This is a genomic window from Halomonas sp. Mc5H-6 (assembly GCF_024124705.1).
Classification (GTDB): Bacteria; Pseudomonadota; Gammaproteobacteria; order Pseudomonadales; family Halomonadaceae; genus Vreelandella; species Vreelandella subterranea.
Map to the genome: position 1 here is coordinate 1 of NZ_JAMXSI010000016.1, position 57,671 is coordinate 57,671.

Genomic DNA, 57,671 nt, shown 5'->3' on the forward strand with positions numbered 1-57,671 from the left:
CGAGGCGGCGTAACATGACACAGTAACCACGCTCGCTTGCCTAACCTGCTGACAAACCTGAGGTTTTACACCTCATCCACCGCTGGCAACGCTGGGCGTCCCCGGCAGCGGATGCGTACTTTACGGTGTTGCTGGCGGGGACGCAAGGGGCGTGCGAAAAAAATTAGCGCAGTGTCACACGGGCGTAACGTTTCTTGCCTGCCTGGATAACGTAAGCCTTGCCGGTTGTCAGCATGGTGTCTTGCGCCACAGCCTCGCCATCCACTTTGACACTGCCATTTTTGAGCATGTCTTTCGCCTGGGCGCTGTTCTTGGTCAACCCCGAACGGTTGAGAACCGCAGCGATCGGCGCTTCACTCCCCCCTTCAAAGTCGACTTCCACTTCGGGAAGGTCTTCTGGCAGCTCGCCGTCAGCCAACTGATTACCCGCTGATCGATGGGCGTTGGCGGCAGCTTCGTCGCCGTGGTAGCGCGCTATCAGCTCACGCGCCAGCTCCATCTTGACATCGCGCGGGTTTGCGCCCTGCTCAACGCTCTGCTTGAGCGCTTCGATTTCTTCGTTCGACTTCAGCGACAGTAAATCAAAATAGCGCCAGATCAGGGTATCCGGCATGGAAACCAGCTTGTTGAACATGGAACCGGGCGTTTCATCGACACCCACATAGTTACCCAGCGACTTGGACATCTTCTGCACGCCGTCCAAACCCTCAAGCAGCGGCATGGTGATGACCACCTGCGGTTGCTGACCGAAATGCTTTTGAATCTCCCGGCCCATCAGCAGGTTGAACTTCTGATCGGTACCGCCTAATTCGACATCCGCGTCTAACGCGACCGAGTCGTAGCCCTGTACCAGCGGGTAGAGAAATTCGTGGATGGCGATCGACTGATTGGCCTTGTAGCGTTTTTCAAAGTCATCGCGCTCGAGCATACGCGCAACGGTACTCTGCGCTGCCAGCTCGATCATCTTGGCGGCGGTCAGGTCGCTAAACCATTCAGCGTTAAAGCGCACCTCGGTTTTATCGGGATCAAGGATTTTAAATACTTGTTCCCTGTAGGTATCGGCATTGGCCTTAACGTCGGCTTCGGTCAGCGGTTTGCGGGTCACGCTTTTACCGGTGGGGTCACCAATACGGCCGGTGAAATCGCCGATGAGGAAGATAACGGTGTGGCCCAGGTCCTGGAACTGGCGCATCTTGGTCAGCAGGACACTGTGCCCTAAATGTAGATCGGGGGCCGTGGGATCGAAACCTGCCTTGATACGCAGCGTACGGCCAGAGGCCAGCTTTTCGCGCAGTTCATCCTCCACCAGGATTTCATAGGTCCCCCGCGACAGCAACGCTAGCGCCTGATCCACCTCACTCATTGCTTTTCTCCACGTAAGCATCGCCTTATTGGCGTTCGGATAATAAATTGTGGGCGATGTTACCATGCTCACGGGTATTGGTTGAGCCTTAACGCGCTTCGTATGGGTCGTCTTATGAAATCTGCACCACATTATTATATTGGCCTGATGTCAGGCACCAGCCTTGACGGCATTGACGCCGCCCTGGTGGCGATTGGCCGCGATACGCCGCCAGAACTGCTGGGGGCGACTGCCGTCGCGATGCCAGACGCACTGCATAAGCAGCTGCTGCATCTTTGCCATGCACAAGAAGTGAGCTTTGCCGAATTGGCCGCCGCCGAAGACGCCTTTTGCCGACTGCAAGCCAAGGCAGTGAACGCCCTGCTAACCGCACAGCAACTTTCGCCTGAACAGATCCAGGCGGTAGGCAGCCACGGGCAGACCATTGAGCACGCCCCAGGCGGCCATACTGGCGGCCCGGCCTACACACACCAGTTGGATAATCCCAGCCTGCTGGCGGAGTTGACCGGCTGCACCGTTGTGGCTGATTTTCGCCGCCGTGACCTGGCAGCAGGCGGGCAGGCGGCGCCGCTGGCACCCGCCTTTCATCAGGCGCTGTTTGGACGCCAGGAAGGCGAACAGCTCATCTTGAACCTGGGCGGTTTTGCCAACCTGACGTGGCTGCCCAGCAACGCGGAAACGCCCGTGACGGGCTTCGATACGGGGCCTGCAAATGTGTTGCTGGATGCCTGGTTCTCAAAGCACAAGGGCGGCCGTTTCGATCAGAACGGGGCATGGGCAGCCAGCGGAAGGGTGGAGCCAGGTTTGCTGGAACGTCTGCTGGAAGCTCCTTTCTTTCAACAGGCACCCCCACGTAGTACGGGGCGTGAGCTATTTCATCTGCCATGGCTGGAGCATCACCTGGCCGGTAACGAAGCACCTTGTGACGTTCAGGCAACGCTTGCCGAGCTCACGGCGATCAGCGTTGCACAAGGCATCCAGCAGCTACCTCTCATTCACCAAGGCATCACGGTAATCACCTGCGGGGGTGGCGCGCATAACGCTGACCTGATGGCAAGACTGGCCGCTCACCTACCCCTTGCCGACTTTGCGTCACCGTCGGCCTACGGCTGGCCGGAAGACTGGATCGAGGCAGGTGCCTTTGCCTGGCTGGCCCACCAGCGCCTGCACCAGCTTCCCGGCAATGTCCCTACGGTGACCGGCGCCAGAGGGCCACGCGTCCTTGGCGGCATTTACGCACCCTAGCATCATCGTCACCAGGCATCATCGCGATCGCGCAGGGCCCACTGTTCCGGAACACGCTCGTCCAATGAACGCGGGGCCGCCTGCCCACCCTCAAGCTTCAGCATGAGGCGCAAGTCATTGGCGGAGTCCGCGTGGGCAAGCGCCACCTCCTGGCTGATCTGCGAGGCCTGGCAAAGATCGAAGAGCGCTTGGTCGAAGGTCTGCATGCCGTCATCCCGGGACGCCGCCATGGCTGCTTTAATCTCGTCGACCCTGCCTTTACGAATCAGATCGGCAAGCCGTGACGACTGCAGCATGACCTCAACCGCCGCACAACGCCCACCGTTAAGGCTGGGCAACAGCTGTTGAGCCACCACCGCACGGAGATTAAGGGAAAGATCCATCCATATCTGCTCATGGCGTTCATGCGGGAAGAAGTGAATGATTCGCTCCAACGCCTGATTGGCATTGTTGGCGTGCAAGGTGGCCAGACAGAGATGGCCTGTCTCAGCGAACGTCAACGCGTGTTCCATGGTTTCACGGCTGCGTATCTCACCGATCAGGATCACATCAGGGGCTTGGCGCAGGGTGTTCTGGAGCGCTACTTCGAACGACTCGGTATCAATGCCCACTTCACGCTGGTTAACGATGGCGCGCTTGTGCGGGTGCAGGTACTCGATCGGATCTTCAATACTGATGATGTGCCCACCGACCGTTTCATTACGCTCCTGCACCATCGCCGCCAGAGTGGTGGATTTTCCGGTCCCCGTGCCCCCCACCACCAATACCAGCCCCCGTTTGGCATTGGCGAGCGAGGCAAGCGCCGTGGGCACCCCCAGGGTTTCCAGGGTGGGAATGTGCTGCTCGATACGGCGTATCACCATGGCAGGCTGGTTTCGCTGCTGGAAGGCACTAACGCGAAAGCGCCCCTTATCTGCAAATCCCAGCGCAAAGTTCGCCTCGCGCTGTTGCCTGAAACGCTCGCGCAACCCGTCGGGCACGGTGTGAGTTACCAGCTCGCTTACCTGATGTTCACTCAACGGCTTTTGGCCCAGGGGAACCAGCCCGTTGGGCATCTTGAGGCTGGGCGGCGCACCCGTTGAAATGAGCAGGTCTGAGGCTTGCTGCGTCACCATGATGTCCAGCAACTGGTGTAGCCACTGGCCAGGCGTCAGCGTTGAGGCGTCGTTATTCGCCATCGGTTACGTCTCCCGGGAAGCCAGGGTGCCCTTGGCCAGTGCCTGGGCGTCTTCCATGCCGACATGGCCATCGTTGACCAGTTGCGACAGGGCAGCGTCCAGCGTTTGCATACCCAGGTTGCCGCCGGTTTGAATCGCCGAGAAGATCTGCGCCACCTTGTCTTCACGAATCAGATTGCGCACCGCTGAGGTCGCGATCAGAATTTCATGGGCCGCCACGCGGCCGCCTCCCTGGCGCTTCAATAGTACCTGAGCGACTACCGCCTGCAGCGACTCAGACAGCATCGAACGCACCATGGCCTTCTCTTCGCCGGGGAAGACATCAATAATCCGGTCAATGGTCTTGGCCGCTGACGTGGTATGCAGCGTCCCGAGCACCAGGTGACCGGTCTCTGCCGCCGTTAATGCCAGGCGGATGGTTTCCTGGTCGCGCAGCTCTCCCACCAGGATCACATCCGGGTCTTCGCGCAGCGCACTGCGCAACGCCTCCGCAAAGCCGTGTGTGTCACGATGGACTTCCCGCTGATTAATCAGGCAGCGCTTGCTGGCATGCACGAACTCAACCGGGTCTTCGATGGTGAGAATGTGCTCATAGCGATGATCGTTGATGTAATCGATCATCGCCGCAAGGGTGGTACTTTTCCCCGAACCGGTTGGCCCGGTCACCAACACCAGACCGCGCGGCAGCATGGAAAGGCGCTCGAACACTTCGCCCAACCCCAGGGCCTGCATCGATAGCACCTGATTGGGAATGGTGCGGAATACCGCGCCGGCCCCGCGAGCCTGATTAAAGGCGTTGACTCGAAAACGCGCCACGCCCGGCACTTCGAAAGAGAAGTCGACTTCGAGATGTTCTTCGTAGTCGCGGCGCTGACGATCGTTCATGATGTCGTGAATCAACTGGCGCACGGCACTGTTATCCATGGCAGGTACATTCAGCCGACGGATATCGCCATCAACCCGTATCATGGGTGGCAAGCCAGCGGATAAGTGCAGGTCGGATGCATTCTGCTTTGCCGAGAATGCCAGCAGTTCGGTAATATCCATCTTTCTTCCCCAGCTGCGGTAAGGTGCCTGAGTATGACAGATAACGCGCTTCCAGCGTCACTAGCCAGCGCGCGTCAGCGCCTAGAGCGCGCCCTCATTGACGCTGGCCGCCCGGTTAATGATGCCTCGCTGCTGGCCGTAAGCAAAACCAAGCCGGCCTCGATGATTCGCCAGGCAAGCGCGCTTGGTCAGCGTGAGTTTGGTGAAAACTATCTGCAGGAAGCGTTGGACAAGCAGGCAGAGCTGGCCGACCTGGACGATCTTGTGTGGCATTTCATTGGCCCTCTTCAATCGAATAAAACGCGCGCCGTTGCCGAAAATTTCGCCTGGCTGCACACCATTGACCGCCTGAAAATTGCCAAGCGGCTTAGCGAACAGCGCCCTCCCCATTTGGCCCCACTCAACGTTTGCTTACAGGTCAATATCAGCCGCGAGCCCTCAAAATCAGGCGTCATGCCAGAAGACGTGGAAGCCCTTGCCCAGGAGGTCGCCGCGCTACCCGGCCTCAAGCTGCGGGGCCTGATGGCGATCCCGGCCCCGGCAGAAAGCCTGGCGGCCCAGCGTCAGCCTCTGGCCGAGATGCACAAGCTTTTGTCAGCGTTACAGAAGGCACTGCCCGATACGCCGCTTGATACGCTTTCCATGGGCATGAGCGACGACCTGGAAGCGGCTGTGCTGGAAGGTGCCACACTGGTACGTTTAGGGACGGCGATTTTTGGTGCGCGGAATACCACCTGAACGAACCATCGAGCCAACCGGGAACGCATTTACCCAGGCGAATGAAATCACGCGGCTCAACGCCGCCTTTTTCAACAGAGGATACCCCCATGACGAACAAGATCACCTTCATTGGCGCAGGCAATATGGCAAGCGCCATCATTGGCGGCCTGATCGACAGCGGTGTCACGCCTGACGACATCACGGCCACTGCGCCTCAGGAAAGCGAACTCGAGGCGCTACGTACACGCCTGAACATCCAGACGCAAACCGATAACAACGCCGCCGCGAGCCAGACCGACGTCCTGGTGCTGGCTGTTAAGCCACAGATCATGCGCGACGTATGCGAAGCGCTCAGCGACACCGTTCAACAGCGCAGCCCTCTGATCATTTCCATCGCTGCTGGCCTGGACGCAGCCACCATTGACCAATGGCTGGGCGGGGGTAACGCTGTGGTTCGCTGCATGCCAAATACACCGTCTCTGGTAGGCCGCGGTGCCAGTGGCCTGTATGCTAATGCGCGGGTCAGCGATGCCCAACGCGATATAGCGACTCAGCTCATGGAAGCGGTGGGCATCGTCGAATGGGTCGCGGAAGAAGCCTTGCTGGACGCGGTGACAGCGGTCTCAGGCAGCGCACCGGCGTATTTCTTCCTGATGCTGGAAGCCATGGAAGACGCCGCCGTCGAGCTCGGCCTTCCCGCCGATACGGCGCGCCGCCTGGCGATTCAAACCGCCTTGGGTGCCGCCACCATGGCACAACAAAGCGATAAAGACCCGGCAACACTCAAACAGAATGTCATGTCGCCCGGCGGCACCACCGAGCAGGCGATTCAGCACATGGAAGATGCAAAGCTCAGGACGACAATCGCTGATGCGATGCAGGCCTGCGCCAAGCGTGCCCAAGCCATGTCCAAGGAACTGAGCGGCCACTAAACAACGCGGATTTTATAGGAGAAATAGCCATGGGCAACGAATTGGGCAGCGCCGGGTTAATGCTGGTTAACTCGCTGATCAATATTTATCTGTTTTTACTCATGCTGCGATTTTTATTGCAGGCATCAAGGGCCGACTATTACAACCCCATGAGCCAGACGGTCGTCAAGATTACCCAGCCAGCCGTGGGGCTTTTCCAGGGTTTCTTGGGGCCGGTCGCCGGTCGCTTCGATCTTGCCACCCTGGCGGCCGGGTTTGTCCTCAAGGTCATCAGCATTATTGCGATTTTCATGGTGATTGGCGTGGGCATGCCCCCTGTAACAGGGCTACTGATCGCCGGTATCGCCGCCCTGGCCAACGCCATCCTGAAGATTTACTTCTTCGCCTTGATCGTGATGATCATTCTGAGCTGGGTCGCCCCCAACGCCAGTCATCCAGGCGCGCTGTTAATCATGCAGTTGGTCGAGCCCATCATGGCCCCGGTACGCAAGGTCATCCCGCCGCTGGGCATGATTGACCTATCCCCCATTGTGGTATTTATCGCCATTAACCTGGTGGACGGGCTACTGGTGGGCTCACTGATTCGCGCGGCCGGCATTTCCGGCGCCCTGGTCGGCCTGTAATCACTGGCACTGGCTTATTTACGACGACTGACTCAGCAGGACTAACGCTTTCGATGCCCGATTCAGACACGCTTGCTTTTGAGGACCGGCCGACGAATTCCGTCGGGCTGGTCACTCCGAATGTCGCCAAATTCGACACGCCCCTTTCGCTCGCCTGCGGCAAGGTATTGCCCGAGTACGAGTTGATTTACGAGACCTACGGCACTCTTAACGCCGAGCGTAGCAACGCGGTACTGATCTGCCATGCGCTCTCAGGCCACCACCACGCGGCCGGCTATCACAGTCAGGAAGACCGCAAGCCCGGCTGGTGGGACGCCCATATCGGCCCCGGCAAAGCTATCGACACCAACCGCTTTTTCGTCGTGTCCCTGAACAACCTGGGCGGCTGCCACGGCAGCACCGGCCCGGTGAGCCACAACCCTGACACCGGGCGCCAGTGGGGCCCCGACTTCCCCATGGTCACGGTGAGTGACTGGGTGGCCAGCCAGGCTCGCCTGGCCGACCAGCTGGGGATCGAGCGCTGGGCAGCAGCGGTGGGTGGCAGCCTTGGGGGCATGCAGGTGCTGGAGTGGACAATGACCTACCCTGACCGGGTGGCCAATGCAGTGGTCATCGCCGCGACGCCACGCCTGTCGGCGCAGAACATTGCCTTCAATGAAGTCGCGCGTCAGGCGATCCGCTCCGACCCGGATTTTTTTGACGGCTGGTACGCCGAGCATAATACCGTGCCCAAGCGTGGGCTGAAGCTGGCCCGTATGGTGGGCCATATCACCTACCTTTCCGAAGACGCCATGGGCAGCAAGTTCGGCCGTGACCTGCGCAGCAACGACCTGAACTTCGGCTTCGGGGTCGAATTCCAGGTGGAATCCTACCTGCGCTATCAGGGTGATACGTTTTCCACCGCCTTTGACGCCAACACCTACCTGCTGATGACCAAGGCGCTGGATTACTTCGACCCGGCGTCCACCCAGGGCGGGGATCTCGCCAACGCCCTCGCCCCGGCACAGTGCCCGTTCCTGATCGTCAGCTTCACCACCGACTGGCGCTTTCCGCCGCCACGCTCTCGGGAGTTGGTCGACGCCCTCACGCGTGCGGGCAAACCGGTGAGCTACGCCAATATCGACTCGCCCCATGGCCACGACGCGTTCTTGTTACCCGAGCCCCGCTACGAAGCGGTATTCGGTGCTTTCATGAATCGCGCGGCCCGCGAGCTTAACCTCGCTCATCCTGATGCAGAGGAGACACCATGATGCGCGCTGATCTGGAACTGATCTACGACTGGGTCCCCGAGGGCGCGCACGTGCTGGACCTGGCCTGCGGTGATGGTGTACTGCTCGAAGCGCTGGCCCAGCACAAAGGCGTGACCGGTTACGGCCTTGAAATCGATCACGACGGCATTACCGGCTGCGTGGCCCGCGGCGTCAATGTCATCGAGCATAACCTTGACGATGGCCTGGGCAGCTTCTGCGACAACAGCTACGATCAGGTGATCATGACCCAGGCCCTGCAGGCCCTGCGTCGCCCCGATAAAATGCTCGATGAAATGCTGCGCGTTGCCGAAGAGGGCATCATCACGTTTCCCAACTTTGCCTACTGGCGTCACCGTATTCACCTGGGCCTGCGCGGCTACATGCCGGTTTCCAAGTCGCTGCCCCACGCCTGGTACGACACTCCCAACATTCATCTCTCCACCTTCAACGACTTTGAGCACCTGTGCCGTGAAAAAGGCATGGTGATTGTGGATCGCGCCGTGGGCGTGGGTGACCACCGCGGGCACTGGACGTCTAGGCTATGGCCCAACCTGTTCGGTGAAATCGCCATTTTCCGCGTACGTCGCCGCTGAGGGCAACGGCCAGCGTATCGGCAAGGCCCGCGTCAGGCGCACTGACGCGGGCTTGGCGGCCGCCAACTGCACGTCTATCCCGTATGCCAACACCTCGACGCCTGCGCTGGCCGCTTCCGCCATTGCAGCCGCGTAAGCCGGGTCGATATGCGCGGCAGGGGCCACATCGCCAATGCCCTCATGAGCCACGCAAAACAGCAGCACCGCCCGCTCACCCTGCTCGGCTAACGCCTGCAGCGAGCGCAGATGCTTGGCGCCGCGCACGCTGACCGAATCGGGAAAGTAACCGTGGCCGTCGGTTTCTTTTAGCGTCACCTGCTTCACTTCGATGTAGACGGCGCCACGGTCAGGGTCGTCCAGGCGAAAATCCAACCGCGCGTCGGCCACTTTCACCTCGCGCCTGAGCGTTGGATACCCCGCCAGCGGCGTGATATCACCGGCCTCGATGGCCGCCTCCACAATGCGATTGGCGCGCCCGGTATGCACCGAGGCCAGCGCCGCCGTGCCATCCGGCTGCGGCAACTCGATCCATTCCCAGGTCCAGGCCAGCTTGCGTTTCGGATTATCGCTTGGCGACAGCCATACCCGGCAGCCAGGCACATTGACCGCCTTCATCGAGCCGGTATTGGGGCAGTGAGCGACGACGTCCCGGCCGTCGTCCAGGCGCACATCGGCCAGAAAGCGCTTGTAGCGGCGCAGCAAGGTACCCGGCACCAAGCCCTGGTAGGTAAGGCTCATAGACGGCTCACAAAGCGGGTAATGCGCACCACGGCGTCTTCCAGCCGCTCGACGTCGTTGGTGAAGGCAATACGCACATGATGCTCGCCGCCCTGTACGGCAAAATCGATGCCGGGGGTGATCGCCACGTTCTCCTCACGCAGCAGCCGTTCGCAAAAATCCTGGCTGTCACGACTATAGCGGGAAATGTCCAGCCACAGATAAAACGCCCCCTGGGGCGGCAGATCCGGCGCCAGCCCTAACTGCGCCAAGCCCTCAAGCAATACCTGACGACGCTGCTTGAGCGTCGCCCGCTGAGTCTCGAGAATGTCGCGACACTCGGGGGTAAAGGCGGCCAATGCAGCGTGCTGGGAAGGCGTTGGGGCGGCAAGAAACACGTTCTGGGCAAGCCTGGTGAGCGGCTCGATCGCACGCTCAGGGGCCACCAGCCAGCCCAGGCGCCAGCCTGTCATGCCGAAGTATTTGGAAAAGCTGTTGACCACAAAGGCGTCGTCAGACAGCGACGTTGCTGAAAGAGGCGCGTCGTCGTAATTCAGCCCCTGATAGATCTCATCCACCAGCACCTCGCCGCCGCGTTCGGCCACCGCCTTGAACACCGCTTTCAACGCATCGACACTCAACGTATGGCCGGTCGGGTTGGAAGGCGATGCCAGCATCGCCAGCCGCGTATGGGGTTGCCAGTACCGCTCGACCAGCGCAGCGTCCAATTGCCAGCCGCTGTCACGACCGACCGGGATAGCATCGACGTCGGCACCGGCCAGGGCCATGAAATGGCGATTACACGGGTAGTTGGGATCGGCCATCATGACCCGATCGCCCGTCTCGACCAGTAGCTGGCTGGCCAGCAACAGCGCCCCCGAAGCGCCGGGTGTGACCAGAATCCGCGCGGGGTCTACCGAGGCATTGAAGTGCTCCGCGTAGTGACCGGCAATCGCCTCGCGCAATGCGGGCAGGCCAGCGGCAGGCGTGTAGCGGGTTTTGCCTGTCGCCAATGCTTGCTGACCCGCGGCCACCACTGGCGCGGGGGTCGCGAAATCCGGTTCCCCGACTTCGAGGTGAATCACATCATGGCCCGCTGCCTCACGCGCCTGAGCCATTTCCAGTAGATGCATCACACGAAAAGGTGCGACATGATTCACCCGTGAATTCCAGGCCATAACGGCTCCTTACCTAGCGGTAGTAAAAACATGAGCTTGGTCGCACTGGAGGCAAGTTCATGATAGAAAGCATTCTATTATGCTTGCAACACAGCAAATTTTCAGCTAAACAAGCATCCCTTTGGCGTGAGATCGTGACACACGCTCATGGTCGATCAGTAGTCACATACGTAGGGGGCACTCCCATGCCAGTAGCGGAAAAAAAACCGGAAGCGTCCAAGCCCTTCACACCGTATGAGCCGGCAACGGGTGAAGAATATATGAATGACCAACAGCTGGCGCACTTCCGCCAGCTGCTGTTGGATTGGAAACAGGACCTCATGGAAGAGGTGGACCGTACCGTACGCCACCTGCAGGAAGATGCTAACAACTACGCCGATCCGGCCGATCGGGCGACCCAGGAAGAAGGTTTCAGCCTTGAGCTGCGCACCCGGGACCGCGAGCGTAAGCTGCTCAAGAAAATTAACGAAACCATCGAGAAGATCGACGAAGACGATTACGGCTTCTGCGAAGCCTGCGGGGTCGAGATTGGTATTCGCCGCCTTGAAGCGCGCCCGACCGCCACGCTATGCGTCGACTGCAAGACCCTGGCCGAGCTCAAGGAGAAGCAACTCGGCGGCTAAGCCAGGAAGAATCGACCTGTATGCTATTGTGGAATGCGGGCACCCTGTGGTGCCCGTTTTGGTTTCTGGAAGGCTTCGATGACGCAACCAACTCGCTATCGTGGGCGGTTCGCCCCCACGCCGTCAGGGCCTCTGCATTTTGGCTCGCTGGTGGCAGCCCTGGGCAGTTACTTGGACGCCCGCGCGGCGGGCGGCGATTGGCTGGTACGCATTGAAGATATCGACCCGCCACGCTGCCCGTCAGGCACCGACAGCATCATTTTGCGCCAGTTGGAAGCGTTTGGCCTTCACTGGGACGAGGCCGTTCGCTGGCAGCATGACCGCCACGCTGCCTATCAGCAGGCGCTCGATACCCTCGCCGACCAGGGGCTGGCCTACCCTTGCAGCTGTTCGCGCAAACAGTGGCAGGCATATCCGGTCTATCCTGGCTGGTGTCGCACGGGGCTAAGTGATCCCGCCCAGCCGGTCGCCTGGCGGCTGCGCAGCGACCTAGGGAAGCGCCCGGTGCAATGGCACGACCGCCTGTTTGGCTGGCAGCAGTTCGACCCTGAAACACTGGGGGACGTCGTCCTCAAACGCAAAGATGCTCTCTGGGCATATCAACTGGCGGTGGTTGTCGACGACGCCGAGCAGGGCATAACGGACGTTGTCAGAGGCTTTGACCTGCTCGACAACACGCCCTGGCAGCGCCAGCTGCAAGTGGCACTGGCAGTTCCCGAGCCCCGTTACCTGCATTTACCCTTGGTGGTGACATCCCAGGGCCAAAAGCTTTCCAAGCAGAACCTTGCACCGGCGCTGGCCGAGGCGCCGAGCGCCATACGCCACCAGCTGTTTCGGGCGCTGCAGGCGCTTGACCAGGCGCCGCCCGATGACCTTGCCCAAGCGCCGGTGACCACTCAGTTAGACTGGGGGGTGACACATTGGTCGGTCGAGCGACTGTCACCGTCAGCGCAGCGCGAATTGCCACAGGAGCCCTGACATGTACGTTTACCGCATCATGCTGTTTCTGGTCTTCGGCGGCTACCTGCTCTCCCCCCTGCTGATGGATGGCTGGAGCGACCCGAGCGTGGCCTGGTATCGGCCCTTTGTCATCTGGGGCGGGCTGATTGCCCTGACACTGTGGCTTGAACAGAAGAGGAAACTGGATGAGCGTTGAGGTCCTTGGCGCGCTGCTTCTCGGCCTGGGCTATCTTGCCCTTCTGCTGGGCTGCGCCCTGGCGGTGGAAAGGGGCTGGATACCGCTGCGCATCAGCCGTCATCCTGCCGTCTACACCCTGGCTTTGGGCGTTTATGCCAGCGCCTGGGCGATTTATGGCAGCGTCGAATTGGCGGCTAATGTTGGCTTTGGCTATCTCGCCTACTACCTGGGGGCCGCCGGTGCCTTTCTGCTTGCCCCGGTGCTGCTGGTCCCCATTCAACGAATCACCCGTACCTATCAACTCGCCTCACTGGCGGATCTGTTCGCCTTTCGTTTTCGCTCCCGCTGGGCGGGCACTCTGGTAACCCTGGTCAGCCTGCTCGCGGTGTTGCCATTGCTGGGCATTCAGGTCAAAACCATGAGCGAGGCCGTCAATCTTTTCACCCAGAGCCAGGCTGGGCCTGTCATGGCGCTTACATTTTGCGCGGCCATCGCCGCCTTGGCGGTGATGCTCGGGGCGCGACACAGTCATGTGCATAGCCGTCACAACAGCTTGTTGAGCACCATGGCGATCGAATCGGTCGTCAAACTGCTGGCCATGCTGGGGCTGGGTGCCGTGGCATTGTGGTTTGTGTTCAGTGGCCCTGGCGACCTGCAGGCATGGCTCGAAGGCCCCGGCTACCTTGCCCAGGCGCGCACCGCCCGTTTTGATCCCGCCCAATGGCGCACCCTGCTGCTATTGTTTTTTGCCGCCGCCTTCATGATGCCGCATTTGTTTCATATCACCTTTGCGGAAAGCCTGTCGCCGCAGACGCTGCTGCAGGCAAGCTGGACCTTGCCGCTATTTTTACTGCTGATGGCCTTACCCGTCCCGCTTATCTGGTGGGCTGCGCAGTCGGTCAACGAGACGCTCCCCTTCACCGCCTACGCCGCCTATGCATTGAGCGAGCACTGGTGGGTCGGGGCGCTGGCGTTTATCGGCGGCCTGGCGGCCGCCAGCGGCACCATGATGCTAATCGCACTGGCGCTCTCGGGGATGGTACTCAACCACATCGTGTTGGTGGCCAGGCCCCCCGAAGCGCGTAGCGACCTCTACGGCTGGCTGCTATGGCTGCGCCGTGGGCTGGTGATCGGGGTTATTTTAAGCGGCTGGCTGTTTTATCAGTGGGTTGGCCGTCATCACCCGCTGACCAGCCTGGGGCTCGCCGCCTTCATCGGCATGGCCCAGTGTTTGCCAGGCATGCTGGCGCTGCTCTATTGGCCGGGTGCCAACCGCAAGGGCATGGTGGCTGGCCTGATCGGGGGCGTTGGCGTCTGGCTCTGGGGGCTATGGCTGCCCCTTGTGGCGGGCTATACCCCGCCTACACTGCCATTGACACCGCTGACACCCACGGATGCGCCCATCTGGTATAGCGTCACCTTGCTGTCTCAATCGCTCAACATCCTGCTGCTGATCGTCGTGTCGCTGTTCACCCGCACCTCGGAAGGTGAAAAATCGGCGGCCGAGGCCTGCTCGGTGGATGCGGTCATTCGCTCGAAACGCCTGCCGCTGGAAGCCGCTACGGCGAGTGACTTCTCTACCCACCTGGCCCAGGCACTGGGCGATGAAGCGGCTCACCGTGAAGTCGACCGTGCGCTCAAGGCACTCAACCTGACTCATCAGGAGCGCCGCCCCTACGCACTGCGCCGCCTGCGTGACCGTATCCAGGCAAACCTTTCCGGCTTGATGGGCCCTTCAGTGGCGCGGGATATCGTCGACCGTTACCTGCCCTACCGCCACGACGATGCGCCGATTACCGATGACATCCATTTCGTGGAAAGCCGCCTGGAAGCCTATCGCTCGCGGCTCACGGGGCTTGCCAGGGAGCTCGATGGGCTGCGCCGCCACCATCGCCAAACGCTGGCTTACCTGCCCGTCGGGCTTTGCGTCCTCGGCGACGACGAAGAGCTGGTGATGTGGAATCAGGCGCTTTCGCAGCTTTCCGGCATCAGTGGGGAAAGCGTGATCGGCTCGCGCCGGGACAGCCTGCCTGCCCCCTGGCCATGGCTGCTGGGTAGCGTACTCAACGAAGGGCCGTCACCGCTGTACAAACAGGCTGTAAGGCTCCACGACAAAGACTACTTCCTGACGCTGCACAAGGCCGACCTGAGCGGCAACGACAGTCGCGGTGGCAGCGTCATTCTGGTAGAAGACCACACCGAGATGAAGTGGCTGGAGGACGAGCTGGTTCACGCCGCTCGCCTCGCTTCCATCGGCCAACTGGCGGCGGGCGTGGCCCATGAAATAGGCAATCCGATTACCGGCATCTCGTCGCTGGCGCAAAACCTGCGTTATGACACCCAGGATCCCGCCTTGCTGGAAACCGCCGATCATATTCAACAGTTGACCGAGCGGGTCACCAAGATCGTCAATTCGCTGGTCGGTTTTGCCCATGCCGGGCGCGATTCGCCCGGGCTGCCTCGCTCGCCCGTCGTGCTAAGAACGATCACCGACGATGCCTTGCACTTGATCCACCTGGCCCGCTCGGGCGAGGATGTCATCTTTACCAATGAGTGTACGGACGCGTTGGTGGTGCAAGGGGACGCCCAGCGCCTGACCCAGGTGATGGTAAATCTACTGGGCAACGCGCGGGATGCCTGCAGCCCAGAGGGCAGCGTGCACATCACGGCAGGCAAGCAGGCTGATCAGGCATGGTGGTGTGTGACCGACGACGGTCAGGGTATTGACCCCAAGGTACGTGACCACCTGTTTGAGCCCTTCACCACCACCAAAGCAGCCGGGGAAGGCACTGGGCTCGGGTTATCACTGGCCTACCAGATTATCAATGAGCATCACGGCAGAATTGAGGTGGCATCGCCACCGCCCGGAACATCTCGCGGTACGGCCATAACCCTGTGGCTACCGCTTTTCCAACAGGATGATCAGCTGCCCCATGTCTAGGATTCTGATTGTTGAAGATGAAGCCATTATTCGCAGTGCACTCAGACGTCTGCTCGAGCGCCACGACTATGAGGTCAGCGAAGCGGGCAGTGCCGAAGAGGCCGAAACACTCGATCTGGCCGACTTTGATCTGATTATCAGCGACCTGCGCCTGCCCGGCGAGCCGGGAACCCACCTGATCCAGGCCGCCGCGCCAGCGCCGGTTCTGATCATGACCAGCTATGCCAGCATGCGCTCGGCGGTCGACTCCCTCAAACAGGGCGCGGTGGACTACGTTGCCAAACCGTTTGACCACGCAGAGCTCCTGGAAACCGTTGCGCGGATTCTTCACCAGCAGTCGATGCAGCACAGCCCGCCGCCCGACATCACCGATGACGGGGGCGGCCGACAAACCATGATCGGCAACTGCGTGGCCATGCAGCAGGTCTACACCCGCATTCGCAAAACCGCGCCCGCCGATGTCACGGTGCTCATCCTTGGGGAGTCCGGCACCGGCAAGGAACTCGTCGCCCGCGCCCTGCATCAACAAAGCAAACGGGCCAAGGCCCCGCTGATATGCGTCAACTGCGCGGCCATCCCGGAAACACTGATCGAGTCAGAGCTGTTTGGCCATGAAAAAGGCGCCTTCACCGGCGCCAGCGCCGCGCGTACCGGGCTGGTCGAAGCCGCCGATGGCGGCACGCTATTTCTGGACGAAATTGGCGAGCTCCCCCTCGACGCTCAAGCACGGCTGCTGCGCGTGCTCCAGGAAGGCGAAATTCGCAAAATCGGCTCGGTGGAAACCCGCCATGTGGATGTCCGCCTGATCGCCGCGACCCACCGCGATCTGCGCGCGCTCTCCAAGAGCGGCGAATTTCGCCTGGATCTGTACTACCGGCTGAATGTCATGCAGATCGAGCTGCCGCCGTTGCGTGAGCGCGAAGACGACGTGCTGGAAATCGCCGACATCCTGCTCGACAAGGCCTGCAAGCGACACGATCGCCAAGGGCTGCGCCTATCCCGGGCGGCACGCCATGAGCTGCGTGACTATCCCTGGCCCGGCAACGTGCGTGAGCTGGAAAATGCCCTGGAACGCGGCGTCATTCTGGCCGAAGGCCATTTGATCCACCCCGACGACCTGGGGCTTGCCCCCGTTTCCCATCGCCCGACACCAGCGGCCAGCCCCCCTCCTTCAGCCGCCAGCGCCGACACGCTTCAACCCGGCACCGAAGACGATGACCTGTCATTGGAAGACTATTTCCAACACTTTGTACTTGAGCACCAGGACCAGATGAGTGAGACCGAGCTGGCACAGAAGCTGGGGATCAGCCGCAAAAACCTATGGGAGCGGCGCCAGCGGCTGGGCATACCGCGCAAGAAGACGGCACGCCGCCCTAGCTGAACAGCGCCATCGCACCTACAACTAACGTCTAATACACTGATTTATCAAAGAAATATCCACGAAATTCGTTACCCGCATACTGTTACCTTCCCACACGAAAGACGGCTCAAAGCGGGTAACACTTCATTCTCACAACCCTTTCCTGGCATAGCAGAAAAACACAACTACCTGAATTCCATGCGTTATCTTGCGAGTGGCACGTCGAGTGCAATATATCTGGGTAAGAAAAACAAACTGGGCAACGCGGTAAGTCGTCAACAAAAACAACATGACACCGCCCAGACCTGAGCCACAACAAGAACAACAGGGCCAGGCAGAGATAACGGTACTAACAACAACAACAGGCTTGTATCTCGTTACTTGCTTGCGCTAAGAAAAATAAGCGCTACATACAACAATAAAACTCGGCAAGTGCCCAAAAATGGACGCGACGTACGCCGGAAAGACTGCGCCCCAACAAGAACAACAGCAGTCAGTGTGTACACCCCGGATCCAATAACAAATCGCCGGAGGATGAAAGATTCGCGGTTGGATTATTGTTTTGAATACGAGGCGGTCGGAATCCACGTGATTGCCACGCCTACCGACTGCGGTGCGTATTCAGGGCGATGTGCCATCATGAAGAAAAACAGCAGCAACGGACGCTGATTGTCGCTTTTACAGGGGAGGCCTTATTGGCCTCCCCTTTCTGCGTTTAGCGGCCTTGCTCATGCCACAACCCTGCCAACGCTTTGCAAGCCTCCAGCGGTCGGCTACACTCAGCGACTCGTCGCTTACATTAGGGCCATTTTTTCGATATCCTGCGAGTCGATTCCGCCGCATGCTTAAAGGATTTACCCGTTTACTACACAGTCCGGGAGAGCAATTGAAATCTCTGCTCGAACCCCAACAGGGCGCATCAGGCGCGCTCAGCCCCCGCATCATACCTCGCTCCGAGCATCCCGTTTCTCGTCAGCAGATCAGCGATGCTGCCTTGAAGGTGCTTTATCGCCTGAATGGCGCCGGGTTTGACGCCTATCTGGTAGGCGGCTGCATTCGCGACGCCCTGCTTGGCAAAATGCCCAAGGATTTTGACGTTGCGACCAACGCAACCCCCGAGCAGGTGCGCGATCTTTTCCGCAATTCGCGCCTGATCGGGCGCCGTTTCCGTATTGTGCATGTGCGCTTTGGCCGTGAAGTCATCGAGGTCACGACCTTCCGCGGCAAGCCCCAGGACGAACACGGCGATCACATTGCTCAACAGTCGGATGACGGCCTTTTGCTGCGCGACAACGTATGGGGCAATATCGAAGAGGATGCTCTGCGGCGCGACTTCACGGTGAATGCGCTGTACTACAACATCGCCGATTTCACTATCCATGACTTTGCCAACGGGGCGCAGGATATCGAGGCGCGGACGCTGCGCTTGATTGGCGACCCCGCCACCCGCTACCGCGAGGACCCTGTTCGCATGCTGCGGGCAGTGCGGTTTGCCGCCAAGCTGGACTTCACGATTGACGCCGACACTGAAGCGCCCATGTACGACCTTGCGCCGCTGCTGTTGAGTATCCCCCCGGCGAGGCTTTTCGATGAAGTACTCAAGCTGTTCATGTCGGGTCATGGCCTGGTGACCTTCAGGATGCTAAGCCATTACGGACTGTTTGGCATGTTGTTCCCCGAAGCTGAAGAGGCCATGGCGGATGCGGCATGGGCGGAAGATTTGATTGAAAAGGCGCTTGCCAACACCGACAAGCGTATCGCCGAAGACCGCCCCGTCACCCCTGCGTTCTTGCTGGCGGCGTTCTTGTGGCCCCCGGTTGCCCACCGCCAGGCAGCGCTTGAAAGCGAGGGCATGCCGTCCATTCCCGCGCTACAAGCGGCCGCTCAGCAGGTAGTGACTCGACAGCTTCAGCATGTATCCATCCCCAAACGCTTTGGCATGCCGATGCGCGACATTTGGGAGCTTCAGGGGCGTTTACCCCTGCGCCGCGGCAAAAAGGCGTTCCAGACCCGCGAACACCCGCGCTTCCGGGCCGCTTATGACCTGCTGCTGCTGCGCGAACAGTCAGGAGAAATCCCGGGCGGGCTGGGTGAATGGTGGAACGCCTTCCAGACAGGTGATGAACACGATCAACGCCGCCTGCTGCAAAAGGTGGGCGGCGACCCTGCAGGCCAGGGCGACCGCCGCCGTAAACGGCGCCGCAAACCGCGCAAGAGCGAAGGTTAACCTCGCACATGTCGCTTGCCTATATCGGCCTGGGGAGCAACCTGGACAACCCCATGGCCCAGGTACGTCAGGCGCTTGACGAGCTTGCCCGTCTACCGCTGAGCGACGTGGTCGGTGCCTCTTCACTGTATGCCACCCCGCCGTTGGGGCCCCAGGATCAGCCCGATTTTATCAATGCGGTTGCCGCGCTTGAAACGCGACTCTCGCCTCTTGCGCTGCTCGACCAACTGCAGGCGCTGGAACAGCGACATCGCCGACAAAGGCAACGCCGGTGGGGGCCACGGACACTCGACTTGGACCTGCTACTTTACGGCCAGGAAACGATCCGATTGCCCCGCCTTCGGGTTCCTCATTTGCATATGCACACACGCGCCTTTGTCCTTGTCCCCTTGTACGAGCTGGCCCCGGACTTAAGCCTCCACCATCGCCCACTGGGTGACTGGCGGGCCGAACTCGATAGCGCGCCGATACGTCGGCTAACGGATACCGATGTTACTCCGACGGCTACCATCTGACACACATCTCGACACCAAGCCTGCATTCAGGTAACAATTACCGGTTACGCCACTCAGCGCCCGCCACAAGGCGGCGTTAACACTGGCCGCACGCCGATGCCGCGTCGGCCTCACGTAGAACATGAGAGCACGCCATGAAAACCGTCACCCTGAGCACGCTACAGGCGCACAAGCGCGCTGGCGAAACGTTCAGTTGCCTGACCGCCTATGATGCTTCCTTTGCCCACGCCGCCAGCCACGCAGGGATCGATGTGTTGCTGGTGGGCGACTCGCTGGGCATGGTCCTGCAGGGCCACAGCAGCACCCTGCCGGTGACCATTGACGACATCTGTTACCACACCCGCTGCACGGCCCGTGGCAAAGGCCATAGCCTGCTGATGGTCGACCTGCCCTTCATGAGCAATGCCTCCACCGAACGCATGCTGGATGACGCCGCCGCTCTCATGCGCGCCGGTGCCGAGCTCGTCAAGGTCGAAGGCGAAGCCTGGATGGCCGACGGCATCCGCGAGATGACCCGTCGTGGCGTCCCTGTCTGCGCACACCTAGGGCTGACCCCGCAGACGGTCTATCAACTTGGCGGCTATAAGGTACAAGGCCGAGAGGCCGCCCAGGCAGAACAGATCATTAACGATGCCAAAACCCTCGTTGCGGCGGGCGCATCGGTCATCTTACTGGAGTGCGTGCCCGCGAGCCTGGGCAAGGCGGTCACGGAAGCACTGGAAGTGCCGGTGATCGGTATCGGCGCGGGTCCGGATACCGACGGCCAGATCCTGGTGATGCACGATGCTCTCGGGGTGACCCACGGTCGTACGCCGCGCTTTGTGAAAAACTTCATGGCTGACGCCGACAGCATTCAGTCTGCGTTTCAGCACTATCACGAGGCGGTCAAAACCCGGACCTTCCCCGCGCCGGAACACTGCTTTTAAACGATGTTCCCATGTGAACGTATTAGCGCAATGCCCGTGAACGACGACAAGACTGCTATGCATACTTTGCGAGACATCTCCGAGCTACGCCATACGCTGCGCGAGCACCGATTACGCGGCCATCGGATTGCCCTGGTACCCACTATGGGCAACCTTCACGCCGGGCACCTTGCGCTGGTTGCCCGCGCCCGGCAGAGCGCAGACGTGGTCGTCGCCAGCCTGTTCGTCAATCCCATGCAATTTGGCCCCGGCGAAGACCTGGACGCCTATCCTCGTACCTTCGAGGCGGACCAGACACAGCTAACCGAAGCAGGCTGCGATATCCTGTTCAGCCCGACCGTCAGCGCGCTGTACCCTAATGGTTTAGACGCCCAGACCCTGGTGCACGTGCCCGAGATGGGGGAAGGCCTGTGTGGCGGCTCCCGGCCTGGGCACTTTGACGGCGTTTCCACCGTGGTCAGCATGCTGTTTAATCTGGTGCAGCCCGACGTGGCCTTTTTTGGCCAAAAGGACTACCAGCAGCTTGCGGTGATTCGCAAGATGGTCAGCGACCTGCACCTGCCCATCGAGATTATCGGCGTCCCCATTGTGCGCGCCGAGGATGGCCTTGCGCTGTCTTCACGTAACGGCTATTTGAGCCAGCAGGAACGAGCAGTGGCCCCTGCGCTCTACCAAACCCTGTGCAGCTTGCGCGATGCATTAGAGCATGGCGAATCCATCGAACAGGTACTACACCGAGGCCACACGGCCCTGTATGATGCGGGCTTTACGCCGGACTACCTGGAGCTGCGTGACACCATGCTCGGCCCAGTGACCCCCTCGACGCGCCACGCCGTTCTGCTAGCCGCCGCCCATCTCGGCCCTGCCCGGCTTATCGACAACCTCAGCGTGCAGCTACCGGCTGCGACGCATGCTAGCCACCAACGCTAGCGTTGCTATCTAGGAGTTTCCATGCACACGATTATGCTCAAAGCCAAGTTGCATATGGCCCGCGTGACCCACGCAGTACTCAACTACGAAGGCTCCTGCGCCATCGACGGCGACCTGCTGGACATGGCCGGCATCCGCGAGAACGAACAGATCCAGATCTATAACGTGGAAAATGGCGAACGCTTCACCACCTATGCCATCCGCGGTGAAGAAGGCTCACGCCTGATCTCGATCAACGGTGCTGCCGCCCATCTGGCGTCACCGGGGCATCGCATCATCATCTGCAGCTATGCCCACTATTCGGAAGCCGAGCTGGATAACCATCAGCCCGCGCTGGTGTATCTTCAGGAAGGCAACCACGTCAGCCACACCAGTAATGCGATCCCTGTCCAGCTTGCCTAGCAGAAACGATGATCGACGGGCCACACGCTGGCCCGTTTTCATTTGGGCCAAAAAGCATATTGCCGCCAACCACACCCTTCCCCTATGCTGATACAAGACCTATGCTGAGACAATAACGGTTACAACAACGCTCAACACAAACGCTGGCGTTTTCCCACCGGCGTTACTTAGATCAGGAGTCTGTTATGCAAGAAGTAGTCATTGTGGCGGCACGCCGCACCGCTGTAGGCGCTTTTGGAGGATCTCTTGCCGGTATTCCCGCAAGTGACCTGGGCGCACTCGTCATCAAGGACATTCTTTCATCAACGGGCGTTGCTGCCGACCAGGTCGATGAAGTGCTGCTGGGCCAGGTACTGACCGCCGGTGTCGGCCAGAACCCAGCTCGCCAGGCGTCGATCAAGGCCGGTCTTCCCGAGGCCGTACCGGCCATGACGATCAACAAGGTGTGTGGCTCGGGCCTTAAAGCCCTGCATCTCGCGACTCAGGCCATTCGCTGCGGCGATGCCGAGCTGATTCTGGCCGGTGGCCAGGAAAACATGTCGGCATCGCCTCACGTACTGCCCAACTCACGCAACGGGCAGCGCATGGGCGACTGGAAGGCTATCGACTCCATGGTGCACGACGGTCTGTGGGATGCCTTCAATAATTACCACATGGGCATCACCGCGGAGAACCTGGCCGAAAAGTACGGCATTACCCGTGAAGCGATGGATGAATTCGCTGCCGCGTCGCAACAGAAAGCCGCGGCCGCCATTAAAGAGGGCAGGTTCAAAAGCCAGATCGTGCCGGTGGAAGTTCCCCAGCGCAAAGGCGACCCGCTGGTGTTTGATACCGACGAAAACCCACGCGAAGTCACCGCCGAGAAACTGGGCAGCATGCGCCCGGCGTTCAAGAAAGACGGCACCGTGACCGCCGGTAACGCCTCGGCGCTCAACGATGGCGCCGCGGTGGTAATGATCTGCTCGGCGGAAAAAGCCAAACAGCTTGGCCTGGAGCCGCTCGCCCGCATTGCCGGCTACGCCAACGCGGGCGTCGACCCGGCGATCATGGGCATTGGCCCCGCACCGGCCACTCGCCGCTGCCTGGAAAAAGCCGGCTGGAGCCTCGACGATCTGGACCTGGTGGAAGCCAACGAAGCCTTTGCGGCCCAGGCGCTTTCGGTCAACAAGGAACTCGGCTGGGACACCAACAAAGTCAACGTCAACGGCGGGGCAATCGCCCTGGGCCACCCCATCGGCGCCTCCGGCTGCCGCGTGTTCGTGACCTTGCTGCATGAAATGATTGCCCGCGATTCGAAGAAAGGCCTGGCGACGCTGTGTATCGGCGGCGGCCAGGGGGTCGCACTGGCGATTGAGCGAAGCTAGCCTGTACGGCCGAAGCGGCTGATGTATCACCGCTATGCCCCCGCCTCGACGGGGGCATTTTTTTGCCTGGCTCAGCGGTGCCTCTCCCCCACGACCCGCGACGGCGTTCGCAACACCAGCAGTGTACCCAGCAAAAACAGCCCCGACGCGGCCCACATCGCCACCGGCAGGCTGGTGCCGTCGACAATCCGCCCGCCGATCATCGCCCCAAACCCGATCGATAGGTTGAAGGTAAACGCCATCAGCGCGGTAGCCGCTTCGGTGTTCGGAGCGGTGCGCAGAATCCAGGTTTGAATGCTCACCGACACGCTGCCGAACACCGCGCCCCACACCATCAACAACGCCACACCGCTGGTCGGCGTCACGCCCAGCCAGGGAAAGACCGCAACGACCAGCAGTAACACACAGGGGATCGCCAGCACGGCGCGATAAGGGTGACGCCCGGCGAACATGCCTGCCGCGATATTACCCAGGATTCCCGCCGCTCCGTAGAGCAGCAGCAAGCTGCCCACGTGACGCTGCGCAATACCGCTGATGTCCTGCAGTACGGGGCTGATAAAGGTATAGGCCGCAAAGTGCCCCACCACCACAAAGCCGGTGGTCAGCACCGCCACCCGCACTCCGCGGTTGCTGAACTGCTGCGCCAGTATCCGCAGTCGAACCGGCTCACGGGGTGGCAATGGCGGCAGCCAACACCACAGCGCCATGGCCGTTAACAGGCTTAACCCGCCCAGCGCGCCAAAGGCAACCCGCCAGCTGCTGAACTCGCCCAGCAGGGTTCCTAGCGGCACCCCCAGCACCGACGCCGCTGCAACCCCGCCAAAGATCACCGTCATTGCCTTGGAAACCTGGGCCTCGGGCACCAGACGCGGCGCAATGCTTCCCGCGACCGCCCAGAAACCGCCAATACTGAGCCCGACCAGCACACGCGAGGCCAGCAGTAGCGCCAAATTGCTGGCCAGCGACGTCAGCACGCTACCCAGCACCATGACGCCCATGAGTAGCGTTAGCATGATGCGGCGATCAAGACGCCCCACCGCGACCGGCAGAAGCGGCGCCGAGAAGGCAGCCACCACCCCTGGCACCGTGACCATCAAGCCTGCCATACCTGGCGTAACGCCCATGGAGGACGCTACCTGCGACAGCAGACCAATCGGTAGCTGCTCGGCCGTCACCAGCAGGAAAATCCCCATCATCACCGCGAACACTGCCCACCAACGCGGTGCTTGTTGCTGCTCCATCGCTCCTTCCTCCCTGTCCCCGGACGATCCCCCAAACAATACCGCCCTCGCAACGAGACGCTGCGAGGGCGGTGATATCGACGGTGCCGCTGGTTAGTCAGCGACTTCCACGTCGGCGGCTTCAAAGGCCGCTTTCTCTTCTTCGGTGATCTCCTTGATCGAGAGCTTCACCCGGTTGCGGTTATCGATATCGAGCACCTTCACGAGCACGTCGTCGCCTTCGTTCAGGAAGTCGCGGACGTTGTTAACCCGCTCTTGCACAATCTGCGAGATATGCACCAGCCCATCCGTGCCCGGCATGATATTCACAAAAGCGCCGAAGTCGGCAATGCGTACCACCTTGCCCATGTACAGCTTGCCGATTTCCGCTTCCGCCGTAATGGCCAGTACGGTGTCGATGGCTTTTTTCGCGGCGGCTTTGTCTTCCGCGTAGATACGCACGGTACCGTCGTCGTCAAGATCGACCGACGCGCCGGTATCTTCGCAAATCTTGCGAATCGTGGCGCCACCCTTACCGATAACATCACGGATCTTGTCCGGATCGATCTTGATGGTCGCCATGGACGGGGCGTTTTCAGACACTTCCGTACGGCTCTGGGCGATCACGGCATTCATTTGCTCGAGGATTCCCAGGCGTGCGGTATGGGCCTGTTGTAGCGCCGTTTCCATGATCTCTTCGTTGATCCCTTCGATCTTGATGTCCATCTGCAGGGCGGTCACGCCCTCTTGGGAACCGGCCACCTTGAAGTCCATGTCGCCAAGATGATCTTCGTCCCCCAGGATATCGGTCAATACGGCATAGCCGTCTTCATCCTTGACCAGGCCCATGGCAATACCGGCCACCGGTGCCTTCAGCGGCACACCGGCGTCCATCAGGGCCAGCGACGAACCGCACACCGACGCCATTGAGCTTGAGCCGTTGGACTCGGTAATTTCCGATACGACCCGAATGGTGTAAGGAAACGCATCTTCAGCTGGCAGCATGGCCTGAACACCGCGACGCGCCAGACGGCCATGGCCGATTTCGCGACGCTTGGGCCCGCCCATGAAGCCCGCCTCACCGACGCTGTAGGGAGGGAAGTTATAGTGCAGCATAAAGCGGTCTTTACGCTCGCCTTCCAGCGACTCGATGAGCTGTGAATCACGTAGCGTGCCCAGGGTGGCAATGGCAATCGCCTGGGTTTCACCACGCGTAAACACAGCCGAACCGTGCGTTTTGGGCAGCGTACCGACTTCGATATCCAGCGGACGCACCGTGGTATTGTCACGGCCGTCAATGCGCGGCTCGCCCTTGACGACACGAGAGCGCACGACGCGCTTTTCAAGCCCCGCGAAGGCGGCTTTGACGTCATCCTTGCTGAATTTGCCTTCCGCCTCTTCGCCTTCGGGAGCCGCAAGCTGGGCAACGGCGTCGTCTTTCAGGGCAGACAGCGCGTCCTGACGAGCCATCTTGTCAGTAATCCGATAGGCTTCCCCGACTTTGGCTTCAAACGCGTCCGCCATGGCCGCTTTCAGCGCTGTATTTTCTTCCGGCGGCTGCCAATCCCAGCGCGGCTTACCGGCTTCGGCAACCAGTTCATTGATCGCCCGGATCGCGACCTGCATTTCTTCGTGCCCGAACAGCACAGCCCCCAGCATTTCGTCTTCAAGCAGCTCTTTGGCTTCCGACTCGACCATCAGCACGGCCTTCTCGGTACCCGCGACGACCATATCCAGTTCAGAGCTGCCCAGCTCTTCAACGGTGGGGTTCAGGAAGTAGCCCTGCTCTTCATTAAAGCCAACCCGGGCACAGCCAATCGGGCCGCTAAAGGGAACGCCCGAAATCGAAAGCGCCGCTGAGGTGCCCAGCATCGCCGCGATGTCTGGATCATGATTGCGATCGGTCGACAGAACAGTACAGATCACCTGCACTTCGTTCATGAACCCCTTGGGGAACAGCGGACGGATCGGACGATCAATCAAGCGCGATGTGAGCGTCTCTTTCTCGGTGGGACGGCCTTCACGTTTGAAGAACCCGCCAGGAATCTTGCCGACTGCGTAGGTCTTCTCCTGGTAATGCACCGAGAGCGGGAAAAAGGGTTGGTTGGGGTTCGCTTCTTTCTTGGCCACCACGGTACACAGGACAACGGTATCGTCCATGGTCACCATAACGGCGCCGGTGGCTTGGCGAGCGATACGCCCGGTTTCTAGGGTGACGGTGCTACGACCGTATTGGAACGTTTTCTTTACCGGATTCACGGCGACTTCCTTTAACATTAATAGCTACTTGTCTTTTCGTATGGGTCGTTTGGACTCGCCACCATTCTAGGCGTTGCCGCGCGATAGGGCTACCAGAAACAAAAAAACGGGCAGCCCCCGAGGGGCTGCCCGTTTCTCGACCATCGCCAACAATAACTTAGCGGCGGATGCCTAAGCTCTGAATCAGAGACTGATAGCGTTCGAAATCTTTACGCTTCAGGTAATCCAGCAGCTTACGACGCTGGTTTACCATGCGGATCAGACCACGACGCGAGTGGTGATCCTGCTTGTTGGTTTTGAAGTGGTCCTGCAGGCCGTTGATATTGGCGCTCAGCAGGGCAACCTGCACTTCAGGTGATCCGGTGTCGTTCTCGCCGCGGCCGTATTCGTTGACGATCTCGGCCTTCTTTTCAGCGGTTAATGCCATCTGTCTCTCCAGTAAGCAATATGCCTAACAATGAATGGGTGAGACCACGCATATTTGCAGTCTCAATCTACTATTTTCATGTGCAATTTTCTCGCAAACCGCCGCATTGATGCAACGCCTTACGAGATAGCGACCGTACTTAACAGCCGCTTGGGTGCCACTTCCTGGCCTTCTTTTACAACGCCGAGACCTATGAACGACTCGGCGTAGTAAAGTCTTGCCAACGCTTCGGGGGGCAATGATTCGCCAGACACCACATTGGCGGACTGGCCGTGAGCCAAGCGCCCATAAGCCGGTTCATCCAATGTAAGCGATGGCAAATGATCCACCAGCACGTCAACCGGCATCAGCTCGGCTTCGCGGGCCGCTTGATCGGCTAACGCCTCAAGCGCTTCCAGCGTCCACATGGCATCGCCGTTGAAAGGGCCGGTCTTGAGCCTTCTCAACTGACTGATGTGACCGCCACAGCCCAGCGCCTTGCCAATGTCTTCAGCCAGGGTACGGATGTAGGTCCCCTTGCTGCAGCTGACTTCCAGCTCGAAGGCCGTGCCTTCAAAGGACAGCAGGCGGGCATCATACACGCTTACCCGCCGCGCTGCACGCTCAACCTGCTTTCCCTCTCGGGCGAGCTCATAGAGTTTTTTACCTTCGTGCTTCAGCGCCGAGTACATCGGCGGCACCTGGTCGATCTCGCCGCGAAAGCCGGATAGCGTCGCTTCAACTTCATCGACCGTCAAGCTTGGCACGGCGTGCTGCTCGATGATCGCGCCTTCTGCATCTCCCGTGTCGGTCATCGTGCCCAGTTCTACCCGGGTGCGATATACCTTGTCAGCTTCCAACAGGTGCGATGAGAACTTGGTGGCCTCACCCAGGCAGATAGGCAGCAAGCCCGTCGCCATAGGGTCCAGGGTGCCGGTATGGCCGGCTTTTTGCGCCTCGAAAAGACGCCGCACCCGCTGCAGGGCATGGTTGCTGGAAAGTCCTTTCGGCTTATCCAGCAAGACAATGCCATTCACCGGCAGCCCCCGACGGCGACGCGCCATTAACGCGGCTCCTCGCCTGATTCATCCGCACTTGCATCGTCCTGTTCCTGGCGGGCACGGTCGGTTGAAACCGCTTTGTCAATCAGCGACGACAGCTGCTGGCCACGCACCACGCTTTCATCGAAATGAAAACGCAGCTCGGGAACGTGGCGCAGTTTAATACGCTTGGCTATCTGGCTTCTCAGGAAACCTGCCGCCCGCTTCAGCACCTGCAGGTTTTCCTTGATACGCTCGGCGTCCTGTTCACCCAACAGGGTGACGTAGATATCCGCATACCCCAGGTCACGGCTCACGGTGACACCGCTGACCGTGACCATGCCGAGGCGCGGGTCTTTCACTTCGCGCTGGATCAGCACCGCCAGCTCCTTCTGGAGCTGGTCGGCTACCCGGTCGGTACGCTTGAATTCGCGCATGCTTGCTCCTCAGCCCTACAGGCTGCGCTCGACCTTCACTTGGTCAAAGACTTCGATCTTGTCGCCGACCTGGACATCGTTGTAGTTCTTCACGCCGATGCCGCACTCAACGCCGCTACGCACTTCCTGTACGTCGTCTTTATAGCGGCGCAGCGATTCGAGCTCACCTTCGTAGATCACCACGTCATCGCGCAGCACGCGAATCTTCTTGTTACGGTGCACGCTGCCTTCAACGACCATACAGCCTGCGATCGCACCAATCTTCGGCGCACGGAAGACGTCGCGAACTTCAGCCACACCGACGATTTCTTCTTTCCACTCCGGCGCGAGCATACCGCTCATCGCCTGCTTGACCTCGTCGATCAGCTGGTAGATGACGCTGTAGTAGCGCAGATCCAGCCCTTCGCGTTCGATGATCTCACGGGCAGCGGCGTCAGCACGGACGTTAAAGCCGACAACGATGGCTTCAGAGGCCAGCGCCAGATTGGCATCGGTACCGGTGATACCGCCAACGCCGGACGACACAACCGCCACCTCGACTTCGCTGGTCGAGAGTTCTTCCAACGCCCCTTTGATGGCTTCCAGCGAACCCTGAACGTCGGCTTTCAGCACGATGTTGACCTTGGCCACTTCGTCCTGGCCCATCTGGCTGAACATGTTCTCCAGCTTGGCCTTTTGCTGACGCGCCAGGCGTACTTCGCGGTACTTGCCTTGACGGAAGTTGGCCACTTCGCGGGCTTTCTTCTCGTCGGCAACCACCATGAAGTCGTCACCGGCGTCCGGCGTACCGTCCAGGCCCTGGATCTCGACCGGCATGGCCGGGCCCACCTCGTCCACTTGCTTGGCAAGTTCGTTGGTTAGCGCCCGCACGCGACCGTAGTGCAGCCCGGCCAGGACGATATCGCCTTTCTTGAGCGTACCGTTCTGAACCAGCACGGTCGCCACGGGGCCACGGCCTTTATCCAGGCGCGACTCAACCACGACACCTTTACCCGGTGCTTCAGGCACGGCTTTAAGCTCGAGCACTTCAGAGACCAGCTGGATCGCTTCCAGCAGCTCCTCAATGCCATCACCGCTCTTGGCAGACACGTGGACGAACTGGGTATCGCCGCCCCACTCTTCCGAGATCACGCCGTGCTGCGATAGCTCGTTACGAATGCGGTCGAAGTCAGCACCCTCTTTGTCGATCTTGTTGACCGCCACTACCATCGGCACACCCGCCGCTTTGGAGTGCTCGATCGCCTCAACCGTCTGGGGCATCACACCGTCATCCGCCGCCACGACCAGAATGACAACGTCGGTCGCCTGGGCGCCGCGGGCACGCATGGCGGTAAACGCCGCGTGGCCTGGCGTATCCAGGAAGGTAACGCCGCCATGTTCGTCTTCCACATGGTAGGCACCGATATGCTGGGTAATGCCACCCGCTTCGCCGGTTGCCACTTTGGCCTTGCGGATATAATCGAGAAGCGACGTCTTACCATGGTCGACGTGGCCCATGACGGTCACGACCGGTGAACGGGTGATCTCGTCGCCTTCGTAGGAGATGCCTTCGAGCATTTCCGTTTCCAGCGCGTCATCCTTCACCAGCTTGACCTTGTGGCCCATCTCCTCGACAACGATGGCTGCCGTATCCTGATCGATGGTCTGGTTGATGGTGACCGCCGCGCCCATGTTGAACATCGCCTTGATGACTTCATTGGCTTTGATCGACATCTTGTCGGCCAGATCCGCCACGCTGATGGACTCGGGAATCGAGACCTCGCGCACGATCGGCTGAGTCGGCTTCTGGAAGCCATGCTTGCCATTACCACCGCTGGCACTACCACCACGACGACCGCCGCGACGTTCGGCACGCTTGGCTTTCTTGCCGCCAGCACCGCGCTTGCGCTCTTCGCGATCACCGCGATCTTCCTCGTCATCACGACGGCCTTTCTTCTTGGCCGCTGATTTCTTGGGCGGTGCGGTACGACGGTCGGAGCGGCCTTCTTTCGGCGGCGCCGGCGGCATGTCTTCGGATGCCGGGGTGTCGTCGATCTGCAGCTCGGGCACCGGAACGTCAGGTGTCTTCTGAGCCTCGACCTGGGCAGCCTGTTCGGCTTCTTTACGCGCTGCTTCTTCAGCCGCCTTGGCTTTTTCTGCAGCGGCCTTTTCTTCGGCTTCGCGTGCATCACGCGCTTTGCTTTCAGCCTCAGCTTCGGCCATGTCACCGACGAGTTGACGCGGACCCGAATGCTTGGGCTCAGGCGCTTTCGGCTTGTCCTCTTCTTCAGAGCGCTTGACGTACGTCTTCTTCTTGCGCACCTGAACTTCGATGGTTTTACCGCGCTCGCCTGTCTTGATACGGCTGCGGGTTTTGCGCGTCAACGTAATACGGCTCTTGCCGCTATCGCTTTCATCGCCGTCGCCGCCGTGACTTTTCTTCAGAAAGTTAAGCAAGGTGCGCTTATCTTCTTCCGATACCGCATCGGTTTCCGAAGCGTGCTGTAAACCCGCCTCTTTCATCTGCTCTAGCAGGCGGGGCACATCGCGGCCTACCTTTACTGCAAAATCTTTAACTGTCATATCTGACATATTGACCCTCCTCAGCCCGTGACCTGTTTACTGTGTGTTCGAATCCGACGCGTCATCGTCTTCAAACCAGGGCGCACGGGCAGTCATGATCAGTGCCGCTGCGCGCGCTTCGTCCAACTCCTCGATATCGACCAGATCATCAACAGACTGCTCGGCGAGATCCTCCATGGTGACAATGCCGCGGCTGGCAAAAATGAAGGCCAGATGGCGCTCCATGCCGTCCATCGCCAGCAGATCGTCTGCCGGCTGGGCACCGTCTAGCGCTTCTTCCGAGGCAATCGCCATCGTCAGCAGCTCGTCTTTCGCCCGTGCACGCAGCTCTTCAACCAGATCCTCGTCGAACTCTTCGATCTCGAGCATCTCTTCAAGCGGCACGTAGGCGACTTCTTCAAGAGTCGTGAACCCTTCGTCCACTAACAGGCGGGCAACATCTTCATCGACCTGGAGATGGCTGACAAAAGAATCCACCAGACTATCAATTTCCTGGTCGCGCTTGGCTTCCGCTTCGTCTTCGGTCATGACGTTGATCCGCCAGCCGGTCAGATCAGAGGCCAGACGCACGTTCTGGCCGCTACGACCAATGGCCTGGGCCAGATTATCCTGAGCGACGGCGACATCCATCGCATGGGCATCCTCGTCAACAAGGATAGACGCCACATCGGCGGGTGCCATGGCGTTTATCACCAGCTGTGCCGGGTTGTCATCCCATAGCACGATGTCGACACGCTCGTTCTGCAGCTCGGTCGATACCGCCTGCACGCGAGAGCCGCGCATGCCGACACAGGCACCGACGGGATCAATGCGTCGGTCGTTGGTTTTCACGGCAATCTTGGCGCGTGAACCGGGATCCCTTGCCGCGCCCTTGATTTCGATGAGCTGCTCGGCAATTTCCGGCACTTCAATCTTGAACAGCTCGATAATCAGCTCGGGGCAGGTCCGGGACAGCTGCAGCTGGGCGCCACGCGCGTCGGGGTCGACCTTGACCAGCAGTGCGCGAACACGCTCGTTCATCCGGTAGCGCTCACCGTGGATCATTTCGTTGCGCGGCAGAAACGCTTCCGCGTTATCACCCAAGTCAATGATCAAGCCGTCGCGCGTGGTCTTTTTGACAATACCGGCGACCAGCTCTCCTTCGCGATCGGTATATTGGCGCACGACTTCGGCACGCTCGGCCTCGCGCACTTTTTGCACGATGACCTGCTTGGCCGTTTGTGCCGCGATGCGACCAAAGACGGCATTTTCGATTTTCTGTTCGACGACATCGCCCAGTTTCAGCGGCGGATCGCGCTGTTCAGCGATGCTTTGCTTGATTTCGTAATCTGGCGTTTCGAATTCGTCGTCTTCGACGACCGTCCAGTAGCGAAACGTCTCGTAATCCCCCGTGCGACGGTCAATGTGTACCCGCACGTTGGCTTCTTCATTGTCAAAACGCTTGCGTGACGCGCTCGCAAGAGCAGATTCCACCGCTTCAAAAATAACGTCGCGGGGAACACCTTTTTCGTTAGAGATCGCGTCAACGACCATTAATATTTCTTTACTCATGCGTTTGCCTCGCCAGAAAACCTGTCCTTATGTGCATCGCGCCAACTGCCTGCCGGCCACCACGCCACCTGGTTAATCGTCGAACTGCGGTACAACGTGCGCAGAATCAATGCCTTCAATCGGAAAACAATACTCTTCGCCATCCATTTGCAGCAGTATTTCGTCGCCCTCGACACCTGCCAGCAACCCCTGAAACTTGCGCCGCCCGTCAAAGGGTGCGCGCAGTTTTAATGCGACATGGTGTCCTTGAAAACGGGAAAAATGATCCAGGGTATACAGCGGGCGTGCCATACCCGGCGAAGACACTTCGAGTCGGTACTCCCCCGGAATAGGATCTTCGACGTCTAATATCGCACTGACTTGACGACTGATATCGGCGCAGTCTTCAACATTGACGCCGCTTTCGCGTTCGATATAAATCACCAACCGCGAATGCTTACCCTGCGAAAGATGGTCGATGCCCCATAGTTCAAAGCCCATGGCAGCAACAACAGGTTCTATCAGCGCGTGCAGCGCCGCATGTTTTGTGGCCACAGACATTGCTCCTATAGCCGTTGCATCAGGCACCTGGCCAGGAGACATATGAAAAGCTAGGTGGCTGATTGGCGTTACCCGGAAATGTGCCTCCGGCAAGCCGATGGGCATCCGCCCTTGAGACACGCTTGTTAACGAAAAGCTGCTAACAAAAAGCCCCTTCACAGGAAGGGGCTTTTCGAAAGAAACCTGTTACACCAACATGACGGTAAGCATTGGGAAACCCCTTGATGATGGCGTCGCCTCTCATGACATGAAACGCTCGCACATGCTTGCTTATCGCCAGAAAGTGGTAGCGGGGACCGGATTTGAACCGATGACCTTCGGGTTATGAGCCCGACGAGCTACCAGACTGCTCCACCCCGCATCAATCTAGGTCGCAGATAATAGACGCTTGTGCTTATTCCGTCAAGCTGTCTTTTATCCTTTAGACGCTTCAACCAAGGAGCGTTTATTACGTCTGGGGAACTGGCGAACCAGCGCATCAGATGGTGCCGAAGGCGGGACTTGAACCCGCACGACCGTAAGGTCACTACCCCCTCAAGATAGCGTGTCTACCAATTCCACCACTTCGGCATCAGGGGAGGCTCGAGAAAGCAAGATCAATCAGTTACTCGCTGCTTTCCTCTAGCACTGGCGCGGCATTATCCGCACTTTCGTTACCTTCGTCAAGCATTGGTGCACTTTGCTGTTGCTCGATCAGGTTAGCGTCAGGAATACCCGCTTCCGGCGCCTGTCCTGCCTGGGTGGCAAAGTAGGCCAGCGCCATCGACGTGACGAAAAAGCCTGCTGCAAGGATGGCCGTGAAACGGGACAGAAAATTACCGCTGCCGCGTGAACCAAATACCGTTTGCGACGCACCGCCACCGAAGGCGGCACCTGCTTCGGCACCTTTACCCTGCTGAAGCAGGATGAGCACAACCAGGGCGATCGCAATCACCACGTGGACCATAAGAATTGCAACTTGCATGGCGTTATCCTGCTGACTGACAAATGGCGTGAAAATCGTCGGTTTTGAGCGAAGCGCCGCCCACCAAACCGCCGTCGATATCCGGCTGAGCAAGCAGCTCAGCCGCATTGTTTGCGTTCATGCTGCCGCCGTACAACAGCTTGAGCTGCTCGGCAAGTACCGCATCGAACGAGGCCTGATAAGACCGAATACCGGCCATGACCTCTTGAGCCTGCTCAGGCGTTGCCGTTCGCCCTGTGCCAATCGCCCATACCGGCTCATAGGCGATGACCACCTCAGAACGCTGGGCGGGCTCCAGGCGAGACATTACGTACTCTACCTGGCGCAGCACGACATCCATGGTGTGCCCCGCATCGCGTTCCTCCAGGGTTTCCCCGACACAGAGAATCGGCGTAAGCCCTGACGCCAGGGCCGCCATCAGACGGTCAAATACCTGCTCGTCAGTTTCCTGATAAAGCTGCCGCCGCTCTGAATGACCGACCAGTACATAAGCGACATCAAACTCCTGCAGCATACTGCCACTGACTTCACCGGTATGCGCGCCCGAGGGCTGAGGATTGAGCGTCTGCGCCCCGAGTTTTAGCGACGTATTCCTGAAGGCCTGCCGCGCCGTTTCCAGGTAGGGAAAAGGCGGAATCACGACCACATCGACGCCAGCGGGCAACCTGGCGGCTGCAAACGCATCGCCAAACGCTTTCACCAGAGCCGTCGAACCGTTCATTTTCCAGTTACCGGCAATTAATGGCCTACGCATGAAGCCTCCTCACACTCAAGGTGGAGCGAAATGGTATAGGAGCGGACTTGTCAAGACAACCGCTATTGTCAGCAGACGCTATTTAAGCAGCGCCTGCACTTGTTCGGCCAGGCGATTTGCCAACTTGTCGACGTCCAGATGCGCGCGGCCTTCCACCATGACACGAATTAACGGCTCAGTGCCTGACGCCCTTAGCAAGACACGACCTTCATCGCCCAACTCCTTTTCGAGAGCGGACACTGCCTTCTGAAGCGGCTCCGAGGCCATCACGTCCTTGGCATTTGTCCCTGCAGGCAACCTGACGTTCACCAGCGCCTGCGGGACTTTTTCCAACCCTCTTAACAAGGCGGGGAGCGGTTGCTGCTCACGCATCATCAGCGCCAACACCTGCAACGCTGACACGATGCCATCTCCGGTGGTCTGGACATGGCTGCACAAGATATGGCCCGACGATTCGCCACCCAGCTCCCACTGATTGGCTGCCATACGCTCCATCACGAAACGGTCTCCGACCTTGGCGCGCTCAAATGGAATACCCATTTTTTCAAACGCCATCGCCAAGCCAAAGTTGCTCATCAGCGTGCCTACCACGCCACCTTCCAGCAGACCGCGCGCCTGGCGATCCCGGGCGATCAGGTAAAGAATGTCGTCCCCGTCGACTTCACGGCCATCGGAATCGACCAGTAACACACGGTCGCCATCGCCGTCGAAGGCAATCCCCAGGTCGGCGCCTTGCTGGATCACCGCCGCACGCAGCGCGGCCGGGTGCGTCGAGCCAACGTCATGGTTGATATTCAGGCCATCCGGGGTGCCACCAATGACGCTGACCTCAGCCCCCAGTTCACGAAACACACTCGGGGCGATGTGGTAGGTGGCACCATGCGCGCAGTCGAGCACAATGGTCAAGCCATGCAGGCTAAGGCGATCGGGCAGGGTCGATTTGCAAAACTCGATATAACGGCCGGCAGCATCGTCAATACGCATGGCCTTGCCCAGTTGGGCCGCATCCGCCGTGGTCAGCGGCGCATCCAGCATGGTCTCGATTCGGTCTTCAATCGCATCCGGGAGCTTTTTACCCTCTGCCGAAAAAAACTTGATGCCATTATCATCGAAGGGGTTGTGCGAGGCTGAAATCACGATCCCGGCATCGGCACGAAAAGTGCGCGTCAAATAGGCAATACCGGGGGTCGGCATTGGCCCCAGTAGTGCCACGTCGGCCCCCGCAGCAGACAGTCCTGATTCAAGCGCAGACTCGAACATGTAACCCGAAATACGCGTGTCCTTGCCGATCAACACCCGGGTACGACCTTTCTCCCGGCGCAATACCTGACCCGCCGCCCAGCCCAGCTTGAGCATGAAATCGGCGGTAATCGGTGACTGACCGACCCTCCCGCGAATACCGTCCGTACCAAAATAGCGTCTTGTCATGCGTTACTCTCCTTGCTGGTAGAGGCCTCGCAGCCTTCCTGCCACACGGCCCACGCCATATTGACGGCGTCGACCGTCGGCCCCACATCGTGGACGCGTACAATATTCGCCCCGCGCTCAACCGCCATGGCCGCCAGCGCAAGCCCGCCTGGCAGCCGCTCGTCGATGGGGCGACCCAGCACTTTACCGATCATGCTCTTGCGCGACATGCCCGCGAGTACCGGCAGGCCCAGCGACTGAAGGACATCCATGCGATTCAGCAAGCGCAGATTGTGCTCGACCGTTTTACCAAAACCAAAGCCTGGGTCCACGAGCAGGCGATGACGGCGCAGACCTGCGGCCTCGCACTCGGCGACTCGGGCCGCCAGGTAGTCGACCACCACCTCTTCGATGGGCTTATCGTAGGCGGGCGCCTGCTGCATATTCTGGGGCTCGCCCTGGCGGTGCATCAGGCACACCGGCAAGCCACTACCCATGGCGGCCGCCAGGGCCCCATCCCGCTCGAGTGCCCGCACGTCGTTGATCATGCCGGCCCCCAGCGCACTCGCCTCGTGCATGACGGCGGGGCAACTGGTGTCCATCGAAACAAGCGCATCCAGCTCGCGTACCAGTGCTTCCACGACCGGCGCAACACGATCAAGCTCCTGCTGCTCGCCGACGGGGGAGGCACCAGGGCGAGTCGATTCCCCCCCCACATCAATCATGGCGGCGCCTTCCGCCAGCATTTGCTCGGCGCGCCGCAACGCATCGTCCAATGCCACGTGCTGGCCACCATCAGAGAATGAGTCCGGTGTGACGTTCAAAACGCCCATGACACGAGGAAAGGACAGATCAAGTAAATGTCGGCCGCAACGCAGTTGCGCAGGAAACTGCGCCAGCGGCGCCGACGGGGTGGGACGTGCCGTAAAAGTCATGCTGTCGCCTGGTCGGAAAAAACATATCGGTATTATAGGTGCGTGCACAGCATAACAAAAAGGCGTCCCGTTTGGGGACGCCTTGATGTTAGCGCAACGGCCGGACTTGGAGCCTAAGGGCCGGCAGGGCCACCTAGGGGGTCAGAGGGTCGACGGCTAGGCTCTTCGTCATCTGAATCACCATCGCCACTTGCCTCATCACCATTACGCGTATCGCTGGGGGACGCGCTGGACTGATCGCTTGATGCAGGCGTTCCACCACCGGATGAATCGCCGTCATTCCAGCCTTCCGGCGGACGCGGGTCGCGGCCGTCCATAATATCTTTTAGCTGGTCGGCATCAATGGTTTCGTACTTCATCAGCGCTTCCGCCATCGCATCCAGCTTATCGCGATTTTCGGTCAGAATGCGGCGCGCCTCCTCGTAGCAATCATCGATGATCTTGCGGACTTCCTTATCAAGCCGCGTGGTGGTTTCACCCGACTTCATCTTGGAACCGCCCTGACCCGGGCCACCGAGGAACTGGTGGGACTCGTCCTCGTCGTACATGATCGGGCCCATTTCATCCGACAGCCCCCACTTGGCAACCATGTTATGGGCAAGCTCAGTGGCGCGCTTGATGTCGTTGGACGCCCCGGTGGTAACACCGTTAGGCCCAAGCGTCATCTCTTCGGCAATACGACCACCGAACAGCGAGCAGATCTGACTCAGGATTTGCTGGCGCGACAGGCTGTAACGATCCTCTTCGGGCAGGAACATGGTGACACCCAATGCCCGCCCCCTAGGAATGATCGTTACCTTGTAAACCGGGTCGTGGCCCGGGGCCACCAGGCCGATAATCGCGTGGCCCGACTCGTGGTAAGCCGTATTGAGCTTTTCCTTGTCGGTCATGACCATGGATTTGCGCTCAGCGCCCATCATGATCTTGTCCTTGGCCAGATCGAGCTCTTCCATGCTGACCAGCCGCTTGTTACGACGGGCCGCAAAGAGGGCAGCTTCGTTGACCAGGTTGGCCAGGTCGGCACCCGAAAAGCCGGGCGTGCCGCGTGCAATCAGCTGCGGCTTGACGTCATCGGCCAGCGGCACCTTACGCAGGTGCACGCCGAGGATATGCTCACGCCCCCGGATATCGGGCAGGGCAACGGTTACCTGACGGTCAAAACGCCCAGGACGCAGCAATGCGGGGTCAAGCACGTCAGGACGGTTGGTAGCCGCAATCACGATGACACCTTCGTTGGCCTCGAAGCCGTCCATCTCGACCAGCAGTTGGTTCAGGGTCTGTTCACGCTCGTCGTTACCGCCACCCATGCCAGCACCGCGCGAGCGGCCTACCGCATCAATCTCATCGATAAAGATGATGCACGGCGCCTGCTTCTTGGCCTGCTCGAACATATCGCGAACGCGGGACGCACCGACACCGACAAACATTTCCACGAAGTCAGAGCCGGAGATGGAAAAGAACGGCACCTTGGCTTCGCCGGCAATCGACTTCGCCAGCAGCGTTTTACCGGTACCCGGTGGGCCCACCATCAGAACACCACGCGGAATGGTACCGCCCAGACGCTGGAACTTGGTCGGGTCGCGCAGGAAGTCGACGAGTTCTTCGACCTCTTCCTTGGCTTCATCGCAACCGGCAACGTCCGAGAACGTCGTCTTGACCTGGTCATGGGAGAGAAGCTTGGCCTTGGACTTGCCAAAGCTCATCGGGCCGCCTTTGCCTCCACCGGCACCGCCCTGCATCTGACGCATGAAGAACATGAAAATGGCCAGGATCAGCAGAATTGGGAAGCTGGCAATCAGTAGACGCGTCCAGATGCTTTGCTGCTCCGGCTCTTTACCGATCACCGTCACGTCGTTGCTCAGCAGATCATCCATCAGCTTGGGATCTTCTGCCGCTGGACGAATTGTCTGAAACTGTGAACCATCTGTCCGCTCACCGGTGATGGTATAGCCATCAATGGTGACGCTGCGCACTTCCTGGTCCTGCACCTGCTCAACGAACTGGGTGTAGTTCATTGTCTGGGGTGCACTCTCGGTACTGAAATTATTGAACACTGTCAGTAGCACGGCCGCGATGACCAGCCACAGAATCAGGTTCTTTGCCATATCGTTCAAGGGGCTACCCTCATTACAAGAATCCGTCAGTTAAACCTACAGGTGAGACCTTACACTAGCCTCGAGGGTTCAACCATTGCCAAGGTGTCTAATACCTTGGGCCGTCTGTGCCACGCTCGCCTCTAAAACGTAATGTGACACACTTTGCAACTGTCTGTCTGGCTATCGCGGTGATAAATCCTGTCGATAGACCTAGCGCTGATCATGCCCCCCGAAAGCCATCCGCCAGCAGATAGACTTCTCGGGACCGCGCCCGAGACGCACCGGGTTTGCGCGTCACCACCCGCTTGAAGCTTCCGCGAAGCTCTTTTAAATAACTGTCAAAGCCTTCGCCCTGGAAGACCTTTACCAGCAATTGCCCTCCCGGAGAAAGCGTTTCACGCGCCAGCTCAAGCGCCAGCTCCACCAGATACATGGCTTGCGGCTGATCAATCGCCGCCATGCCACTCATATTGGGGGCCATGTCCGACATCACAAGGTCTACCGGACGATTTTCCAGCTGCTCAAGAATCGCGTTGAGCACTGACTCCTCGGTAAAGTCCCCCTGAACAAAGGACACATCGGCCAGCCCATCCATGTCGAGAATATCGGAGGCGATGACCCTGCCCTGCGGGCCTACTTTCTCGGCGGCAATTTGACTCCATCCCCCTGGCGCAGCGCCAAGGTCGATGACGGTCATGCCAGGCCGCAGCAGCCTGTCTTTTTCGTCGATCTCAAGCAGTTTATAGCTCGCCCGGGAGCGATAGCCATCCTGCCAGCTTTGCTTGACGTAAGGATCGTCAAAATGCTCTTTCATCCAGCTTGCGCTGGTTTTGCTCGTTGGCCGCTTACGGCCCGGGGGCGTTTGCTGCATGACAGAATCTAACACTGGAAGAGGCGATGGCACGCTTTTACACCATGTCTTTCACTTGGTGGCGTTTCACCGTAAGATGGAACGTTAAGCGCAAACTGGGATACCGCAAGATACCATGAGCTTGTCACAGGCACAAAAGAAAGCATTTCGCAGCATTGGTCACCATTTGAATCCGGTCGTCACCGTTTCAGAGAACGGCGTCTCGGACAATTTACTGGCTGAACTCGACCGTGCGCTCAACGACCACGAACTGATCAAGGTAAAGCTGGCATTGCCGGAACGCGATGATCGCGCCGCCATGCTCGAGGAACTGATCAACCACAGCCAATCAGAACCGGTTCAGACCATAGGCAAGATGGCGCTGCTTTATCGCCGCAACCCGCAAGTGAACCCGAAGCTCTCGAACATCAAACGCTTCGAAAATCACCACGGCCGCCACTGAATTTCGCCCGAGCTAGACGCCAGCATGCCCCACTCGCCGTCATACAAAACACCCCCGCAGCCATGGTTGCGGGGGTGTTTTTCTTCATGCTTCCAGCTTGAGTCAGAGGTGCTCAACGCTCTCGATCTCGTACTCGACGTCGCCACCCGGGGTCGTCACCACGACCGCATCGCCTTCCTCTTTACCGATAAGCGCACGGGCAATTGGTGATGTCACCGAGATGAGCCCTGACTTAATATTGGCTTCGTCTTCACCCACAATCCGGTACGTCACCTGAGCGTCGGTGTCCAGATTGAGCAGCGATACCGTCACGCCAAAAATCACCTTCCCGGTCTTGGGCAGCTTGGTAACATCGATCACCTGGGCGCCTGACAGCTTGCTTTCAATTTCCTGGATACGCCCTTCGATAAACCCCTGCTGCTCCCGTGCGGCATGATACTCGGCGTTTTCCTTAAGGTCGCCGTGCTCACGCGCTTCAGCAATAGCTGCAATCACCTGGGGGCGCGCCTCGCTCTTGAGGTGATTGAGTTCATCACGAAGACTTTTCTCGCCCGCTACCGTCATCGGGACCTTATTCATTGACTTGCTCCTGCATGCAGATCCTGAAGGCGCCGCACCGTAATCTCCCTACCGTACTCTAGCGCCATGCAAACGGCATTAGCGCCCGCCAAGGTGGTCGCATAGGGCACCTTGCGCGCGAGAGCAGTACGGCGAATGACCGAAGAGTCGTTAATGGCTTGGCGACCTTCGGTAGTGTTCACGATGTAGGCGATTTCGTCGTTCTTCAACAGATCGACGATATGGGGACGACCTTCGTAGACTTTATTGACGTGCTCCACTGACAGACCAGCCGCTTCCAGGGCAGCTGCCGTGCCACGCGTTGCACAAAGAGTAAAACCCAATGTTAGCAGAGAACGGGCCACTTCGATAATCCCCTGCTTGTCCGGCTCGCGTACGGACAGAAACGCCTTGCGCTCGCCGGTGAGCGCTGGAATCGCTTCTCCCGCGCCCAACTGGGCTTTAAAGAAGGCTTCAGCAAAGGTATCGCCTGACCCCATCACCTCGCCGGTGGATTTCATTTCCGGCGACAGGATCGGGTCAACGCCCGGAAACTTGTTGAACGGGAATACCGCTTCCTTGACGCTGTAGAAGTGCGGCACGATTTCGCGTTCAAATCCCTGCTCGGCAAGGGTTTTACCGGCCATGCAGCGGGCCGCGACCTGGGCAAGCGACGTACCGATGCACTTGGAGACAAAGGGCACGGTACGCGACGCACGCGGATTGACCTCGATCACGTAGATCTCGCCATCCTGCCAGGCAAGCTGCACGTTCATCAGCCCCTTGACCCCCAGCTCCACGGCCATCTTCTTGACCTGGTCGCGCATCTCGTCCTGAACGTCGGCAGGCAAGGAGTAAGGCGGCAGCGAGCAGGCCGAGTCACCGGAGTGCACGCCCGCCTGCTCGACGTGCTGCATGATGCCACCGATGACCACCTGCTGGCCGTCGGAGACCGCGTCGATATCGATCTCCACCGCGGCGCTGAGGAAGTGGTCCAGCAGTACCGGCGAATCGTTGGACACCTTCACCGCGTTGGTCATGTAATTTTCGAGCTCGGAGGCGTCGTAGACGATTTCCATGGCCCGACCGCCGAGCACGTAGCTGGGCCGCACCACCAGGGGGTAGCCGATGGCTTCGGCCTTGGCAAAGGCATCGTCGAAACTGCGCGCCGTGGCATTGGGCGGCTGCTTCAGACCAAGCTTGCCGATCATCTGCTGGAAGCGCTCGCGGTCTTCGGCGCGGTCGATGGCGTCCGGCGTAGTACCGATAATCGGCACGCCCGCTGCTTCGAGCTCGCGGGCGAGCTTCAGTGGCGTCTGGCCGCCAAACTGGACGATCACGCCCACCGGCTTTTCTTTGTCGGCGATTTCGAGCACGTCTTCCAGGGTCACTGGCTCAAAATATAGCCGGTCAGAGGTGTCGTAGTCGGTCGAAACGGTTTCCGGGTTGCAGTTGACCATGATGGTTTCGTAGCCATCGTCGTGCATGGCAAACGCCGCGTGCACACAGCAGTAGTCGAACTCGATGCCCTGGCCAATCCGGTTGGGGCCGCCGCCCAGCACCATGATCTTCTGGCGATCGGACACGTCCGCCTCACACTCCTCTTCGTAGGTGGAGTACATGTAAGCGGTATCCGAGGCAAACTCCGCGGCACAGGTATCCACGCGCTTGTAGACCGGGCGGATACCCGCCGCCTGGCGCGTTTTACGAAACTCTTTTTCCGCGACGCCGAGCAGCCGGGCAAGGCGGGCGTCGGAGAAGCCTTTGCGCTTAAGCTGGAACAGCTCACGGGCAGAGAACTCACTCAAGGAGCGTTTAGCCACCGCGGCCTCGGTCGCAATCAGGTCTTCCAGCTGGACCAGGAACCAGCGATCGATATTGGTCAGCGTAAACACTTCCTCGACGCTCATCCCGGCACGCAGGGCATCCGCCACAAAGAAGATACGCTCGGCACCGGCGGCCTGGAGCTCGCCCTGGATAATTGCCATGTTGTCCGGCGTGAAATCGGTAATCACCGGATCAAGGCCGTCGTTGCCGGTTTCCATGCTGCGCAGGGCTTTCTGCAGCGACTCCTGGAAGGTACGGCCGATTGCCATCACTTCGCCCACCGACTTCATCTGGGTGGTCAGGCGGTCGTTGGCCTGGGGGAATTTCTCGAAGGTGAAACGCGGAATCTTGGTGACCACGTAGTCGATGGACGGCTCGAATGACGCCGGTGTACGCCCACCGGTAATATCGTTCTGCAGCTCATCCAGGGTATAGCCCACCGCCAGCTTGGCGGCGATCTTGGCAATCGGGAAACCGGTGGCCTTGGAGGCCAGCGCCGACGAACGCGACACCCGCGGGTTCATCTCGATCACCACCAGGCGGCCGGTTTTCGGGTCCATGCCGAACTGGACGTTGGAGCCACCGGTCTCTACACCAATCTCGCGCAGCACCGCGAGGCTGGCGTCACGCATGATCTGATACTCTTTATCCGTCAGCGTTTGCGCCGGGGCCACGGTGATGGAGTCGCCGGTATGCACGCCCATGGGGTCGAAGTTCTCGATCGCGCAGACAATGATGCAGTTGTCGTTCTTGTCGCGCACGACCTCCATCTCGTACTCTTTCCAGCCCAGCAGCGACTCGTCGATGAGCAGCTCGTGGTTGTTGGAGAGCTCGAAACCACGGATACAGATTTCCTCGAACTCTTCCTTGTTGTACGCCACGCCGCCGCCGGAGCCGCCCATGGTGTAGGACGGGCGAATAATCGTCGGGAAGCCAAGCTCCGCCTGGATATCCCAGGCTTCTTCCATGGTATGGGCGACTTTGGCTTTCGGGCATTCCAGGCCAATCCGCTTCATGGCCTGGTCGAACAGGTCACGGTCTTCGGCCATGTTGATCGCATCGGCATTGGCACCGATCATTTCGACGCCGTGCTTGGCCAGCACACCATATTTTTCCAGATCGAGGGCACAGTTCAGCGCCGTCTGGCCGCCCATGGTGGGCAGGATGGCGTCGGGCTTTTCGGCTTCGATGATTTTCTCGACCGCCTGCCAGGTGATTGGCTCGATGTAGGTGGCATCGGCCATGACCGGGTCGGTCATGATGGTCGCCGGGTTCGAGTTGACCAGAATCACCCGAAAACCTTCCTCACGTAGCGCCTTGCACGCCTGGGCGCCGGAGTAATCGAATTCGCAGGCCTGGCCGATCACGATCGGGCCAGCGCCAATGATAAGAATGCTGTTGATATCGGTACGCTTAGGCATAACGGTTCCCGCAAAAAATGGTGGCGATGAGCGACAAAAGACGACGATGGATGGCGGCAGCCAAGGGTTACGTTAGCGCCGCGCCTGCATCATGGCGATAAAGCGATCGAATAGCGGTGCCACATCGCGCGGACCGGGGCTGGCTTCCGGGTGCCCCTGGAAGCTGAAGGCCGGACGGTCAGTACGCTCGACCCCCTGCAAGGTGCCATCGAACAGCGAACGGTGCGTGGCACGCAGGTTATCCGGCAAGCTATCTTCGTCTGCCGCAAAGCCATGGTTCTGGCTGGTGATCATCACCGCGCCGCTATCCAGGTCCTGCACCGGATGGTTGGCACCGTGATGGCCGTGGCCCATCTTGACGGTTTTCGCCCCCGAGGCCAGCGCCAGCAGTTGGTGGCCCAGGCAGATACCGAACACCGGCGTGTCGGTTTCCAGCACGTCCTGAATGGCTTTGATGGCGTAATCGCAGGGCTCCGGGTCGCCCGGGCCGTTGGCCAGGAAGACGCCATCCGGGTTCAGCGCCATGACCTCGGCGGCAGGCGTTTGCGCGGGCACCACCGTCAGACGGCAGCCGCGTGACGCCAGCATGCGCAGGATGTTGAATTTCACACCGTAGTCGTACGCCACTACATGGTAGGGGCGGTCACCTTGCGTCGCATCCGCATAACCTTCACCCAGCGCCCACTCGCCTTCCGACCATTCATAGATCGCTTTGCAAGACACTTCCTTGGCAAGGTCCATCCCCTTCAGGCCCGGAAACGCGCGGGCGGCTTCCAGCGCTCGCGCTACCGCATCATCGCCCTCGGCATCAGCGCCCGCCAGAATCGCCCCGTTCTGAGCGCCCTTATCGCGCAAGATGCGCGTCAGTCGGCGGGTGTCGATATCGGCAATGCCCAGGACGTTCTGGCTTTTCAGATAGTCTGAAAGCGTTTGCTCGGAGCGGAAACTGCTGGCCAGCAGCGGGAGGTCGCGAATCACCAGACCTGCAGCGGCAATCGAAGCCGATTCCACGTCTTCGCTGTTGGTGCCGGTATTGCCGATATGCGGGTAGGTGAGCGTAACGATTTGGCGGGTATAGGATGGGTCGGTGAGGATTTCCTGGTAGCCGGTCATGGCTGTATTGAACACCACCTCACCGCTTGTGACGCCATCCGCGCCAATGGCGGTCCCGTGGAAGACACTGCCATCTTCCAGAGCCAGTATTGCGGGTTTGCTCAATGCGGGGCTATTCAAAACAAGATCCTCCCAGACTGGTGGGAGCCTGTGGGCGCAGGCTCAGCAATTTCTTCATTATCCACGACGCTCATTCTTTAAAACTATCGTCATTGAAGCTGTCGCCATTAAAACAACGGCCGTAAAAAAGCGGGATGACGCCGATAAAAATCGGTTTCATCCCGCTTGTTGTTCTCATCCATGGCTAACCGTCATAGTGCAGCGATTAGCTATCTCTCTAATCTGGGGCCAGTGCAACAAGCGCGGTGCTTTCGCTGCAGACATTTTGCTGCCTGAAGGCAGCCACTCGGCCAAAATTTTTGGAATGTTACAGGAATTTCTGGCCCAAGACTACCCCTCAGTGACCGGACGGCCCTATCGCAGGCGCGTGGCTTATCTAGTTCAACGCCAGCACATCCTGCATATCGTAGCGGCCGTTCTCTTGACCCGCGACCCAACGTGCCGCGCGCACCGCACCTTTGGCAAAGGTCATGCGGCTGGAGGCCTTATGGGTAATTTCGATACGCTCGCCTTCAGTGGCAAACATCACCGTATGCTCGCCGACGATATCGCCTGCGCGAACGGTGGCGAAACCAATCTCTTTATCGGTGCGCGGGCCGCACTGCCCCACCCGCTCAAACACGCCGTGCTCTTTTAGCGTGCGGTCCAGGCTTTGCGCAACCACTTCGCCCATCTTGATGGCGGTGCCCGACGGTGAATCCACTTTATGGCGATGGTGGGACTCGATAACTTCAATATCGTAGCCTTCATCGCCCAGCGCCTTGGCGGCGGTCTCCAATAACTTCAGGGTGAGGTTGACGCCCACGCTCATATTGGGCGCAAACACCATCGCAACGTCATCACGGTAGCTATCCAACTGAGCCAGCTGATCATCATTCATACCCGTGGTGCCAATCACGATGCGCTTGCCATGCTTGGCGCAGAACGCCAGGTTGGCCAGCGTCACCTGCGGTGCAGTGAAATCGATCAGCACATCGAAATCGTCCACGATGGCCTCCAGCGAATCCACCGCCGTAACGCCCCGCTTGCCAAGCCCTGCCAGCTCGCCAATATCGGCACCCGCCAGGGAGCTGCCAGGCTCGACGATACCACCGGCCAGCGTGGCGTCAGCCTCTTGTTCAACAGCGTTTACCAGTGTGCGGCCCATCCGGCCAGCGACGCCAACAATGGCAACTCGAGTCATGGAAACTCCTGCGCTAAGTGGTCTAGTGCATCAATATAAAGGGAATATAGGCAGGCGATTATAACAGACCCACTATCCTGTTCGACGTCGGGTCTCGCTCAGTTTTCCCAAATGATGACCAGCGCTTCATCACCGGCCATACGTACCAGGTGCCGCTCCACGATACCTTCCAGTTCATCCAGGTGGCCTTCCTCCAGTGTTTCGATTGCCACTATCAAGGTTTCGTCATCGGCTCGCATCAGGCAAGTGCCGGAAGCAAAAGTGATTTTGGCTTCTTGCTCCAGATGCTCGACCTCAAACTCGTGCGCCCAGTGCCTGCACAAGCGATTCATCAAGCGCTCGCCAGAGGACGTCGTGATTTCAGCACGGGATAGCGGCATGCTGCTTTCTCCAAAAGAAGTGGCAAGTGAGTACCTACTAGCCTAATGCGCCCAGCAATAAGTGCCAAGCAGCGTTTGCCCCCGGGCGTGACGAGACGTTCCCGGGATGCCCACTCTCGACAGCCGCCGCCGTTTCCACGATAATTATCTCTATTGCAAATAGGAATTAAACGCAGAGCGTCTCACAATTCGGGCCCCACTGCGTCGGCAAGTAGTGCTACACCCACCCCATTAACTCCATCTAACGACTGGGAACAAGAATGCGCATGGCTACCCACTTTTCAAAATGGCTGTTTGGTGCACTGTCTGCATTGAGCTTTGCCGCCTCCGCTGATGAGATTACCGTGACCGACGTTGCCGGTCGCGACGTCACGTTAGACGCACCCGTTGAGCGGGTTATCCTGGGTGAAGGCAGGCAGATCTACCTGGTGGGCATACTGGAGCCGGAGGACCCCTTTGCGCATGTGGTGGGCTGGCGGGAGGATTTTTCCCAGGCTGACCCCGATAACTATGCCCGCTATCTTGAACGCTTCCCTGAGATGGAAGCCATCCCGACCTTTGGCGGCTTCAAAGACGGCACCTTCGATGTCGAGCAGGCAGCATCGCTTACCCCGGACGTGGTAATGATGAACATTGAAGCCAAAGCCGCCACCGAGGATGCTGGCTATGACGATAAACTGGCCGAGCTCGACATTCCTATCGTCTACGTCGATTTCCGTGAAGACCCCATCGCAAACACCATTCCCTCAATGCGCATCATCGGCAAGCTGATGGGCGATGAAGCCGCCGCCGAGGAATTCATCACCTTCGCCGAGGAACAGCTGGCAAGGGTCACGGATGTCATCGAGCAGGCCGACCCCGAGCGTCCCAGCGTCTTCATCGACCGGGCAGGCGGCTACTCGGACGAGTGCTGTATGAGCTTTGGCCCTGCCAACTTTGGCGAATACGTGACCCTGGCGGGCGGCACCAACATTGCTGCGGATATCATCCCCAACACCTTCGGTACCTTGAACCCCGAGCAGATTATTGCCGCTGACCCAGACCACGTGGTGGTGACCGGCGGCAGTTGGGATGCCTACGTGCCGGGCGGTGATTGGGTCGGCGTCGGGCCTGGCGCTGACATGGAGAAGGCACGGGCCAAGCTCGAGGCTCTCACCGAGCGCACCGCCATGACCGGCATTCAGGCGGTCGAGTCGGATAATGTCCACGCTATCTGGCACCAGTTCTACAACAGCCCCTATTATTTTGTCGCCATCCAGCAATTGGCGAAGTGGCTGCACCCTGACCTGTTTGCCGACCTGGACCCGGAAGCCACCATGGCGGAACTGCACGATCGCTTTTTGCCCATCGACTACGAACCCGGCTACTGGTTATCCCTGAATGACGACTGAAAGCATCGCGACAACGCCTAACGCGCCGGATTCACAGGGGCGCGCCTTTTATCGCAGCCAGGTATTTCGTCGCCAGGTGATTCTGGCGGCGCTGGTCGTCGCGCTCTTCTTCAACCTGTGTGTCGACCTTGCGCTGGGTCCGGCGCGTTATAGCCTGGGCGAGGTCATGGCCGCGCTGTTCACCCCTGACAGCGTCAGCCAGCAGGCCCGGGTGATTCTCTGGGAAATCCGCATGCCGGTGGCCCTGATGGCGCTGGTGGTGGGCGCGAGCCTGTCCATCGCCGGGGCGCAGATGCAAACCATCCTGAGCAACCCGCTGGCCAGCCCCTTCACACTGGGCATTTCGGCGGGGGCAAGTTTTGGTGCCGCCCTGGGGCTAGCCTTTGGTGTCGCCATTATCCCCGCCGCCATTGAGTACGTGGTGCCCATCAATGCGTTCCTGATGGCCATGGTCACCGCCTTTCTCATCCATGCGCTCAGCCTCAAGCGCGGCGTGACGGTGGAAACCATCGTGCTGCTGGGCATTGCGATGGTATTTATCTTCAATTCCCTCATGGCGCTGATTCAGTTTTTTGCCAGCCAGCAGGCCGTGGCGGCGGTGGTGTTCTGGACCATGGGCAGCCTGACCAAAGCGACCTGGCCGAAATTCTGGATCGCACTGAGCGTCCTGGCCATGGTGATGCCGCTGCTGGCGCGTCACGGCTGGGCGCTCACCGCCATGCGGCTGGGCGACGCCAAGGCCGAAAGCATGGGTGTGAATCCCCGTGCGCTGCGACTGGAAGTATTGGTACTGGTATCGCTACTGGCCGCGATTGCGGTGGCGTTCGTGGGCACCATCGGCTTTATTGGCCTGGTCGGGCCGCATATTGCACGCATTCTTTTGGGCGAGGATCAGCGCTTCTTCCTGCCCGGCTCGGCGCTGTGTGGCGCGCTGATTCTTTCCGTGGGGTCCGTGATTTCCAAAATCATCATCCCCGGCACCATCATCCCCATTGGTATCATCACCTCACTCGTGGGCATTCCCTTCTTTCTATTTCTCGTGCTTAACCACAAGAAGGCGTCATGGTAACCCTACAGCTGACTCATGTTTCCGCCCGTTACGGGCGTAGTCCCATTATCCAGGACATTACGACACCAGCCTTTCAGGGTGGGCAGATGGTCGCCCTGCTGGGGCCTAACGCAGCCGGTAAATCGACCCTTTTTCGCCGCATCCTGGGCCTATTGAAAGGTGACGGCGAGGTCACTATCAGCGGTACCAGCGCCGAGCGCCCCGTGGCCTACATGCCTCAGGACACGGGAGCAAGGGCGGTACTGACGGTGTATGAGTCGGTGCTGTTAGCGCGCATGCAGGGGCGCAGCCTGAAAGTGCAAAGCGAGGATCTGGCCCAGGTTGACCGCGCCCTTGAGGAATTGAACATTGCCGCGCTTGGCGAGCGTGATATCAGCGACCTGAGCGGTGGGCAGCGCCAACTGGTCAGCGCCGCCCAGGCCCTGGTGCAGGAGCCCGAGATCCTGATGCTCGATGAGCCCACCTCGGCGCTCGACCTCAACCGCCAGATCAGCCTGCTTGGCGTGCTACGGCGGCTGGCCGACGAGCGCCAGATGCTCATTCTGGTGGCGTTGCATGACCTGGGCCATGCGCTGCGCTTCAGCGATGCCGCCATGGTCCTCGAACACGGCCGCCTGATTGCCTGCGGCCCCACGGAGGACGTTATCACGCCTTCGCTGCTGCAATCCGTTTACCGGGTCAATGCGCGGATCGAGTCCTGCTCGAAAGGCAGCCCACAGCTTATCGTCGAAGAGGCCATTTAAGCCGCCGCCCTTCCATGGCGGCCAGCGCCACCCCGCTCAGCATCAGCGGGAGTGCCAGCAGAAAAGCACTCGAGACAGGTATCCCGAACAGCACCCAATCCGCCAACACGGGCCAAACCAGGGCAATATACTCAAAGGGCGCCAGGCGGGATGCCTCCGCGTAGCGTAACGCCAGCGTCATCGCGATATGCGCCGCCCCGCCAAACAGGCCCGAGAGCACCAGCAATCCAAACTCGGTCGGGCTAAGCGCCGCCCAGCCAAGAGGCAGGGTTGCAAGTCCCGCCAGCGACGACACCAGAATAAAGTAGAACGCGATGGAAGCCGCCGTTTCCGTGCGTGAAATCCGCCGAACGGTCAACAGCGCCCCTGCCGTTAACAGGGCGCTGAGCGCGCCTAGCGCATAGCCCGCCAACTGCCCATCCGCCCCGTCCGCACTCAGCCCTGGCAACACCAACACCGCCATCCCGCCAAGGGCCAGCACAATAGCCCCCGCCCGATAGAGCGAAAACCGTTCACCCAGCAGCAATATCCCGCCCACCGCCATGAATACGGGCGTCAACTGGGCGAGCAGCGTGGCCTCGGCAACCGGCAACAACGCAACCGCCGCAAAGGACGCAAACATCGCCGCCGCCCCCAGCCCCGATCGCAGGGCATGGCCCAGTGGGCGACGCGTTGCCAGGCCAAGGGGAAATTCATGGCGCAGGACGAGAAACAACATGATCGGCAACAGCGCAAACAGCGAGCGGAAAAACACCGACTGGCCGACCGGCACGGCGTCGCTGACCGCCTTGATGCTGACCAGCATGCCGGTAAACAACAGACCTGACAGAACCCTGAGCAAAATCCCTTTGGCAGGCCTATCCTGGAGGTTATTCATGATGCGCAGCACTCCCCATACAGCAAAAACCCCCGGCGAACCGAGGGTTTTGAGCTTAACCGCCGACTAATGCCATTAGTCCGGCATTACGGCTTCATCTCTTCAAAAAACTTCTTCACGCTGTCGAAGAAGCCGGTCTTCTTGGGTGAGTGATGGCTATTGCTGCCTTCCAGGCTTTCCTGGAACTGGCGCAGCAGACGCTTCTGCTCCTCGCTGAGCTTGACGGGCGTTTCCACCACGACTTTGCACAGCAGATCGCCAGGGACACCACCGCGAACCGGTTTGACGCCCTTGCCCTTGAGCCGGAACATCTTGCCGGTTTGGGTTTCCGGCGGAATCTTCAGCTTCACTCGGCCATCGAGCGTCGGCACTTCCAGCTCACCGCCCAAGGCCGCATCGACGAAGTTGATCGGCACGTCACATTGCAGGTGCTTGCCGTCACGCTGGAAGATATGGTGCGGCTTGATGGCCACCTGGACATACAGGTCGCCGGGCGGGCCGCCATTGATACCGCTTTCGCCTTCCGCGTTCAGGCGGATACGGTCGCCGGTATCCACACCCGGTGGAATTTTCACCGACAGTGTCCGGGTCTCGCGCACGCGCCCTTCAGCGTTACACTTGTGACACGGCACCTTGATGTGCTGGCCTGAGCCATGGCAGGTCGGGCAGGTTTGCTGAACCGCAAAAAAGCCCTGCTGCATACGCACCTGGCCGTGACCATGGCAGGTGGGGCAGGTGTCCTTGCTTGACCCCGGCTCGGCGCCACCGCCGTCACAGCGGTCGCATTCGATATGCCGTGGCACACGGATATCAACTGTGGTACCGGCAACGGCATTTTCCAGATCCAGTTCCAGGTTGTAGCGCAGGTCAGAACCGCGCGCCGGAGCATTGGGACCACGACGACGCCCGCCGCCACCGCCGAAAATATCGCCAAACACATCGCCGAAGATGTCGCTGAAATCGCCAGCGCCACCGCCGCCGAAACCACCGCCACCAAAGCCTCCGCCCTGGCCGTCTACGCCGGCATGACCAAACTGGTCGTAGGCCGCACGTTTTTCGCTGTCGGTCAGGACTTCGTAGGCTTCCGACACTTCGCGGAATTTTTCCGCCGCGGTATCGTCTTCCGGGTTGCGGTCAGGGTGATATTTTTGCGCAAGGCGACGGTAGGCTTTCTTGATCTCTTTCTGATCAGCCCCTTTGTCGACACCCAGGATTTCATAATAATCGCGTTGGGACATGGGTCCTACGCCTCTTGGTTAGCTACGCATTCAACTGCACATTTAACTATGTGTTAACGACATAGTGTTAACGACAGAGTATTTGAGACACAGTATTTAACGACACATCAAGCCTTGTGCGTCTTGGAGGTGGAAACAGCAACGCGGGAGTTGCCCCCCGCGTCGCCGCCTACCTCGTCAGAAAGAGCACTTACTGCTTTTTCTGATCGTCGTTGACTTCTTCATACTCGGCGTCGACCACGTCTTCATCGGGCTTGGCGTTAGCCTGGTCAGCACCTTCCTGACCCGGCTGCTCAGCGCCCTCTGCCTGTTCGGCGTACATCTTCTGCGCCAGTTGGCCGGAGGCTTCCGTGAGCGCGTCAAGTTTCTGCTGGATCAACTCTTGGTCGTCGCCTTTGGTGGCTTCTTCCAGTTCGCTGATCGCCGTCTCGATGGACTGTTTCTCGTCATCGGTTGCCTTGTCACCGGCTTCTTCCAACGTTTTGCGGGTGGCATGGATCATGCCGTCCGCCTGGTTACGCAACTGCACCAGCGCCTCGAATTTCTTGTCTTCGTCGGCGTGGGCTTCGGCGTCGCGTACCATCTGCTCGATCTCTTCTTCACTCAAGCCGCTGGACGCCTTGATGACGATCGACTGCTCCTTGCCGGTCGCCTTGTCTTTCGCGGAGACGTTCAGGATACCGTTGGCATCCAGGTCGAAGGCCACCTCGATCTGCGGCACACCGCGCGGCGCCGGTGGAATATCGGCAAGGTCGAAGCGACCCAGCGACTTGTTCTGCGACACTTGCTTGCGCTCACCCTGAACGGCGTGGATGGTGACCGCCGTCTGGTTGTCATCCGCCGTGGAGAAGGTCTGCGTCTTCTTGGTCGGAATGGTGGTGTTCTTCTCGATCAGCGGTGTCATCACGCCACCCAGGGTTTCGATACCCAGGGTCAGCGGCGTCACGTCGAGGAGCAGCACGTCTTTCACGTCGCCGCCCAGAACACCGCCTTGAATAGCGGCACCCACGGCCACGGCTTCGTCCGGGTTGACGTCTTTTCGTGCGTCCTTGCCGAAGAACTCAGCGGCTTTCTGCTGGACCAGCGGCATGCGCGTCTGACCACCGACCAGGATCACGTCGTCGATCTCGGAAGCCGACAGGCCAGCATCTTTCAGGGCCACCTTGCAAGGCTCCATGGAACGCTGCACCAGGTCGTCTACCAGCGACTCGAGCTTGGCGCGGGTCACTTTCACGTTCAGGTGCTTCGGACCGGTGTTATCGGCCGTAATGTAGGGCAGATTGACATCGGTCTGCTGGGCGCTGGAAAGCTCGATCTTGGCTTTCTCGGCGGCTTCTTTCAGACGCTGCATGGCCAGATTGTCGCCGGACAGGTCGATGCCGCTGTCGGACTTGAACTGGTCCACCAGATAGTTGATCAGCGCCAGGTCAAAGTCTTCACCGCCCAGGAAGGTGTCGCCGTTGGTGGCCAACACTTCAAACTGGGTTTCGCCGTCGACATCGGCGACTTCGATGATCGAAATATCAAAAGTACCGCCGCCCAGGTCGTATACCGCGATGGTCTTGTCACCGCGTGACTTGTCCATGCCATAGGCAAGCGCCGCAGCAGTCGGCTCGTTGATGATACGCTTGACCTCCAGACCGGCGATGCGACCTGCATCTTTAGTGGCTTGGCGCTGGCTGTCATTGAAGTAAGCCGGCACGGTGATGACCGCTTCGGTGACGGTTTCACCAAGGTAGTCTTCTGCCGTCTTCTTCATTTTCTTGAGCACTTCCGCGCTCACCTGCGGCGGTGCCATTTTCTGGCCTTTCACTTCTACCCAGGCATCACCGTTATCGGCTTCGGTGATCTTGTACGGCACCATCTTGATATCTTTCTGAACAACGTCGTCTTTGAAACGACGGCCGATCAGACGCTTGATGGCATAAAGCGTATTTTCAGGATTGGTCACCGCCTGGCGCTTGGCGGCCTGACCGACGAGCGTCTCACCGTCTTCGGTGTACGCAATGATGGACGGCGTCGTACGGCCGCCTTCTGCGTTTTCAATGACTTTTGCACTGTCGCCATCGAGCACCGATACACAGGAGTTTGTGGTGCCCAAATCAATACCAATAATGCGTCCCATAATAAGAACCTCGTATTCGGTTGTTTCAATACATCAAACTGGTTGCGGGATTTCCCGCGGGGTTGCCCCTTTATCTGGGGGCCACCTGAGACTTTTCAAGGCCCTTTTTTAAGCCTTTACTGCGTTATGACTCATTCGCTTTCTGACTGACCACGACCATGGCCGGGCGGACCAGACGCCCGTTCAGCAAGTAGCCTTTCTGCATGACCTCCATGACCGTATTCGGCTCCTGCTCAGGGTTCGGCACCATCGCCATGGCTTCGTGAACCTGAGGGTCAAACGGCTCACCCTGGGGGTCGATGCTTTCAACGCCAAACTTGCTCAGCACATCGAGCTGCATCTTCAGGGTCATCGAGACCCCTTCGCGGTGCACCTCGGAGGCATCTTCCTGCATCGACTCAAGCGCTTTTTCGAGGCTGTCGATGACCGGCAGAAGCTCTTTCACAAACTTTTCCAGGGCGAATTTGCGCGCCTTTTCAGCTTCCTGCTCCGCCCGGCGGCGCACGTTTTGCGCTTCGGCGGCTTCTCTTAGCGACTGATCCTTGGCTTCTGCAAGACGCTGCTCCAGGTCCTGCACCTTGGCGGCCAGAACATCGACTTCAGCCTCATCGTCGACACGATCGACAACGGCCTCGTCGTCATTAATGAGGCCTTCCAGCTCACCTTCAACCAGGCGATCTTCAGATTCCTGTTCCGGCGTCTCTGATTCCTGCTCCTGGCGAGCCAGCTCGTCATCCATCGGGGTTTGCGGTTCTTTTGCCATGCCTTGCTCCTGCAACGTTCGAGGGGCGTGCGGTACGCCCAAATAATTAAGTAGCGACGTAAATTGGCTCTGCACCGTATATGGGGACCATAAAAGCCATCTCAAGTGGGCATTGAAGCGCGTTTTCGACTACTGTATAAAACAACAATATTCAGACGCATTGACTACGCTCGTTCCGCTGCGCCTCAGGAGGCCCTCATGCTGACTCAGCTTGCCATTCGAGATTACGCGATCGTTGAGCACCTGGAACTCGACCTGACCCATGGCATGACCGCCATTACCGGCGAGACCGGGGCAGGCAAATCGATTCTGCTGGGCGCCCTGGGCCTTTGCCTGGGCGAGCGCGCCGACGCTGGCAGCGTCCGCCACGGCAGCGAACGCACTGATCTATCGGCGCGTTTTGATATTCAGCATTTACCCGCGGCCAGCGAGTGGCTTAGCAGCCGCGAACTGCCCAGCGATGAATGCCTGTTAAGGCGGGTGGTAACAGCAAGCGGGCGCTCCAAGGCATGGATCAATGGACAACCGGCCACGATCAGCGACCTCAAATCGCTTGGGGAGCATCTGGTGCAGATTCACGGCCAGCATGCCCACCAGGCGCTGATGCGCGAAGAAACCCATCTCGCACTACTCGACGATTATGCGGGCCTTCGCGATACCGCCCAGCGGCTGGCCGAGACGTACCGTGACTGGCGCAGCGCCAACCGCCGCCTCAAGCAGCGCAAGGAAGCAGGTAGCGAGGTAGAAGCCAAACGGCAGCTGCTGCGCTATCAGGTGGAGGAGCTCGATCAGCTGGGCCTTGCTGAAGGCGAACTACAAACCCTTGAAGAAGAACAACACTCCCTTGCCCACGCCGATGAAACACTCCGCGAAACGCAGTTTGCCGCTGACTGCTGCGCCAGCGATGAGGGCGGGGCACTGTCGTTGCTCAACCAGGCTTATACACATTTAAGCGCCTTGCCGGGCAGCGATAAGGGCACGCTGGCCAACACCCTGGCGATGCTCGGCGACGCGCGCATTCAGGTCGAAGAGGCCGCCAGCGAGCTGAACCGCCTCGCCAGCACCACCGAACTCGACCCCGAGCGCCTGGCATGGGTGGAAGAGCGTTTAGCGGACGTGCACCGTATTGCCCGCAAGCACCATGTGGCACCGGAAGAAGTCTGCGCACTGCATGCGGAGCTGAGCCGGGAAGTCGCCGAGTTGGATAACAGCGAGAACGACATCGAAGCCCTGGGCGCCCAGGTAGCGGAACTTCGCGAGCGCTATCGACGTGACGCCAAGCACCTCAGCGAGGGTCGCCAGAAAGCCGCCGTCCGTTTGGGGAAGGAGGTCCAGCAGCAGCTAAGCTTCCTGGCCATGGGCAAGGCACGCTTTGAAGTGGAGGTCACGCCCCGAGACACCCCGGCGGCAGAAGGCCTCGATCAGGTTCACTTTTTAATCAGCGCCAACCCCGGGCAGCCCGCCAGACCGCTCACCAAGGTGGCGTCCGGCGGTGAGCTTTCGCGCATCAGCCTGGCGATTCAGGTCGTCGCCGCGTCCCACTCCACCATTCCAAGCCTGGTGTTTGATGAAGTGGACGTCGGGGTTTCCGGTGCTACCGCCGAGATTGTCGGCCAGCTGCTCCGCAAGCTGGGTGAAAACGGCCAGGTAATGACGGTCACCCACCTGCCTCAGGTAGCCGCCCAGGCTCACCAGCACCTGCACATTGAGAAACACGCCCGGCGCGATACCACCCTGACGCACATGGCCCTGCTGGATGAACAGGGCAGAGTCAGCGAACTGGCTCGCATGCTGGGCGGCGTCAAACTCTCAGACCAAACCCTGGCCCATGCCCGTGAAATGCTCAATGCCAGCCAGCGCCAACCCCACTGACGATGGCGGGCTGAGGGCTACTGGGCAACCGTGTGTTTCAAGCGCGCAATAAAACGCCCCTAGGCCGCCTGGTATTCAAGCCAGGCAGCCTAGAGGCATTGGGGCGTGCATCAAAGCCCGAGCTAGGGTTAACCCCTATTTCTTATTAGTTGGCCCGCTGTCCTGGCGTGTTACGTCCGATCCTCGGGGGCGCACGTATAACACCAACGCATGGTCAACTAATTCATAGCCGTGC

51 protein-coding genes and 2 tRNA genes (1 of these 53 running past the window's edge) are annotated in these 57,671 nt (G+C 59.6%); 22 read left to right on the plus strand and 31 right to left on the minus strand.

Annotated features, from left to right (window positions below; translation table 11 throughout):
• Positions 1-163: 163 nt before the first annotated feature.
• Positions 164-1,363: a tyrosine--tRNA ligase gene (gene tyrS, locus NH395_RS16620; RefSeq protein WP_253026446.1), complete on the minus strand. Its 1,200-nt coding sequence runs from the start codon at positions 1,361-1,363 to the stop codon at positions 164-166.
• A 114-nt stretch (positions 1,364-1,477) separates the two neighbouring features.
• On the opposite strand from tyrS, the gene NH395_RS16625 reads away from it, so the two are divergent.
• The gene (locus NH395_RS16625; RefSeq protein WP_253026448.1) at positions 1,478-2,608 is read left to right on the plus strand and encodes an anhydro-N-acetylmuramic acid kinase; all 1,131 of its coding nucleotides are present in this window, start codon (positions 1,478-1,480) and stop codon (positions 2,606-2,608) included.
• A gap of 8 nt (positions 2,609-2,616) precedes the next feature.
• Here NH395_RS16625 and NH395_RS16630 read toward each other — a convergent pair whose 3' ends face one another.
• On the minus strand, positions 2,617-3,786 hold the full coding sequence (locus NH395_RS16630; protein WP_253026450.1) for a PilT/PilU family type 4a pilus ATPase: 1,170 nt from the start codon (positions 3,784-3,786) through the stop codon (positions 2,617-2,619).
• Between the two features lie 3 nt (positions 3,787-3,789).
• A complete protein-coding gene (locus tag NH395_RS16635; RefSeq protein WP_253026452.1) occupies positions 3,790-4,833 on the minus strand; it encodes a type IV pilus twitching motility protein PilT in 1,044 nt (347 codons plus the stop codon).
• A gap of 33 nt (positions 4,834-4,866) precedes the next feature.
• On the opposite strand from NH395_RS16635, the gene NH395_RS16640 reads away from it, so the two are divergent.
• The 5 genes from NH395_RS16640 (at position 4,867) to metW (ending at position 8,951) form a co-directional block, all read left to right on the plus strand.
• Positions 4,867-5,571, plus strand: a complete 705-nt coding sequence (locus NH395_RS16640) for a YggS family pyridoxal phosphate-dependent enzyme (RefSeq protein WP_253026454.1) — start codon at positions 4,867-4,869, stop codon at positions 5,569-5,571.
• An 89-nt stretch (positions 5,572-5,660) separates the two neighbouring features.
• The gene (gene proC, locus NH395_RS16645; protein WP_253026456.1) at positions 5,661-6,485 is read left to right on the plus strand and encodes a pyrroline-5-carboxylate reductase; all 825 of its coding nucleotides are present in this window, start codon (positions 5,661-5,663) and stop codon (positions 6,483-6,485) included.
• 29 nt (positions 6,486-6,514) lie between these two features.
• Positions 6,515-7,108 carry a YggT family protein gene (locus tag NH395_RS16650; RefSeq protein ID WP_066316083.1) on the plus strand — a complete coding sequence of 198 codons (594 nt, stop codon included), beginning with the start codon at positions 6,515-6,517 and terminating at the stop codon, positions 7,106-7,108.
• 53 nt (positions 7,109-7,161) lie between these two features.
• Positions 7,162-8,358 carry a homoserine O-acetyltransferase gene (locus tag NH395_RS16655; protein WP_253026458.1) on the plus strand — a complete coding sequence of 399 codons (1,197 nt, stop codon included), beginning with the start codon at positions 7,162-7,164 and terminating at the stop codon, positions 8,356-8,358.
• Positions 8,358-8,951: a methionine biosynthesis protein MetW gene (gene metW / locus NH395_RS16660; RefSeq protein WP_066316286.1), complete on the plus strand. Its 594-nt coding sequence runs from the start codon at positions 8,358-8,360 to the stop codon at positions 8,949-8,951. Before NH395_RS16655 ends, metW begins: the two co-directional genes overlap by 1 nt.
• On the opposite strand, the gene sfsA is transcribed toward metW, so the two are convergent.
• Together sfsA and NH395_RS16670 are read right to left on the minus strand one after the other, a co-directional pair.
• Complete coding sequence (gene sfsA, locus NH395_RS16665) at positions 8,898-9,689, minus strand: DNA/RNA nuclease SfsA (RefSeq protein ID WP_253026460.1); 792 nt, start codon at positions 9,687-9,689, stop codon at positions 8,898-8,900. The two genes, metW and sfsA, sit on opposite strands and share 54 nt — an antisense overlap.
• The gene (locus tag NH395_RS16670) at positions 9,686-10,846 is read right to left on the minus strand and encodes an aminotransferase class I/II-fold pyridoxal phosphate-dependent enzyme (protein WP_253026462.1); all 1,161 of its coding nucleotides are present in this window, start codon (positions 10,844-10,846) and stop codon (positions 9,686-9,688) included. Before NH395_RS16670 ends, sfsA begins: the two co-directional genes overlap by 4 nt.
• A 185-nt stretch (positions 10,847-11,031) precedes the next feature.
• Between NH395_RS16670 and dksA the strand changes: the two genes are divergently transcribed.
• The 11 genes from dksA to NH395_RS16725 all read left to right on the plus strand — a co-directional run bounded on the left by dksA (position 11,032) and on the right by NH395_RS16725 (position 23,272).
• A complete protein-coding gene (dksA, locus tag NH395_RS16675) occupies positions 11,032-11,469 on the plus strand; it encodes an RNA polymerase-binding protein DksA (protein WP_066316091.1) in 438 nt (145 codons plus the stop codon).
• A gap of 78 nt (positions 11,470-11,547) precedes the next feature.
• Positions 11,548-12,447, plus strand: a complete 900-nt coding sequence (gene gluQRS / locus NH395_RS16680) for a tRNA glutamyl-Q(34) synthetase GluQRS (protein ID WP_253026464.1) — start codon at positions 11,548-11,550, stop codon at positions 12,445-12,447.
• A 1-nt stretch (position 12,448) separates the two neighbouring features.
• Positions 12,449-12,625 carry a hypothetical protein gene (locus NH395_RS16685; protein ID WP_175474715.1) on the plus strand — a complete coding sequence of 59 codons (177 nt, stop codon included), beginning with the start codon at positions 12,449-12,451 and terminating at the stop codon, positions 12,623-12,625.
• A complete protein-coding gene (locus NH395_RS16690) occupies positions 12,615-15,548 on the plus strand; it encodes an ATP-binding protein (RefSeq protein ID WP_253026466.1) in 2,934 nt (977 codons plus the stop codon). Before NH395_RS16685 ends, NH395_RS16690 begins: the two co-directional genes overlap by 11 nt.
• Complete coding sequence (locus NH395_RS16695; protein WP_253026468.1) at positions 15,541-16,929, plus strand: sigma-54 dependent transcriptional regulator; 1,389 nt, start codon at positions 15,541-15,543, stop codon at positions 16,927-16,929. The genes NH395_RS16690 and NH395_RS16695 overlap by 8 nt, the downstream gene beginning before the upstream one ends.
• An 820-nt stretch (positions 16,930-17,749) precedes the next feature.
• Entirely contained in the window at positions 17,750-19,135 is a 1,386-nt protein-coding gene (gene pcnB / locus NH395_RS16700) for a polynucleotide adenylyltransferase PcnB (protein ID WP_092827086.1), read from the plus strand.
• Between the two features lie 8 nt (positions 19,136-19,143).
• On the plus strand, positions 19,144-19,650 hold the full coding sequence (gene folK, locus NH395_RS16705) for a 2-amino-4-hydroxy-6-hydroxymethyldihydropteridine diphosphokinase (RefSeq protein WP_253026470.1): 507 nt from the start codon (positions 19,144-19,146) through the stop codon (positions 19,648-19,650).
• Between the two features lie 134 nt (positions 19,651-19,784).
• Positions 19,785-20,576: a 3-methyl-2-oxobutanoate hydroxymethyltransferase gene (gene panB, locus NH395_RS16710; protein ID WP_253026472.1), complete on the plus strand. Its 792-nt coding sequence runs from the start codon at positions 19,785-19,787 to the stop codon at positions 20,574-20,576.
• Positions 20,577-20,633: 57 nt separating this feature from the next.
• A complete protein-coding gene (panC, locus tag NH395_RS16715) occupies positions 20,634-21,506 on the plus strand; it encodes a pantoate--beta-alanine ligase (protein WP_253026474.1) in 873 nt (290 codons plus the stop codon).
• 21 nt (positions 21,507-21,527) lie between these two features.
• Entirely contained in the window at positions 21,528-21,908 is a 381-nt protein-coding gene (panD, locus tag NH395_RS16720) for an aspartate 1-decarboxylase (RefSeq protein WP_066316103.1), read from the plus strand.
• Positions 21,909-22,093: 185 nt separating this feature from the next.
• Complete coding sequence (locus tag NH395_RS16725; protein ID WP_092827092.1) at positions 22,094-23,272, plus strand: acetyl-CoA C-acetyltransferase; 1,179 nt, start codon at positions 22,094-22,096, stop codon at positions 23,270-23,272.
• 71 nt (positions 23,273-23,343) lie between these two features.
• Here the strand turns inward: NH395_RS16725 and NH395_RS16730 are convergent, their stop codons facing one another.
• The 16 genes from NH395_RS16730 to rlmE all read right to left on the minus strand — a co-directional run bounded on the left by NH395_RS16730 (position 23,344) and on the right by rlmE (position 40,314).
• A complete protein-coding gene (locus NH395_RS16730) occupies positions 23,344-24,513 on the minus strand; it encodes an MFS transporter (protein WP_253026476.1) in 1,170 nt (389 codons plus the stop codon).
• A 93-nt stretch (positions 24,514-24,606) separates the two neighbouring features.
• Positions 24,607-26,769: a polyribonucleotide nucleotidyltransferase gene (gene pnp / locus NH395_RS16735; protein WP_253026478.1), complete on the minus strand. Its 2,163-nt coding sequence runs from the start codon at positions 26,767-26,769 to the stop codon at positions 24,607-24,609.
• Positions 26,770-26,908: 139 nt separating this feature from the next.
• Positions 26,909-27,178 (minus strand): 30S ribosomal protein S15, encoded by a 270-nt coding sequence (gene rpsO, locus NH395_RS16740; RefSeq protein WP_066316110.1) that lies wholly within the window; start codon positions 27,176-27,178, stop codon positions 26,909-26,911.
• Between the two features lie 119 nt (positions 27,179-27,297).
• Positions 27,298-28,221, minus strand: coding sequence for a tRNA pseudouridine(55) synthase TruB (truB, locus tag NH395_RS16745; protein ID WP_253026480.1), 924 nt, complete (start codon positions 28,219-28,221; stop codon positions 27,298-27,300).
• Positions 28,221-28,634, minus strand: a complete 414-nt coding sequence (gene rbfA, locus NH395_RS16750) for a 30S ribosome-binding factor RbfA (RefSeq protein ID WP_253026482.1) — start codon at positions 28,632-28,634, stop codon at positions 28,221-28,223. The genes truB and rbfA overlap by 1 nt, the downstream gene beginning before the upstream one ends.
• A 15-nt stretch (positions 28,635-28,649) precedes the next feature.
• Positions 28,650-31,205, minus strand: coding sequence for a translation initiation factor IF-2 (infB, locus tag NH395_RS16755; protein WP_253026484.1), 2,556 nt, complete (start codon positions 31,203-31,205; stop codon positions 28,650-28,652).
• A 27-nt stretch (positions 31,206-31,232) separates the two neighbouring features.
• Entirely contained in the window at positions 31,233-32,747 is a 1,515-nt protein-coding gene (gene nusA, locus NH395_RS16760) for a transcription termination factor NusA (protein ID WP_092827102.1), read from the minus strand.
• 72 nt (positions 32,748-32,819) lie between these two features.
• Complete coding sequence (rimP, locus tag NH395_RS16765; RefSeq protein ID WP_066316117.1) at positions 32,820-33,281, minus strand: ribosome maturation factor RimP; 462 nt, start codon at positions 33,279-33,281, stop codon at positions 32,820-32,822.
• Positions 33,282-33,571: 290 nt separating this feature from the next.
• A tRNA-Met gene (locus NH395_RS16770) sits at positions 33,572-33,648 on the minus strand.
• A gap of 122 nt (positions 33,649-33,770) precedes the next feature.
• Positions 33,771-33,857 (minus strand) — tRNA-Leu (locus tag NH395_RS16775).
• Positions 33,858-33,891: 34 nt separating this feature from the next.
• Positions 33,892-34,251, minus strand: coding sequence for a preprotein translocase subunit SecG (gene secG, locus NH395_RS16780; RefSeq protein ID WP_092827104.1), 360 nt, complete (start codon positions 34,249-34,251; stop codon positions 33,892-33,894).
• 4 nt (positions 34,252-34,255) lie between these two features.
• The gene (gene tpiA / locus NH395_RS16785; RefSeq protein ID WP_253026486.1) at positions 34,256-35,005 is read right to left on the minus strand and encodes a triose-phosphate isomerase; all 750 of its coding nucleotides are present in this window, start codon (positions 35,003-35,005) and stop codon (positions 34,256-34,258) included.
• 78 nt (positions 35,006-35,083) lie between these two features.
• The gene (gene glmM / locus NH395_RS16790) at positions 35,084-36,433 is read right to left on the minus strand and encodes a phosphoglucosamine mutase (RefSeq protein ID WP_253026488.1); all 1,350 of its coding nucleotides are present in this window, start codon (positions 36,431-36,433) and stop codon (positions 35,084-35,086) included.
• On the minus strand, positions 36,430-37,347 hold the full coding sequence (gene folP / locus NH395_RS16795) for a dihydropteroate synthase (RefSeq protein ID WP_253026490.1): 918 nt from the start codon (positions 37,345-37,347) through the stop codon (positions 36,430-36,432). The genes glmM and folP overlap by 4 nt, the downstream gene beginning before the upstream one ends.
• A 113-nt stretch (positions 37,348-37,460) precedes the next feature.
• Positions 37,461-39,461: an ATP-dependent zinc metalloprotease FtsH gene (gene ftsH / locus NH395_RS16800; protein WP_253026492.1), complete on the minus strand. Its 2,001-nt coding sequence runs from the start codon at positions 39,459-39,461 to the stop codon at positions 37,461-37,463.
• A gap of 202 nt (positions 39,462-39,663) precedes the next feature.
• Positions 39,664-40,314 carry a 23S rRNA (uridine(2552)-2'-O)-methyltransferase RlmE gene (rlmE, locus tag NH395_RS16805; RefSeq protein ID WP_253026494.1) on the minus strand — a complete coding sequence of 217 codons (651 nt, stop codon included), beginning with the start codon at positions 40,312-40,314 and terminating at the stop codon, positions 39,664-39,666.
• A 115-nt stretch (positions 40,315-40,429) separates the two neighbouring features.
• On the opposite strand from rlmE, the gene yhbY reads away from it, so the two are divergent.
• Entirely contained in the window at positions 40,430-40,756 is a 327-nt protein-coding gene (gene yhbY, locus NH395_RS16810) for a ribosome assembly RNA-binding protein YhbY (RefSeq protein ID WP_066316136.1), read from the plus strand.
• A 102-nt stretch (positions 40,757-40,858) separates the two neighbouring features.
• Here yhbY and greA read toward each other — a convergent pair whose 3' ends face one another.
• From greA to NH395_RS16835, 5 genes are all read right to left on the minus strand, one after another.
• Complete coding sequence (gene greA / locus NH395_RS16815) at positions 40,859-41,335, minus strand: transcription elongation factor GreA (RefSeq protein ID WP_066316139.1); 477 nt, start codon at positions 41,333-41,335, stop codon at positions 40,859-40,861.
• Positions 41,332-44,562, minus strand: coding sequence for a carbamoyl-phosphate synthase large subunit (gene carB, locus NH395_RS16820; protein WP_092827116.1), 3,231 nt, complete (start codon positions 44,560-44,562; stop codon positions 41,332-41,334). The genes greA and carB overlap by 4 nt, the downstream gene beginning before the upstream one ends.
• A 72-nt stretch (positions 44,563-44,634) precedes the next feature.
• The gene (gene carA, locus NH395_RS16825; protein ID WP_253026522.1) at positions 44,635-45,780 is read right to left on the minus strand and encodes a glutamine-hydrolyzing carbamoyl-phosphate synthase small subunit; all 1,146 of its coding nucleotides are present in this window, start codon (positions 45,778-45,780) and stop codon (positions 44,635-44,637) included.
• 391 nt (positions 45,781-46,171) lie between these two features.
• Complete coding sequence (gene dapB / locus NH395_RS16830) at positions 46,172-46,978, minus strand: 4-hydroxy-tetrahydrodipicolinate reductase (protein WP_092827120.1); 807 nt, start codon at positions 46,976-46,978, stop codon at positions 46,172-46,174.
• A gap of 98 nt (positions 46,979-47,076) precedes the next feature.
• A complete protein-coding gene (locus NH395_RS16835) occupies positions 47,077-47,358 on the minus strand; it encodes a DUF2218 domain-containing protein (protein WP_253026496.1) in 282 nt (93 codons plus the stop codon).
• Positions 47,359-47,624: 266 nt separating this feature from the next.
• On the opposite strand from NH395_RS16835, the gene NH395_RS16840 reads away from it, so the two are divergent.
• Genes NH395_RS16840 through NH395_RS16850 form a run of 3 tightly spaced genes read left to right on the plus strand, consistent with a single transcriptional unit; the run spans position 47,625 to position 50,561 of the window.
• Entirely contained in the window at positions 47,625-48,749 is a 1,125-nt protein-coding gene (locus NH395_RS16840) for an ABC transporter substrate-binding protein (protein WP_253026498.1), read from the plus strand.
• Positions 48,739-49,818, plus strand: coding sequence for an iron ABC transporter permease (locus NH395_RS16845; protein WP_253026500.1), 1,080 nt, complete (start codon positions 48,739-48,741; stop codon positions 49,816-49,818). The genes NH395_RS16840 and NH395_RS16845 overlap by 11 nt, the downstream gene beginning before the upstream one ends.
• Positions 49,812-50,561: an ABC transporter ATP-binding protein gene (locus NH395_RS16850; RefSeq protein ID WP_253026501.1), complete on the plus strand. Its 750-nt coding sequence runs from the start codon at positions 49,812-49,814 to the stop codon at positions 50,559-50,561. Before NH395_RS16845 ends, NH395_RS16850 begins: the two co-directional genes overlap by 7 nt.
• Here NH395_RS16850 and NH395_RS16855 read toward each other — a convergent pair.
• From NH395_RS16855 to grpE, 4 genes are all read right to left on the minus strand, one after another.
• Positions 50,539-51,438: a DMT family transporter gene (locus NH395_RS16855; RefSeq protein ID WP_253026502.1), complete on the minus strand. Its 900-nt coding sequence runs from the start codon at positions 51,436-51,438 to the stop codon at positions 50,539-50,541. The genes NH395_RS16850 and NH395_RS16855 overlap by 23 nt on opposite strands.
• An 86-nt stretch (positions 51,439-51,524) precedes the next feature.
• Positions 51,525-52,676 (minus strand): molecular chaperone DnaJ, encoded by a 1,152-nt coding sequence (dnaJ, locus tag NH395_RS16860; RefSeq protein WP_253026503.1) that lies wholly within the window; start codon positions 52,674-52,676, stop codon positions 51,525-51,527.
• Positions 52,677-52,866: 190 nt separating this feature from the next.
• Positions 52,867-54,801, minus strand: coding sequence for a molecular chaperone DnaK (gene dnaK / locus NH395_RS16865; protein WP_253026504.1), 1,935 nt, complete (start codon positions 54,799-54,801; stop codon positions 52,867-52,869).
• Positions 54,802-54,925: 124 nt separating this feature from the next.
• Complete coding sequence (gene grpE, locus NH395_RS16870) at positions 54,926-55,564, minus strand: nucleotide exchange factor GrpE (protein ID WP_253026505.1); 639 nt, start codon at positions 55,562-55,564, stop codon at positions 54,926-54,928.
• A 198-nt stretch (positions 55,565-55,762) separates the two neighbouring features.
• Here grpE and recN point away from each other — a divergent pair, with 198 nt between their 5' ends.
• Positions 55,763-57,436 carry a DNA repair protein RecN gene (gene recN, locus NH395_RS16875; RefSeq protein ID WP_253026506.1) on the plus strand — a complete coding sequence of 558 codons (1,674 nt, stop codon included), beginning with the start codon at positions 55,763-55,765 and terminating at the stop codon, positions 57,434-57,436.
• Between the two features lie 135 nt (positions 57,437-57,571).
• Here recN and fur read toward each other — a convergent pair whose 3' ends face one another.
• Positions 57,572-57,671, minus strand: the 3' end of a protein-coding gene (gene fur / locus NH395_RS16880) for a ferric iron uptake transcriptional regulator (RefSeq protein ID WP_066316169.1). 353 nt of this gene lie beyond the right edge of the window; only the last 100 of its 453 coding nucleotides appear in the window; its start codon lies off the right edge, out of view — the gene reads right to left on this strand; the stop codon is at positions 57,572-57,574.

Coding starts and splice junctions, on each gene's coding strand:
- pnp (WP_253026478.1), bottom strand. CDS start 26,769: ATGTTAAAGGAAGTCGCCGTGAATCCGGTAAAGAAAACGTTCCAATAC.
- yhbY (WP_066316136.1), top strand. CDS start 40,430: ATGAGCTTGTCACAGGCACAAAAGAAAGCATTTCGCAGCATTGGTCAC.
- NH395_RS16640 (WP_253026454.1), top strand. CDS start 4,867: ATGACAGATAACGCGCTTCCAGCGTCACTAGCCAGCGCGCGTCAGCGC.
- NH395_RS16835 (WP_253026496.1), bottom strand. CDS start 47,358: ATGCCGCTATCCCGTGCTGAAATCACGACGTCCTCTGGCGAGCGCTTG.
- rpsO (WP_066316110.1), bottom strand. CDS start 27,178: ATGGCATTAACCGCTGAAAAGAAGGCCGAGATCGTCAACGAATACGGC.
- NH395_RS16655 (WP_253026458.1), top strand. CDS start 7,162: ATGCCCGATTCAGACACGCTTGCTTTTGAGGACCGGCCGACGAATTCC.
- NH395_RS16690 (WP_253026466.1), top strand. CDS start 12,615: ATGAGCGTTGAGGTCCTTGGCGCGCTGCTTCTCGGCCTGGGCTATCTT.
- secG (WP_092827104.1), bottom strand. CDS start 34,251: ATGCAAGTTGCAATTCTTATGGTCCACGTGGTGATTGCGATCGCCCTG.
- glmM (WP_253026488.1), bottom strand. CDS start 36,433: ATGACAAGACGCTATTTTGGTACGGACGGTATTCGCGGGAGGGTCGGT.
- tpiA (WP_253026486.1), bottom strand. CDS start 35,005: ATGCGTAGGCCATTAATTGCCGGTAACTGGAAAATGAACGGTTCGACG.
- NH395_RS16685 (WP_175474715.1), top strand. CDS start 12,449: ATGTACGTTTACCGCATCATGCTGTTTCTGGTCTTCGGCGGCTACCTG.
- NH395_RS16725 (WP_092827092.1), top strand. CDS start 22,094: ATGCAAGAAGTAGTCATTGTGGCGGCACGCCGCACCGCTGTAGGCGCT.
- rbfA (WP_253026482.1), bottom strand. CDS start 28,634: ATGCGCGAATTCAAGCGTACCGACCGGGTAGCCGACCAGCTCCAGAAG.
- NH395_RS16635 (WP_253026452.1), bottom strand. CDS start 4,833: ATGGATATTACCGAACTGCTGGCATTCTCGGCAAAGCAGAATGCATCC.
- dksA (WP_066316091.1), top strand. CDS start 11,032: ATGCCAGTAGCGGAAAAAAAACCGGAAGCGTCCAAGCCCTTCACACCG.
- NH395_RS16695 (WP_253026468.1), top strand. CDS start 15,541: ATGTCTAGGATTCTGATTGTTGAAGATGAAGCCATTATTCGCAGTGCA.
- NH395_RS16840 (WP_253026498.1), top strand. CDS start 47,625: ATGGCTACCCACTTTTCAAAATGGCTGTTTGGTGCACTGTCTGCATTG.
- dapB (WP_092827120.1), bottom strand. CDS start 46,978: ATGACTCGAGTTGCCATTGTTGGCGTCGCTGGCCGGATGGGCCGCACA.
- pcnB (WP_092827086.1), top strand. CDS start 17,750: ATGCTTAAAGGATTTACCCGTTTACTACACAGTCCGGGAGAGCAATTG.
- NH395_RS16630 (WP_253026450.1), bottom strand. CDS start 3,786: ATGGCGAATAACGACGCCTCAACGCTGACGCCTGGCCAGTGGCTACAC.
- panD (WP_066316103.1), top strand. CDS start 21,528: ATGCACACGATTATGCTCAAAGCCAAGTTGCATATGGCCCGCGTGACC.
- nusA (WP_092827102.1), bottom strand. CDS start 32,747: ATGAGTAAAGAAATATTAATGGTCGTTGACGCGATCTCTAACGAAAAA.
- grpE (WP_253026505.1), bottom strand. CDS start 55,564: ATGGCAAAAGAACCGCAAACCCCGATGGATGACGAGCTGGCTCGCCAG.
- NH395_RS16845 (WP_253026500.1), top strand. CDS start 48,739: ATGACGACTGAAAGCATCGCGACAACGCCTAACGCGCCGGATTCACAG.
- NH395_RS16730 (WP_253026476.1), bottom strand. CDS start 24,513: ATGGAGCAGCAACAAGCACCGCGTTGGTGGGCAGTGTTCGCGGTGATG.
- rlmE (WP_253026494.1), bottom strand. CDS start 40,314: ATGCAGCAAACGCCCCCGGGCCGTAAGCGGCCAACGAGCAAAACCAGC.
- folK (WP_253026470.1), top strand. CDS start 19,144: ATGTCGCTTGCCTATATCGGCCTGGGGAGCAACCTGGACAACCCCATG.
- infB (WP_253026484.1), bottom strand. CDS start 31,205: ATGTCAGATATGACAGTTAAAGATTTTGCAGTAAAGGTAGGCCGCGAT.
- NH395_RS16855 (WP_253026502.1), bottom strand. CDS start 51,438: ATGAATAACCTCCAGGATAGGCCTGCCAAAGGGATTTTGCTCAGGGTT.
- NH395_RS16625 (WP_253026448.1), top strand. CDS start 1,478: ATGAAATCTGCACCACATTATTATATTGGCCTGATGTCAGGCACCAGC.
- tyrS (WP_253026446.1), bottom strand. CDS start 1,363: ATGAGTGAGGTGGATCAGGCGCTAGCGTTGCTGTCGCGGGGGACCTAT.
- NH395_RS16650 (WP_066316083.1), top strand. CDS start 6,515: ATGGGCAACGAATTGGGCAGCGCCGGGTTAATGCTGGTTAACTCGCTG.
- greA (WP_066316139.1), bottom strand. CDS start 41,335: ATGAATAAGGTCCCGATGACGGTAGCGGGCGAGAAAAGTCTTCGTGAT.
- carB (WP_092827116.1), bottom strand. CDS start 44,562: ATGCCTAAGCGTACCGATATCAACAGCATTCTTATCATTGGCGCTGGC.
- NH395_RS16850 (WP_253026501.1), top strand. CDS start 49,812: ATGGTAACCCTACAGCTGACTCATGTTTCCGCCCGTTACGGGCGTAGT.
- metW (WP_066316286.1), top strand. CDS start 8,358: ATGCGCGCTGATCTGGAACTGATCTACGACTGGGTCCCCGAGGGCGCG.
- recN (WP_253026506.1), top strand. CDS start 55,763: ATGCTGACTCAGCTTGCCATTCGAGATTACGCGATCGTTGAGCACCTG.
- NH395_RS16670 (WP_253026462.1), bottom strand. CDS start 10,846: ATGGCCTGGAATTCACGGGTGAATCATGTCGCACCTTTTCGTGTGATG.
- folP (WP_253026490.1), bottom strand. CDS start 37,347: ATGACTTTTACGGCACGTCCCACCCCGTCGGCGCCGCTGGCGCAGTTT.
- gluQRS (WP_253026464.1), top strand. CDS start 11,548: ATGACGCAACCAACTCGCTATCGTGGGCGGTTCGCCCCCACGCCGTCA.
- dnaK (WP_253026504.1), bottom strand. CDS start 54,801: ATGGGACGCATTATTGGTATTGATTTGGGCACCACAAACTCCTGTGTA.
- truB (WP_253026480.1), bottom strand. CDS start 28,221: ATGGCGCGTCGCCGTCGGGGGCTGCCGGTGAATGGCATTGTCTTGCTG.
- proC (WP_253026456.1), top strand. CDS start 5,661: ATGACGAACAAGATCACCTTCATTGGCGCAGGCAATATGGCAAGCGCC.
- sfsA (WP_253026460.1), bottom strand. CDS start 9,689: ATGAGCCTTACCTACCAGGGCTTGGTGCCGGGTACCTTGCTGCGCCGC.
- panC (WP_253026474.1), top strand. CDS start 20,634: ATGCATACTTTGCGAGACATCTCCGAGCTACGCCATACGCTGCGCGAG.
- panB (WP_253026472.1), top strand. CDS start 19,785: ATGAAAACCGTCACCCTGAGCACGCTACAGGCGCACAAGCGCGCTGGC.
- dnaJ (WP_253026503.1), bottom strand. CDS start 52,676: ATGTCCCAACGCGATTATTATGAAATCCTGGGTGTCGACAAAGGGGCT.